This is a genomic window from Pseudomonas sp. AM4(2022), from assembly GCF_036346515.1.
Lineage (GTDB): Bacteria > Pseudomonadota > Gammaproteobacteria > Pseudomonadales > Pseudomonadaceae > Aquipseudomonas > Aquipseudomonas paracarnis.
The window spans coordinates 1-47,251 of the sequence record NZ_JAOTNW010000032.1 but is presented as its reverse complement, the minus strand read 5'-3'; the positions used below and the strand labels follow the sequence as shown (position 1 = coordinate 47,251).

The following is a 47,251-nucleotide window of genomic DNA, read 5'->3' as shown; positions in this document are numbered from 1 at the left end:
GAATGGATATGTACACGTTCCAACTGTGTTGACTGTCAGGCCGTCATCGCAGGCAAGCCAGCTCCCACATTTGGACTGTGGGGTGTCAGGTGGATAGGCGTCGGCTGGGAGGCCGCCATCGCAGGCAAGCCAGCCCCACATTTGGTTCGCGGGGTGTCAGGTAGATAGGCGTCAGCTGGCAGGGCGTCAGGCAGCGCTGCGGATCTTGTGCAAAGCGTCTGCCACCCATTGACCAAACGCATCCACCGGCCCTTGCAGGTTGCCGAGAAAATGCGGATAGATCAGCCACAAATCCATCACCGGCTTGAAGTCCTTGAGGGGCATCGCCGCCAGCTGCTCGCGATGAGCACTGCGCTCCAGCAACGGACGTGGCACCAGGCCAAGGCCGAGGCCGTCGGCCACCAGGCCCAGTTGCAGTTCAGTGCCGAAGGTTTCCAGGTTTACCCGTAGCGCCAGGCCCTGGTCAGACAAGGTGCGCTGCAACCCCGCACGGAACCCGCAACCGTCCGGGTTGAGGATCCAACCGCTCTGGTACACGTCCGCCAGTTTGCACGGTTTCTTCGGCAACTGCGCCTTGGCACAAACCACCACCAACTCCATCTTGCCGATGGACTCACCGACCAGGTTGTCCGGGAAGATCTTGCCTGCGGGGAACAACGCCACCGCCGCATCCAGTTCGCCGCGTTCGATCTTGCCGACCAATTGGCTGCCCCAGCCGGTGGCAACCTGGGCGCGCAAGTCGGCGTATTCACTGCGCAGGTGCTTGAGTGCGTCCAGCAGCACCACATCGCCGATGGTCTGCGGTACGCCCAGGCGCAGCACGCCGGTGGGCGGTGCGTCAGTGGCCACCAGTTCGCGCAGGGCATCCATCTCGCGCAGAATCAACCGGCACTGTTCATAGACCCGGGTACCGATCAACGTCGGCTTGAGCGGCTTGGTGTTACGGTCGAACAGCTCCACTCCCAGTGCCTGCTCGAAGTTCTGCACGCGGCGGGTGATGGCTGGCTGAGTCAGCTGCAACGACGCGGCGGCATGGCTGATGGACTGGCAACGAATCACTTCGACAAAGGCATCGATATCGTCAATTTTCATTTGGGCCGCACATACAGATCAGTCATTAAGATGTGCGTGAAGCATAGTGGCCGCACACAGGTCTGGATAGCCCACCCAGTGATCAATAACGTCTAACACTATACAAACCGGTTCTAAATTACCTTCAGCTATAAGCTAATCATTAAAAAATAGCATATTAAAAATAAACATTATGCTTAGATAAAAGCACATCAACAGCCCGATGGAATGGTCATGACCCAGGCCCGACACCCCGAGAGACTCAGAGCCTTCATAGGCGCCCTGGCGGAATTGATCGACGGCAACCCGCGTGAAGGCGACCTGCTGCACCGTGGCGGTAAGTTGCTGGCGCAACTGGTCAGCCACGATGATTGGCTGCCCGACGAGTTCACCCAGCCCGACCCCGAGCGCTACCAGCAATTCTTGCTGCATGCCGATTCGCGCCAGCGGTTCAGCGTGGTCAGCTTTGTGTGGGGGCCAGGGCAACGCACGCCGATTCATGACCACAGGGTGTGGGGGCTGATCGGCATGTTGCGTGGCGCGGAGGTTTCCCAGGGGTTTGCCCGGGCGCCGGGCGGCAGCCTGGTAGCGCAAGGCGAACCCGTGCAATTGCTGCCGGGCCAGGTCGAGGCGGTGTCGCCCAAGGTCGGCGATATCCATCAGGTCAGCAATGCCCACAGCGACCAGGTGTCCATCAGCATCCATGTATACGGCGCCAATATCGGTGCGGTGCGCCGGGCGGTGTATCAACCCGACGGCAGCGAGAAACTGTTTATCTCCGGTTATTCCAACGCCTATCTCCCGAACATCTGGGACCTGTCCAAAGAAAAGAGCCCTGCCCTATGACCACCCTATCGACCCGCAGCTTTGCGCAGATTCGCCAGGCCCTGTTGGCACGCGAAGAAGTCGCCCTGATCGACGTGCGTGAGGAGGCCCCCTTTGCCGAGGCCCACCCCCTGTTCGCCGCGAATATCCCCTTGTCCAAGCTGGAACTGGAGGTGTACGCGCGCATTCCACGCCGTGATACCCAGGTCACCCTGTACGACAACGGCGAAGGGCTGGCCCACCGCGCCGCCGAACGCCTCGTTGCACTGGGCTATACCCAGGTCAGCCTGCTGGAGGGTGGGCTGGACGGTTGGCGCCGGGCCGGTGGCGAGCTGTTTATCGACGTCAATGTACCAAGCAAGGCGTTTGGCGAACTGGTGGAGAACCAACGTCACACACCGTCCCTGGCCGCCGAAGAGGTCCAGGCCCTGCTCGACAGCCAGGCCGATGTGGTGGTGCTCGATGCGCGCCGTTTCGACGAATACCAGACCATGAGCATCCCCACCAGCATCAGCGTTCCGGGGGCCGAGTTGGTGTTGCGCGCCCGTGAGCTGGCGCCCGACCCAGCCACGCGCATCATCGTCAATTGCGCTGGGCGCACCCGCAGCATTATCGGCACCCAGTCGTTGATCAACGCCGGCCTCCCCAACCCGGTGGCGGCCCTGCGCAACGGCACCATCGGCTGGACCTTGGCCGGGCAAACCCTCGCCCATGGCCAGGCGCGCCGCTTTGCACCGACCTCGGAAAACCATCGCCAGCTCGCCGCTCAAGAGGCCCGTCGCGTGGCCGACAAAGCCGGGGTAAAACGTGCAACGTTCAATGATCTGCAGCGCTGGCAACAGGACGTGACCCGCACCACTTACCTGTTCGATGTGCGCACCGTAGAAGAATTCGAAGCTGGCCACCTGCCGGGCGCCCGCGCCACCCCGGGCGGGCAACTGGTGCAGGAAACCGACCACGTTGCCAGTGTGCGCGGTGCGCGCCTGGTACTGGTGGACGACGACGGCGTGCGCGCCAATATGTCCGCGTCATGGCTGGCCCAATTGGGCTGGCAGGTCTCGGTGCTGGACGACCTGCAAGCCACGCACTTCAGCGAACGCGGCGCATGGGTCGCGCCAGTGCCGCCGCCGCCCCAGGCCGAACTGATCAGCCCCCACACCCTTGCCGACTGGCTCGGCCATGGCGACACCCTGGTGCTGGACTTCACGGCCAGCGCCAACTACGTGAAACGTCATATCCCCGGCGCCTGGTGGGTACTGCGCGCGCAACTGCCCCAGGCCCTGGCCAAGGTACCGAGCGCCCAGCGCTATGTATTGACCTGCGGCAGCAGCCAACTGGCGCGCCTGGCGGTGCCGGAAGTCGAGGCTCTCACCGGCAAGCCGGTCTTTTTGCTGCAGGACGGCACGGCCGGCTGGATCCATGCGCAACTGCCCCTTGAATCAGGCGAAAGCCACCTGGCTTCCCCGCGTATCGACCGCTACCGCCGCCCTTACGAAGGCACCGACAACCCACGGGAAGCCATGCAGGCTTACCTGGATTGGGAGTTCGGCCTCGTGGAACAACTGGCCCGCGACGGCACCCATGGCTTCTACGTGATCTGATTCACCGCTGCACCTTTTTGCCCAACCGACCCCTTCTCCAGGCGGAGGTACCTCCCTTTACCCAACGCCTGGAGTTTTCCCATGCTGTATGCCTTCCCATTCAAACGCCTGCTGTGGGGCGCCGCCTTGGCCCTCGGCCTGCTTTCCACCGTGCAGGCTGGCGACCTGCAACCGCTGCGCGTGGCCAACCAGAAATCCACGATCAAAGCGCTGTTGGAAGCCTCGGGCGAAAGCCAGAACGTGCCCTACGAGATCAAGTGGTCGGAATTCCCCTCGGCCTCGCCCCTGGGCGAAGCCCTGAATGCCGGTGCCGTGGATGTCGGCGCCCTGGGCGATGCCCCTTATGTGTTCGCCCTCGGCGCCGGTGCGTCGATCAAGGTGATCAGCATCATCCATGCCGAAGGCCGTAACACCACGGCGCTGCTGGTGCCCAAGGATTCACCGATCAAGACCGCGGCCGACCTCAGGGGCAAGAAAATCGTCACAGGGCGCGGCTCCATCGGGCACTACCTGGCGATCAAGGCCCTGAACGATGCCGGACTGACCACCCACGATGTGCAGTTCATCTTCCTGCTGCCCGCCGAATCCCGGCTGGTACTCGACAACGGCACCGCCGATGCCTGGGCGACGTGGGACCCCTACACCACCGTGGTCACCTCACAGAGCAACGCCCGAGTGCTGGTCAGCGGCAAGAACCTGTTGAGCAATCACCTGTACTTCGCCGCCACCAGCCAGGCCATTGCCGACAAGCGTGTGCAACTGGACGACTTCGTCGCCCGCGTTGATCGCGCCTACGCCTGGGCCAATACCCATCCCGAGCAATACGCCGCTGCCCAAGCCAAGATCACTGGCCTGCCGTTGGCCGTGCATATCGAAGTGGCTAAAGACACTCACCTGTCCCCCGTGAGGATTGACGATACGGTGATCCACGGCCTGCAAGCCACCGCCGACACCTATGTAAAAGAAGGCCTGCTGAGCCAACACATCGACGTCTCCCAGGGCTTCGATTCCAGCTTCAACGCCAAGCGTATCCCCCTCGAACAAGCCTCGCGCTAAGGAGCAGAACATGAGCAAGCCACGTCAATTGAAACTCGGTGCCATGGTGCACGGTGTCGGCCACGGCTGGGGCGAATGGCGCCACCCGCAGGCACAACCCGACGCCAGCACGAATTTCGGCTTCTACAAGCAGCAGACCGCACTGGCCGAAGCCGCCCGATTCGACTTCGTGTTCATCGCCGACAGCCTGCATATCCACCCCAAGTCCAGCCCTCATTACCTCAACCGTTTCGAGCCGCTGACGATCCTCTCGGCCCTGGCCGCGCTGACCACTCACATCGGCCTGGTCGCCACCGTGACCGTCAGCTACACCGAGCCTTACCAGGTAGCACGCCAGTTCGCCTCCCTGGACCATATCAGCGGCGGCCGCGCCGGCTGGAATGTGGTCACCTCGTGGCTGAGCGGCACCGCCGATAATTTCGGCAAGGCCGAACACCCGCCCCACGCCGTGCGTTACCGCATCGCCAAGGAGCATTTGAATGTGGTCAAGGGCCTGTGGGATTCCTGGGAGGACGACGCCTTTGCCTATAACAAACACAGCGGCGAATTCTTCACTCCGGGCAAGTTGCATGCGCTTAACCACAAGGGCGAATTCTTCTCGGTCAAAGGCCCGCTGAACATCGCGCGTTCGCGCCAGGGCCAACCGGTGATTTTCCAGGCGGGCACTTCGGAGGATGGGCGTAACTTTGCCGCTGAAAACGCCGATGCGATTTTTGTGCACGTGGAAACTATCGACGAAGCCAAGGCCTACAGCGCCGATTTGAAACGCCGCGCCAAGGGCTTTGGCCGCGACCCGGACAGCCTGTCGATCCTGCCGGGTATCCGCCCGATTGTCGGGCGCGATGCCGCCGAAGTGGAAAGCCGCTACCAGCAAGCTGTGGCGCTGGTCACTGTGGAAGATGCCATCGTCGCCCTCGGCCGGCCGTTCAACGACCATGATTTCAGCCAGTACCCGCTAGATGCGCCCTTCCCTGAACTGGGCGACCTGGGTGCCAACAGCCAGAAAGGTGGCTCCGAACGTATCAAGCAACTGGCCCGTGACGAAGGCCTGACCCTGCGCGAAGTGGCCCTGCGTTTCTCGCGGCCCCAGCGCGACTTTGTCGGTACCCCGGAGCAGATCGCGGATGCGATCCAGACCTGGTTCGAGAGCGGCGCCAGCGATGGTTTCATCATCAATTCGGTGCTGCCGGATGGCTTGCAGTATTTCACTGAATGGGTGGTGCCGGTGCTTCAACAACGGGGGGTGTTCCGTACCGAGTACAGCGGCCACACCCTACGGGACAACCTCGGCCTGGAAGTGCCAGCGAACCGCTACAGCGTGATCGAAGCCACCGAACACGCCCTGGCCTGAAGACTACCCCTTGTAGGAGCGAGCTTGCTCGCGAAAAACGCCAACGATAACGCGTACTTCCTGAATAAACGCGGCGCCTTTGAGTTTTTCGCGAGCAAGCTCGCTCCTACAGGGGGTCAGGGCTTGCCACCCTCCCACATTTTTGACCGAGTACAGACTTATGACTCAACCGTCTCTCAAGGCTGTGGAAGCCGTCGATTTCGACGCCCTGCTTGATCACCTCAGCGCCGAGCTGGCCAGTACCGCGCCCCTTTATGACGAAAGCGGCGCCTTCCCACACGCCAATTTCAAACGTCTACACCAACACCAACTCATCGCACTGACCGTGCCGAAAAAACTTGGCGGCGGTGGCGCCAGCCTGGCTCAGGCGCGCAAGGTCATCAGCGCCATCGCCAAGGGCGAACCGTCCACGGCATTGATCCTGGTGATGCAATACCTGCAACACGCACGCCTGCAAGACAACCAGAGCTGGCCTGCACACCTGCGCGTGCAGGTCGCGCAAGAGGCGGTGCAAAACGGCGCGCTGATCAATGCCCTGCGTGTCGAACCCGACCTGGGCACCCCAGCCCGTGGCGGTTTGCCGGCCACCACCGCCGTGCGCACCGCCGACGGCTGGCGTATCAGTGGGCGCAAGCTCTACTCCACCGGCAGCCATGGCCTGAGCTGGTTCAGCGTGTGGGCGCGCAGCGACGACGCCGACCCGCTGGTAGGCGCCTGGCTGGTGCCCAAGGCCAGCCCCGGCGTCAGCATCATCGACACCTGGGACCACTTGGGCATGCGCGCCACCTGCAGCCATGAGGTGGTGTTCGACAACGTAAGGGTGCCCCTGGACCATGCAGTCAGCGTCAGCCCCTGGAGCGCCCCGCAAGCGGAGCTGGACGGCGAAGGGTTCCTCTGGATGTCAGTGTTGCTGTCCTCGGTGTACGACGCCGTGGCCCAGGCGGCACGGGACTGGCTGGTGGGCTGGCTGGAGGCGCGCAAGCCGTCGAATCTCGGCGCGGCACTGTCTACCCTGCCGCGTTTTCAGGAGACCGTCGGCCATATCGACACTTTGCTGTTCGCCAACCGTAGCCTGCTCGACGCTGCGGCCGCAGGCCACACGCCAACGGCCAATGCCGCACAAGTGAAGTACCTGGTGACCGGCAATGCGATCCGTGCGGTCGAGCTGGCCATCGAAGCCTCGGGCAACCCTGGCCTGTCACGGCACAGCCCACTGCAACGGCATTACCGCGATGTGCTGTGCAGTCGCGTCCACACTCCGCAAAATGACGCCGTGCTGCAAGGCGTCGGCAAAGCTGTGTTCAACCAGCGCCAAAAGGAACGCACATGAGCCAGGTGATTATTGCCAGCCAACTGGACGAAGACTTCAACCAGGTGATCCGGGAGCGCCTTGCGCCACTGCACCCCGAAGCCCAGGTAATCGGCGTGCCGGTCGGTGTGCCCAGTGACCTGCCGCCCCACGCCAATATCCTGCTGCTGCGCCCGATCAATGTGCGTGGCTACACTGCCCCCGACACCCCGCCACCGGGCTGGCCCTATGGCGCACAGTGGGTGCACCTGGTGTCGTCGGGTATCGACTTCTACCCCCAGTGGCTGTTCAACGGCCCACCCGTGACCACTTCCCGTGGCAGCGCCGCCGATAACCTGGCCGAGTTCGCCCTGGCGGCGATCTTTGCCGCGTCCAAGCACTTGCCGGATATCTGGGTAAAGGATGCACAGTGGCAGTTCACCGCGCTGCGCCCGCTCAAGGGCACCACGCTGGGCCTTTTGGGCTTTGGCGCGATTGGCGCAAGCCTGGCGCAAAAGGCCCTGGCACTGGGGCTCAAGGTGGTGGCACTGCGTCAAAGCACAACGCCGTTCGGTCTCGATGGCGTGGAAGCGGCCAGAGACATCCACGACCTGTTTGCCCGCGCCGATCACCTGGTGGTGGCGGCCCCCCTGACCGAAGCAACGCGGCATATCATCGACCGTAATGTACTGGCCAGCGCCAAGCCGGGGTTGCACCTGATCAATATCGCCCGCGGCGGCCTGCTCGATCAGCAAGCGCTGTTGCACGCGTTGGATAACGGCCAGATCGGCCTGGCGTCCCTCGACGTCACCGAGCCAGAGCCACTGCCCGACGGGCATCCGCTGTACAGCCATCCGAGGGTACGGCTGTCGCCGCATACTTCGGCTATTTCAACCCGCAGCAAGGAGGAAATTGCGGACACGTTCCTGGCGAACCTGGAACGGTATGTGGCGGGCCTTGAGTTAAGCAACCTCGCGAATGCCTGACGGCTTGCCCGCGAAGGCGGTGTGCTAATCACTGAATGTTTAACTGAACCACCGCTATCGCAGGCAAGCCAGCTCCCACACGGGTTATGTATTACTCACAAAATCAACTTCAACGATGCGGCGAGTTTTCGGCGCTCGTTCAAGCGGTGGACCGGCAGCACGCCCAACCTGATCCGCCAACTGTTCAGCAGCCGCTAGCCAGACGTTCGCGCAGGAACTCCACCAGCGCTTGCACCGGGCGTGAACTTTGCCGGTGCTGCGGGTACACCGCCGACAGGGTTAAGGCCTCTGGGGCGAAGTCTTCCAATACCTTGACCAAGCGACCGTCCTTCAAGGCCTCGCTGACAATGAACGTCGGTAGATAGGTAACGCCCAGACCGGCAATCGCGGTATCGCGCAGCAGGTCACCGTTATTGACGCGCATGCGCCCACTGACGCTCAAGGCTTGCAACTTGCCTTTGAAGCGCCATTGCACCTGGCGGCCGTGGCCGTAGGGCAGGCAGTCGTGCGTGGTTAAATCCTCGGGTTTCAACGGCGTACCCCGCAGCGCCAGGTAGTCGGGGCTAGCGCAATACACCCGCTCGATAGCGGCGATGCGTCGGGCGATCAGGGTGGAGTCTTCCAGGGTGCCGATACGCAGCACCAGGTCGTAGCCTTCGCCGATCAAGTCCACCGGGCGGTCGCTCAGGTCAACTTCAACGCAGACCTGCGGATGCTGACGCAGAAACAACGGCAACAGGCAACCCAGGTGCGCCATGGCGAACGACAAGGGTGCACTGAGGCGAATGGTGCCTCGCGGCTCGCTGTTCTGGCCGGCGATGCCCTGCTCCACTTGTTCCACCTCACCGAGCAGGCGCAAGGCCGACTCGTAGTAGCTCTGACCCAGCGGCGTGACGTCCAGGCGCCGTGTGGAGCGGTTGAGCAAGCGTACGCCCAGGCGGTCTTCCAGTTGGATCAGGCGGCGGCTGACGAATTGCTTGGACAAGCCCAATTGCTCGGCGGCGGCGGTGAAACTGCCGGATTCCATGACCTGGCAGAACAGGCGCATGTCTTCGAAGGGGTTCATTGTCGCTTCTCAGGGGACGATGGGCTGTTTTATAGCCTGTCAGTGGTCACACCACAAACCAAAATGTGAACACCATCAAATGTGGGAGCTGTGCCAGGCGCTGATGTTGTGGGCAATATAAACCCATGTGGGAGCTGGCTTGCCTGCGATAGCGGTGTATCAGCCAGCAATACTGTTGACTGATGCATCGCAATCGCGGGCAAGCCCAGCTCCCACAGGGTTTTGCGGTGTTTTACAGAGCAGGTTACTTGGCAGCGAACGCCGAGTAGCTGTTCATCAGGTTGCGGTAGTTGGGAATGCGCGGCGAGAGCAGGTTGGCCAGGCCTTCCATGTCGTTGCGCCAGTCCACTTGCAGCTCGCAGGCCACCGAGAACCAGTTCACCAGTTGCGCACCGGCTGCGGTCATGCGCGCCCAGGCGGCTTGTTGCACGGTTTCGTTGAAGGTGCCGGAAGCGTCGGTGACCACGAAGACCTCAAAGCCTTCGTCAAGGGCACACAGGGTCGGGAACGCCACGCACACGTCGGTCACCACACCGGCAATGATGATCTGCTTGCGGCCGGTGGCCTTGACGGCCTTGACGAAATCTTCGTTGTCCCATGCGTTGATCTGGCCAGGGCGCGGAATGTACGGCGCGTCGGGGAACAGTTCTTTGAGCTCGGGCACCAATGGGCCGTTGGGGCCACTTTCAAAGCTGGTGGTCAGGATGGTCGGCAGGTTGAAGAACTTCGCCACGTCGGCCAGGGCCAGCACGTTGTTCTTGAACTCGTTGGGGGAGAAATCCTGCACCAGGGAGATCAGGCCGGTCTGGTGATCAACCAACAAAACAACAGCATCGTCTTTGTTCAAGCGCTTGTAAGTCATGGGTAACTCCTTTGGGGATGGGGTGTTCTTCAAAAGGCAAAGCAGGAGCAGCCGAACGCCCCCCAGAAACCCTGGAAGTCGCTGACCGGCACGCTGGAAAGGCGCGCTTTTTCATGGCTGTGGGCATGCACGCCACAGGGGCCGCTGCACTGGTGAACCTGGGCCTGCATCGGCGACGTCGGGCGCCAGTGCCCCGGCACCTTGACCACCGGCGACCAGTCCGGCAGCACCGGTACCCGTGGCGGTGCGAAATCTTCGAAGTCGCCAGCGCCGTACACGACCTTGCCGCCGACCACTGTCAGCACCGATTCGATCCACTTGATGGCTTCTTCCTCGACACTGAAAAAGTCCGCCGACAACGCAGCGACATCCGCCAGTTGACCGACCTTGATCTGGCCTTTCTTGCCCTGCTCGGAGGAGAACCAGGCGCTGCCGTGGGTGAACAACTCCAACGCGGTAAGGCGCGGCAAGCCCTCGGCGTGCAGCTCCAGGCCTCCGACGGTACGGCCGCTGACCATCCAGTACAGCGAGGTCCAGGGGTTATAGCTCGACACGCGGGTGGCATCGGTGCCCGCCCCTACCGGCACGCCTTCGGCCAGCATGCGCTTGATCGGCGGCGTGGCCTCGGCGGCTTTGGCGCCGTAGCGCTCGACGAAGTATTCGCCCTGGAACGCCATGCGATCCTGGATCGCAATACCGCCACCGAGGGCACGCACGCGTTCGATGTTTTTCGGGGTGATGGTTTCGGCGTGGTCGAAAAACCACGGCAAGCCATTGAACGGGATGTCGCGGTTGACCTTCTCGAACACGTCGAGCATGCGCGAGATGGACTCGTCGTAAGTGGCGTGCAGACGGAACGGCCAGCGCTGTTCCACCAGGTGGCGCACCACCGGCTCCAGCTCCTGCTCCATGGTCAGCGGCAGGTCCGGGCGTGGTTCGAGGAAGTCTTCAAAGTCCGCCGCCGAGAACACCAGCATCTCGCCGGCCCCGTTATGGCGCAGGTAGTCATCGCCCTGATGCAGGGTGACGCTGCCGGTCCAGTTCTTGAAGTCGCTGAGCTCTTCCTTGGGCTTCTGGGTGAACAGGTTGTAGGCGATGCGCACCGTCAACTGTTGATCCTTGGCCAGTTGCTCGATCACCGCGTAGTCATCGGGGTAGTTCTGGAAGCCGCCGCCGGCATCGATGGCGCTGGTCAGGCCCAGGCGATTGAGTTCACGCATGAACTGGCGGGTGGAGTTGACCTGGTATTCCAAAGGCAGTTTCGGGCCTTTGGCCAAGGTCGCATACAGGATCATCGCGTTAGGCCGCGCCACCAGCATGCCGGTTGGGTTGCCGTTGCTGTCACGCACGATCTCACCGCCCGGCGGGTTCGGCGTGTCCTTGGTGTAGCCCGCCACCCGCAGGGCTGCGCGGTTGAGCAAGGCGCGGTCGTACAAGTGCAGGACGAACACCGGGGTGTCCGGGGCGGCCTGGTTGAGTTCTTCCAGGGTAGGCATGCGCTTTTCAGCGAACTGGAATTCGTTCCAGCCGCCCACCACACGTACCCATTGCGGCGTAGGTGTGCGATCGGCCTGGTCTTTGAGCATGCGCAAGGCATCGGCCAGGGACGGCACGCCTTCCCAGCGCAGTTCAAGGTTGTAGTTCAACCCGCCACGAATCAGGTGCAAGTGCGAGTCGTTGAGGCCCGGAATCACGGTGCGGCCCTTGAGGTCGATGACCTGGGTGGCGCTGCCGCGCAGGGCCATGGCTTCGCCGTCGGTACCCACGGCGACAAAGCGCCCTTGGTGGATGGCCACGGCGGTGGCGCGTGGGTTTTCCCGGTCCACGGTGTGGAACTGGCCATTGAACAGAATCAGATCGGCGTTCATAGGGTTTCCTTTACAGAGGCTTCAAGCCAGGGAGCGAACAGGCGGGTGGCCGCCGGCATCAGCAGGTACACCACCAGCAACACGATGGTCAGGGTGACCAGGAAGGTGGAGACCACGTAATTGGACAAAAACGGGTGCAACCGCAGGATCGGCCCCCAGATAAACGGCAGCAGCAGGGTTTGCGGCAGGATCACAAACAGGCTGACCACCGCCTGCTTCCAGCGCGGCGGCTTGGCACCGCCCTCGGCCTGGGGCGTGAACCAGAACTCATTGGCCGCGCCGATTTCCGTCTGGTCGCCGTCCGCCAGCATGGGTGCGGCTTCGTCGATCAGGGCCTGGCGTTGCGGGGAGCCGAGCCACAGCTCAAGGGCGCTGGTGGAGCTATAGCGCAGCACACAAGTGAACAGCGCCATGCCGTTTTGCTGGCTGCGCACCACGTCAACGCCAAGGTGCCCAGGGCGTTCGCCAGCGATGCGCACGATGCGGCGCAGCCAGGCTTCGTACTCGACTTCAAAGCCGGGTTTGACCCGGTGCTTGACGACCAGGGTGACGACTTCGTCGGGGCTGGTATTGGCGGTTGATTCCATGGCTGGGTGTTTCCCCGGAGCATTGAGCGATGGGGAGAGTGTGGCCGGTTGGCAGGTGTGGGGAATTGCATGTATGTGCTGTCTGGCAGGCATTCGCCCGCTCTGCATCCGATATTTATGCTCACTTCCCAACTTAATAATATTTTATTAATGCCCCCCCGCCCCCTAACTTGACGTCATGCCCGAGCTGAATCCAACTGCATTACGCAAGGATAGAGACATGACTGTAGCGATAACAAAAATAGACACGCTGGTGGTTGGCGCAGGTCAAGCTGGCGTGGCCATGAGCGAGCATTTGAGCAAGCAAGGCGTGCCGCACCTGGTGCTTGAACGCAGCCGTATTGCCGAGCGCTGGCGCACCGGGCGCTGGGACTCGTTGGTCGCCAACGGCCCGGCCTGGCATGACCGCTTCCCCGGCCTGCACTTCGATGACGTCCCCGCCGATGGTTTCGCACCCAAAGAGCGCGTCGCCGATTACTTCGAAGCCTATGCCCGTAAATTCAACGCGCCGATCCGCACCGGCGTGGACGTCACCTCAGTGGTACGCAACCTAGGCCGCCCCGGCTTTACCGTGCACACCAGCGAAGGCGTGATCGAAGCCAACCGCGTGGTGGCCGCCACCGGGCCCTTTCAGAAGCCGGTGATTCCCGCTATCGCGCCTAAAGACACCGCGCTGCACCAGATCCATTCCGCCGACTATCGCAACCCTGGGCAACTGCCAGCCGGCGCTGTGCTGGTGGTGGGCGCCGGATCGTCCGGGGTGCAAATTGCCGATGAATTGCAGCGCTCCGGTCGCCAGGTGTACCTGTCGGTCGGCGCCCATGACCGCCCTCCTCGCGCCTATCGCAACCGCGACTTCTGCTGGTGGTTGGGCGTATTGGGCGAGTGGGACCAGGCGGCGATGAAACCCGGCCGCGAGCACGTCACCATTGCCGTGAGCGGCGCCCACGGCGGCAAGACCATCGACTTTCGCGAGCTGGCCCAGCAAGGCATGACCCTGGTCGGCCTGACTCACGCCTTCGACGGCACGGTGGCAACGTTCCAACCCAACCTGGTGGAGAACCTGGCGCGCGGTGATGAAAACTACCTGGCCTTGCTGGATGCGGCCGACGCCTATATCGAACGCAACGGCCTCGACCTGCCCCTGGAGCCCGAGGCACGTCGCGTGTTCCCCGACGCTGAATGCATCCAGCAGCCGATCCTGACACTGGACCTGGCGGAAGCTGGCATCACTTCGATCATCTGGGCCACCGGATTTGCCGTGGACTACAGCTGGTTGCAGGTAGACGCCTTCGACGCCGCTGGCAAGCCGCAACACCAGCGCGGTGTCTCCAGCGAAGCGGGCATCTACTTCCTCGGTTTGCCGTGGCAATCGCGGCGTGGCTCATCGTTTATCTGGGGCGTGTGGCACGACGCCAAATACGTGGCCGACCATATCGCCATCCAGCGTCAGTACCTTGAGTACCGCGAAGCCGCCCCGGTTGCCCGCCAGTCCCCTGTCAGCGCCTGATCATTTTTCCCAGGAGTTTTTTTGATGCCTACCCACACTCGCATTCGCATGTTCAACACCAAAGAAACCTATCCCAACCAGAGCCTGGACAACGACCTATGCCAGGCCGTGCGCGCCGGCAACACCGTGTACGTACGCGGCCAGGTGGGCACTGATTTCGACGGCAACCTGGTCGGCCTCGGCGACCCACGGGCCCAGGCCGAGCAGGCGATGAAGAACGTCAAGCAACTGCTGGAAGAAGCCGGCAGCGACCTCAGCCATATCGTCAAGACCACCACCTATTTGATCGACCCACGCTACCGCGAGCCGGTGTACCAGGAAGTCGGCAAGTGGCTCAAGGGCGTGTTCCCGATTTCTACCGGGCTGGTGGTTTCGGCCCTGGGCCAGCCGCAGTGGCTGATGGAAATTGATGTGATCGCGGTTATTCCAGAGTAAGGAGGCTAGCCATGACCTTTTCCATCGTCGGCCGTTGTGCAGAGACCGGCCAACTGGGCATTGCCATCAGCTCATCGAGCATCGCCGTGGGCGCCCGCTGCCCGTGGCTGCGGCCCGGTGTGGGCGCCGTGTCGACCCAGAACATCACCTTGCCGGCCCTCGGCCCGGACGTCCTCGACGGACTGGAACAGGGCCTGGCTCCCGCCGCCGCCGTCGATAAAGCGCTCACCCGCAACGGCTACAGCCAGTACCGGCAACTGACGGCGATTGACCACCTGGGCCGTAGCGTGCATTTCAGCGGCAGCCAGACCCTGGGTACCCATCACGCGGTTTCGGGCGAGCAATGCGTGGCGGCGGGCAATATGCTCGCCGCCCCTGAAGTGATCACCGCGATGGTCACGGCTTTCGAACAGGGCGAAGGCCAGCTCGCAGACCGTCTACTGGCCGCGATGCATGCCGCCATCGCCGCCGGTGGCGAAGCCGGCCCGGTGCACTCCGCCGCGCTGGTGGTGGTGGGCGAGTTGACGTGGCCGATCATCAACTTGCGCGTGGATTGGGCCGACGATGCGCCGATTGGCGAATTGCAAAAACTCTGGGACGCCTACCGCCCACAGGTGCAGGACTATATCGATCGCGCCCTCGCCCCCGACCGCTCCCCCGGCTACGGTGTGGCCGGAGACGACCGATGAGCCGCAGCCGCGAACTGCTGGAAACCCTGGTGGGCTTCGACACCACCAGCCGCGAGTCCAACCTGCAATTGATCGAGTATGTGCGCGATTACCTGGCCGGGTTTGGCGTCGCCAGCGAGCTGGTCTACAACGCGCAACGCAGCAAGGCCAACCTGTTTGCCAGCATCGGCCCGGTGGAACTGCCAGGTATCGTGCTGTCGGGGCATACCGACGTGGTGCCGGTGGATGGGCAACCCTGGAGCCTACCGCCGTTCACGTTGACCGAGCGCGACGGCAAGCTGTTCGGGCGTGGCACCGCCGACATGAAGGGGTATATCGCCTGCGTGCTGGCGTTGGTGCCGGCGCTGGTCAAGGCGCCGTTGCGCCTGCCGGTGCACATCGCCCTGTCCTACGATGAGGAAGTCGGCTGCCTGGGCGTGCGCTCGCTGCTCGCGGTTCTGGAACAGCGTCCGGTCAAGCCGATGTTGTGCATCATCGGCGAGCCGACCGAACTCAAGCCGGTGCTGGGCCACAAGGGGAAGTTGGCGATGCGCTGCGATGTTCAGGGTCAGGCGTGCCACTCGGCCTATGCGCCCTCGGGTGTGAATGCGATTGAACACGCCGCCGAGTTGATCGGTGAACTGGGGCGCATTGGCCAACGGCTACGCGCGCGTCAGGACCCACGTTTTGACCCGCCGTTCAGCACGGTACAGACCGGCATGATCAACGGCGGCAAGGCTTTGAATATCGTGCCGGCCGACTGCCGCTTTGACTTTGAGGTGCGCGCCCTGCCCTCCATGGACCCGGGCGAAGTGGCTGAAGAGTTGCAGGCCTACGCGCGGCAGCAGGTGTTGCCGCACATGCAGGCGGTCAGCACACAGAGTTCGATTCGGTTCACCGAGTTGTCAGCCTACCCAGGGCTGGTCACGGATGAGCGCAGCCAGGCGGCGCAATTGATTGCGGCGTTTTGCGGCTCACAGGAATTCGGCACCGTGGCGTTTGGTACCGAGGGCGGGCTGTTCGATGCGGTGGGTATTCCCACCGTGGTGTGTGGGCCAGGGAGCATGGACCAAGGGCATAAGCCGGATGAGTTTGTGAGCCTGGAGCAGCTTGATGGCTGTGATGCCATGTTGCAGCGGTTGTTAGGCTTTATCACCACCTGAAGACGCCGTTACACGGTCATCGTCCTCTATTACCCTGTAGGAGCGAGCTTGCTCGCGAAAAGCTCACAGACGCCGTGTTCATTCAGGAAGCACGCGTTATCGTTGACGTTTTTCGCGAGCAAGCTCGCTCCTACAATATTCAGCCGAGCAAACGGGCAAGCTCTTCGCGGCAGTAGTCGACAAACAACTGTACCGGTTTGGTCAAAGGTGCGCGGCGTAGCCAGACGGCCGACAACCCCGACCCCGTGACCGTTTCCGCCAAGGGGATGCACACCACTTTCTGCCCATCATAGGTGTACTCGCTGAACGGTTTGGTCACCAGGATCGAGAACCCGAACCCACGCCCCACCATGCCCCGCACCATTTCGATGGAGGGCGAGCTGAACACGATATTCGGCGTCAGCCCGCGCTCTTCGAAGATGCTCACGAAGTAGGTACGGCTGGGCAACACGTCCAGCAAAATCATCGGTTCCAGCACCAGGTCGGCCAGGGACACCTTGGCCTGTTGGGCAAAGCGGTGATCGGCCGGCAGCAACGCATAGGGCTGTTGCGGCGGCATCAGCGGCGTGGTCTCGATGGTGCCGCCCAGGTCGTGCTCAAACAGCATCGCCACGTCGATACTGCCCGCCGTCAGCGCCTGCACCAGCTCCTGCTGCTCGCCATCGCGGATGCGGATCTCCACGCCCGGCCAGCGCGCCTTGAAGCCGGCGATCAAGCGTGGCAGGTACAACGGTGCCACGGTTTCAAAACAGCCGATGTCGATCTGCCCGGCCACCACATCGTTATCGGCCAGGGCGTTCTGCTCGAACTCATGGGCCACCCGCAACAGCTCCAACGCCTTGCGATAAAAGCGCGCGCCGCTGGGCGTGAGGGAAACGCCCTGGGCGTGATGGCGGATAAACAATTGCACGCCAAAGCTGTCTTCCAGTTGCTTGATCGCCGTGGACACCGACGGCTGGGCGATGTACAGCTTGCGCGACGCCTCGGCAACGCTGCCGCATTCGGCCGTGGTCACAAAATATCTGAGCTGACGCAGGTTATAAGCTGCCATCGGCACCTCCCTAAACGTGGTTTTTTGCCCCAAACAAGTGCGCAGAAACACCGGTTTTTCAAGCCATTGACGTGCCTGCAACATACCGGAGCAAAAAACCTCACGAGATACTTTTTTTAAGGTCTATAGCAACAAACTTACTAATTTACCTGCCTGCGCCCATTGCAGATGATCACTCCAACAACAAAGCGGCGCCCACGCGCCGCACAGCGAAGTACGCCCACGTACTCACCTTGCCTTGGAGCTCGTCATGGTTACCACTGCAACATCCTCCGCCCCGCTTATCGAAAAACACACGATTGGATACGTGCCCCCGGAAGATCGCCATGGAAAGGTAAGAGACTTGTTCACCCTGTGGTTCGGCGGCAACATCGCGCCGTTGCCGATCGTCACTGGCGCACTGGGTGTGCAACTGTTCAACCTCAACCTGGTGTGGGGCATTGTCGCCATCCTTGTCGGCCACTTGGTCGGCGGTGTGTTGATGGCATTGCACTCGGCCCAGGGCCCGCAGATGGGCATTCCGCAGATGATCCAGAGTCGTGCACAGTTCGGCTCCCTCGGCGCATTGCTGGTGGTGGTGATTGCCGGGGTGATGTACATCGGCTTCTTCGCCTCCAACATCGTGCTGGCCGGTAAATCCCTGCATGGTGTGGTGGACGCCGTGCCTGTACCGGTGGGCATCGTTATCGGCGCCATCGGTTCCGGGATCATCGGCATCATCGGCTATCGATTCATCCACGTACTCAATCGCATCGGCACCTGGGTGCTGGGCGCGGGTATCGTGCTGGGCTTTGGCTACATCTTCACCCATGTGCAGACCACGGATTTCCTCACCCGGGGCAGCTTCAACATCTCCGGTTGGCTGGCCACGGTTTCCCTGGCCGCGCTGTGGCAAATCGCGTTTGCGCCCTACGTGTCGGACTACTCACGCTACCTGCCAGCCGACGTGCCGGTGGCTGCCACCTTCTGGACCACCTACCTGGGCTCGGCGCTGGGGTCGAGCCTGGCCTTCATCTTCGGAGCCGTGGCAGTGCTCGCCACGCCGGTAGGCATGGACACCATGGACGCCGTCAAACTCGCCACCGGAGCGATTGGCCCGTTGATGCTGGTGCTGTTCCTGCTCAGCGTGATCAGCCATAACGCCCTCAACCTGTATGGGGCGGTGCTGTCGATCATCACCCTGGTACAGACCTTCGCTTACCGCTGGATCCCGACCGCGAAAAGCCGTGCGGTGATCTCCATCATCGTGCTGGCCGCCTGTTCGATTGCGGCGGTGTTTGCCTCCCAAGACTTCATCGGTCACTTCGTCGACATGGTGCTGGTACTGCTCGTAGTGCTGGTGCCCTGGACGGCGATCAACCTGATCGACTTCTACGCCATTCACAAAGGCCAATACGACATCGCCTCGATCTTCCGCGTGGATGGCGGCATCTACGGCAAGTACAACCCCCAGGCGCTGCTGGCCTATGCGGTGGGGATCGCGGTGCAGATTCCGTTCATGAACACGCCGCTGTACGTCGGGCCGATTTCGCACCACATCAACGGCGCGGACTTGTCGTGGGTGGTGGGGCTGGCGGTGACGTCGCCGTTGTACTTCTGGCTGGCGAGCCGGGACAGTGCGTATAAGCGCCGGATGGACGGGGGCAAGTTGGTGGGTGGGGTTTGATACAGACGCTTGGCCGCGCCTGCCCTAACCGTCACAACGTGTAGGAGCGAGCTTGCTCGCGAAAAACTCACAGGCGCCGCGTTCATTCTGGAAGCGCGCGTTATCGTTGACGTTTTTCGCGAGCAAGCTCGCTCCTACAGTTTGAATGGCCTTGCGGTGCCAAAGGTGCAAGGTTTCTCTATGATGTGGCCTTTCACTGAAACCCCTTGGAACCGCCGATGCCCACCCTCACCCTGCGCAACGCCCTGCCCACCGACGCCGCACGCTGCTTTGAAATCGAAACCACCGCCTACGAGGGCGACGAAGCCGCAACGCTTGAAAAAATCGCCACGCGTATTGCGCAGTATCCCGAAGGCTTTTTGATCCTGGAGGAAGATGGCGCAGTGGTGGGGTTCATCAACTCTGGCTGTGCCCATGAGGTGGTAATGTCGGACGAGGCCTTCAAGGAGTTGGTGGGCCATGCCGCCGAGGCGCCGAATGTGGTGATCATGTCGGTGGTGGTCGACCCGGCCCATCAAGGCAAGGGCTATGCGAAAAGGCTGATGACTGAGTTCGTGCAACGCATGCAAGCAATGGGCAAGCGCACAATCCACCTGATGTGCAAGGAACAGCATGTGCCGTTGTACAAACGCATGGGTTATACCTACGTGCGACCTTCGCCATCGGACCACGGAGGTATGGCGTGGCATGAAATGGTGAGGACGGTATAGCACCAGTGATTGCAGAAGTATTTCCAATTGTGAAACAGCCAAAAAACCTTGCCACGATTAAATGTAGTTCGGCGTGTTAAAACTTGGGACGTCCCTGCGTTATCTGACATCCAGCCTGACATTACCAAGCCTTTTCCGGACTGGGCCTACAGCCATTTCGCCTATCGAAAAACCCACACCCGGCGCGGTTTCACCTTGTCACATCCGCCCGAAATAAACCTCTTTGAGCGCTTTCTTCTGGCGCTGTAGCCTGAGAAAACCCAGCCAGGATCGGATCCTGACGGGGCAGTTTCCTATCTATCAAAGAGGTGCAGCTATGTCTTCAATCAAGAGTTCCATTCCCTTCACACCTGCGTACCCGCCCGTTGCAAAAGGCCATATAGATTCTGACCAATCGAGGACCAACCCACTGGATAAAACAGCTGGGGAAGATGCCGAAGTGTCCAATGGCAAGGGCGGCTGGAAAAACGTTGGCTCCGAATATCGGGCGCACGCCAACCGCAACCGGATCGATCAGCCCACCCTGCCCTCGAACAAAAAAATTATCGACGACTCTCAGGCCAACGCCCAGCTTTATAGGCCCGATCACAACTTCCTGCCCTCGGACAAAAAAACTATCGACGACTCTCAGGCCAACGCCAACCATGACCCTATCGACGTCGAAATCAAACCCGATGGCAAAGGCGGCTGGGTGCAGGCATAACCCTGCAGGGGAGCATTTGCGAACCGCTTGCTCGCGTCATATCGCGAGCAAGCCCACTACCGCCGTTGGATTGGGGCTTACACTGAATCGTTTACCAACTGCCGGAAGCCCCACCGCCCCCACTGGAACCGCCGCCGCCCGACGAACCGCTGCTGGAGCTGGAGCTGCTGGAACTTGAACTGGACCCGCCACCCGAGCCTGAGCCCTCGCCAACCTTGCCAAAGACAATCAGCGCAACAAACGATGCGATAGGAAATGCCAGCAACCAGGCGTCGCGATCGCCGTCCATCACCTGCCCCGCCACCCCGTACACGGCCACCGCCGCCAGCAGTCGTACGGCAAAACCTGCGCGGCTGGTGCGCCATGTCTCCCTCATGAGCAGCACCAGCACCAGGTACAACCCCAGCACCACCAAGACGCCCAGGGGCCACAGCAGCCAATGGATGAAACTGACGTCCACATACTGGTTTGCTACTACCAGTCCGAGGATATAAGCCAACAACCCAATCACACCGTAAAACAGCGTGCGTACCTGCCATAACGCGCCGAATATCGCGCCGCCAATCAACAACATCAGCGGCATTACAAACAGGAACATCGGCCAATCCCGACCACCGGCCAGCAGCGTCAGCAACAGCGTGGCCGCCACCGCGATGATCAAGGCTCTGCGCCAGTGCAACTTGCCGGCGGCGATCAACGTACCGGCGAGCGCCCCCAGGACAAACGCCGCCAATATCGCGAAAAATTGCGGGTTGATCCCCGGCCCGGCTACTTGAGGCAGGTCGCCGCCGTCCACCAGTACCACCAGCGCGCTCACGCCTTGCTGGATGCCACCGGCAAAATCGCCCTGACGAAACGCTGGAGTGAGGCGTTCTTCAATGATGCGATGGGCCAGTAGATCGGTAACGATGCCTTCCAGGCCATAACCCACCTCGATGCGCACTGTGCGGTCGGCTTTGGCCACCACCAGCAGGATGCCGTCGTTGACGTCCTTGCGCCCCAGCTTCCAGGCGCGAAACAGTTGGTTGGCATAGTCTTCGATGCCACTGCCGCCGGTGGTCGGCACCAGCAATACGGCCACTTGCGCGCCTTTGCGTTGTTCAAGGTCGGCGAGTTGTTGCTTGAGGTGCAGCACGGTGCCCGAGTCGAGGGTGTTGGTCAGGTCAATGACCCGCTGATCTAGCGCAACCCCAATCGGCGAGGTGTCCGCATGCGCGGCGATAAACAGGCTTGAAAACACCAGGGCCAGTAGGCTGAACAACGATTGCCGCACAAGCACGATCATGTATGGTTACCTGAAGTCTCTCCCTGAAGACGCCGACTTTACCTTATCTGCACGCAAACGCGTGACCCAGGGCCAGCGACTATCTAAACTGCCCGCTAAGCTGCATAGCAATTAGCCATCCACGAGAACCCCATGGACCTACGTCACCGCAACAATGTACATGTGATGGGCAACGGTCCCTCGACGCTGGTGTTTTCCCACGGCTTTGGTTGCAACCAGGCCATGTGGGATGCCCTGGCACCGCACTTTCTCGAGCGCTTTCGCGTGGTGCTGTATGACCTGGTCGGCGCCGGCCTGTCGGACTTGAGTGCGTTCGACAAAGCCAAATACAGCCGCCTGGATGGCTATGCCCATGACCTGAACGAGATTATCGACGCCTACGCCCAAGGCCCGGTGGTTCTGGTGGGCCACTCGGTCAGCGCGATGATCGGCACCCTCGCCGACCGTTTCATCCCGCAGCGCATTGCCGCGCACGTGATGATTGGCCCATCGCCACGCTATATCGATACCGAGGAATATGTCGGCGGTTTCAAGCGCGACGACATCGACGACCTGCTCGACACCCTCGACAGCAACTACCTGGGCTGGTCCAGCGCCATGGCTCCGGTGATCATGGGCGCCCCGACGCAGCCGCACCTGAGCGAGGCGCTCACCGACAGCTTCTGTCGCACCGAGCCGGACATCGCCAAGCAGTTCGCCCGCGTGACCTTCCTGTCGGATAACCGCCAGGATGTATGCGGCCTGACCACCCCGGTGCTGATCCTGCAATCGACCGACGACCTGATCGCCCCCGTGGCCGTGGGTGAATACCTGCACGCCGTATTACCTAACAGCACTTATTGCCTGGTCGAGAATGTCGGCCATTGCCCGCATATGAGCGCCCCCCAGGCGTGTGCCACGACGATGGACCGGTTCCTGGCCCCCTGGGCGGCTGCTAATGCCCGTTGACCCGCTGTTTGACAGCGCGGCCTGTGCCCTGGCGGTGACCCAGGAGGATGGCACGATCCTGCACGTCAACCCGCGCTTGTGCGATTGGCTGGGTTTCAGTGCGGCCCAACTGTTGGGCCGGCGTTTCCAGGACCTGCTGGCCATGGGCGGGCGGATTTTTTACCAGACGCACCTGGCGCCAATGCTGCGCATGCACGGCAGCGTCACCGAGGTGAAACTCGACATCCGCCATTGCAACGGGCACAAAGTCACGGTCTTGCTCAATGCCAACCGGCGCCAGCAGCCGGACGGCGTGGTGTATGACCTGGCGCTGTTCGGCACCACCGATCGTGACAAGTACGAGCGCGAACTGCTCAATGCCCGCAAGCAGGCCGAAGCACTGCTGCAAGAAAAAACCGCCACGGAGCTGGCCCTGCAACAGGCCCAGGCCGAACTGAGCGAGGCCTACGCCATTGCCCAGCGCCGGGCGTTGTTTGCCGAACAGATGGTGGCGATTGTCAGCCACGACCTGAAAAACCCTCTGACTGCGATCCGCATGGCCGCCGACTTTCTCCAGCGCGGCGAGCGCACGGCCAAGGAGCACCAGCTACTGGGGCACATCGGCCAGTCATCCGAACGCGCCCATCGCATGATCGCCGACCTGCTGGACTTCACCCAGGCCCGGGTCGGCCAGGGCATCACCATCAAACCGCAACCGCTGGACCTGCATGGCGTTATTCATCGCAGCGTCGACGAACTGCGGGTGGCCTTCCCCAAGGCCACGCTGGTGCATCACGCCGAGGGCCAGGGTGACGCGTGCCTGGACGCCGACCGCGTGCAACAGATGATCGGTAACCTGGTGGCCAACAGCGTGGCCTATGGCGACTTGTTGCAGCCGATCACGATCACCTCGCGCCTGGGCGATAACACCTGCGCGGTCGCGGTGCATAACCACGGCCCGGCGATTCCCCAACCCCTGCTGGCCGGGTTGTTCGAACCCATGACCCGCGGCACCGACCAGGGCAGCGACGTGCGCAGCGTAGGCCTGGGCCTGTATATCGTGCGCGAACTGGCCAGGGTGCATGGCGGTGATGTGGCGGTGAGTTCCTGTGCGAGCGCCGGCACCACGTTTACCGTGAAGTTCTAGTCCAGGTACGCGGTGCCCTGCATGATCGGCTCGACCCGGCCGGTCAATATCACCCCGCCCTGGCCGTCCCATTGCACCGTGACCGCGCCACCGTCGCACTGGACTTCCACACGCTCATCGAGCAGCCCTCGCCGGATGCCGTTGACGACCGCCCCGCAACAGCATGAACCGGACCCCAGCGGCACACCGCCGCCACGCTCCCAGATACGCAGGCGGATATGGCCGCGGTCCAGTACTTGCACAAAATGCACATTGGTCCCGGCCGGAAACAGCGGGTGAACTTCCAGGGTCGAGCCCATGGCCTCAATATCAAGCGCAGTCACATCCTCTACAAAAAACGTGCAATGCGGGTTGCCCATGCTGCACGCTGCCGGCTGGCCGTCGATAGGCAACACGCAGGTGTCCATCGTCTTGGCCAAGGGTACAGACGCCCAGTCCAGCGAGGGTGCGCCCATGTCCACCGACACCCGCTGCCCATCAGCACGTGTGCACGTCAGCAAACCGCGGTCGCTAAGCAGCACGATGGTCTCGGCGCCTGTCTCATGCATCAGGCGATCGGCCACGCCACGCGTCGCGCTGCCGCAGGTTTGCAGGCGTGTTCCGTCCGGGTTCCAGAACTGAACGCGCGCAGCAGCCTCCTCACAGTCGAGCACCACCGCCAGTTGATTGAAACCGATGCCGGTGCGGCGGTTACCCAGGTGACGGGCAATCTGCGCAGTAATGGGGTTATCCTCGCCACGGCGGTCGATGATAATGAAGTCGTCGCCGTGGGCGTGCATCTTCACGAACGGCAGGGTCATGGGCGCTCCTGTGGGTGAAATGAGTCGAGCGGTTCTAATACCACTGTAGGAGCGAGCTTGCTCGCGAAAAACTCACAGGCGCCGCGTTTATTCAGGCAGTACGCGTTATTGTTGGCGTTTTTCGCGAGCAAGCTCGCTCCTACAGGGGGTTGAAGGGTCATGCTTATTGTATTCAGCGGCTTGCCCGGCAGTGGCAAGACCACGATTGCCAGGGAGCTGGCGCGACAGTTGGGCGCGGTTTACCTGCGTATCGATGTGATTGAGCAGGCGCTGCGGGAGGCTGCGGTGTTGGCGGGCGATGTGGGGGCCAGTGGCTACGCTGTGGCGAATGCGCTGGCGCTGAGTAACCTGCGCCTGGGGCAGCGGGTGATCGCCGATTGTGTGAACCCGGTGAAGGAAAGCCGCGATGCCTGGCAATCGGTGGCGACAGCCGCCGATGTGGCGCTGATCAATATCGAGGTGGTGTGTTCCGATCAGCAGGCGCATCGGCGTCGAGTCGAAGGCCGTGTGGGCGATATTCCCGGGCTGGTGCCACCGACCTGGGAATCGGTGCAGGTGCATGAGTATGAACGCTGGGAAGCGCCACCGTTCAGGCTGGATACGGCGCAGATGACGCCGGCAGAGGCTGTCGCGGCAGCCTTGCTCCATTTAGGCTAAAACCCACCTGTGGCGAGGGAGCTTGCTCCCGCTGGGGCGCGAAGCGGCCCCGCTCTTTGTGGGACTGCTACGCAGTCCAGCGGGAGCAAGCTCCCTCGCCACAATCCTTAGAAGTTACCGCGCAGCGCCTCAAGCCCGCCTTCGTAGACACCGGCAAACAATGCCTCTACTTGCGCATCGGTGGTACCCGCTGCCGGCGTGAACACGCCAGACCAGGTCACTTTCGCCGAGGTTTCCGTCAGCGCTTCAACCTGCAAAGTCGCCAAGTAAGCACTCACCGGAAACGGCGATGCTTCAATGGTGTAGCTGTAGGTGCGCGCCACGTTGTCGAAGGTCTGCAAACGTTCGACAATCGCGCCGCCGTCAGCGGTGGTCAGGTGACGCACACGGCCACCCTCGCTCGGCTCGCTCTTGGCAATCAAAGGCAGCCAGTCAGGCAGGCTGTTGAAGCCGCCAATCAGTTGCCAGACTTGGTCGGCCGGCACCGCAATTTCAATCACAGAAGACGCTGTTGCCACGATCAATACTCCAGTCAGGAAAAAATCAGATTGCCATGCTGTCGACAACGCCACCGTCGACCCGCAGCGCGGCGCCGGTCGTCGCCGAAGACAGCGGTGAAGCAATGTACGCCACCAGGTTCGCCACTTCATCCACATTGGCCGCGCGCTGGATGATCGAGGTGGGCCGCGCATGGCGCACAAATACATCCGCTTCGTCTCGGGCACTGCGCCCGGATTCGGCCGTGGCGTCCTTGAGCATGTGTTCCAGGCCATCGGTAAAGGTCGGCCCCGGCAAGATAGCATTCACCGTCACCCCAGTACCCGCCAGGCGCTTGGCCAGGCCGTGGGACACCGCCAGGTTGGCGCTTTTGGTCACCCCGTAATTGATCATGTCGGCCGGCGTCGCCACGCCGGACTCCGACGACACGAAGATCACCCGGCCCCAGCCCTGCTCGACCATACCCGGCACATAATGCCTCGCCAGGCGCACGCCGGAGATCACATTGACCTCATAGAAGCGCGCCCACTCACTGTCCGGCGCGTCGAAGAAATCCACCGCGTCGAAGATGCCCAGGTTGTTGACCAGGATGTCGGCGCGGGGTTCGGCGGCGAAGAGTTTCTGTGCACCTTCAACGGTCCCGAGGTCGGCCACTAAACCACGCAGTTGAGCAGCGGGAACCGCCTGGCGAATGTTCGCCAAGGCGTCGTCCACCTTGCCTGCATCACGCCCGATCACCACCACCGTGGCACCGGATTGCGCCAGGGCCTGGCTGATGCCCAGGCCGATACCGGCGGTGCTGCCGCTGACAATAGCCACTTTGCCGCTTACATCAATCTTCATGCTCAAGCTCCTTAACGTGAGAGAGGCAAAGGTGCACGGTCCGAGATCAAGCGGGCCTCGCGCAACGCTTGCCAGAAGGCTGCTGGAACCTGTTCAGACAACGCCGCGACGTCTTCGGCAATCCGCCCCGGACGACTGGCACCGGGAATCACCGCCGCCACCGCCGGATGCGCCAGTGAAAACTGTAGCGCAGCGGCCTTGATACTGACGCCAAACACCTGGGCAATCGCCTTGATCTGCTCGACCTTGGCAATGATCGCCGGGCTGGCTTGCTGGTATTCAAAATGCGTACCGCCAGCGAGGATGCCGGAGCTGTAAGGGCCACCGACGACGATCTCGACCTGCTGGGCGTGGGCCGCGTCCATCAGGCGCTGCAAGGCGCGGTCGTGGTCCAGCAGCGTATAGCGCCCCGCCAGCAGAAAGCCGTCAGGCTGGGCTTCGGTCAGGTCCAGGGTCAATTCGCAAGGCTCGACACGGTTGACGCCCAGCCCCCATGCTTTGATCACACCTTGCTCGCGCAAACGGGTGAGTACTTTGAAGGCACCCGTGCGGGCCTGGTTGAAGTATTCCAGCCATTGGTCGCCGTAAAAATCCTGGGCAATGTCGTGAACCCACACGATGTCCAGGCGATCGGTTTGCAGGCGTGTCAGGCTGTCTTCAATGGAGCGCAAGGTGGCGTCGGCGCTGTAGTCATTGAGTATTTTGTTCGGGCGGCCGTGTTCGAATACGCCGCTTTTTTCGCCAAGGTCACGGGCGGTTTCTTCGACTTCATCGAGAATCACCCGGCCGACCTTGGTGCTGAGCACGTAGTCATCGCGGTGATAGTTGGACAGCGCCTGGCCCAGGCGAATTTCCGACAGGCCCGAGCCGTAGAACGGCGCGGTATCGAAGTAACGCACGCCCTCGCTCCAGGCGGCCTCGACGGTGGCCTGGGCTTCCTCTTCGGGGATCGCGCGAAACATATTGCCCAAGGGGGCGGTGCCAAAGCCCAGTGCGCCGGGCAGTGTGTCTTTCAAGCTCATGGTGGTTCCTTAATCGGTGCGAGGTCGCTATGACCGTTGAGCAGATGCTAGATTGCGCTGATCAGACCGTCCAAGACATACTGCGACCAACTTGAGTCCTTGCAGGTCTTACATGATTGATCTACGCCAGTTGCGCTACTTCGAAGTGGTGGCCGAAGAAGAACACGTCGGCCGCGCCGCCGAGCGCTTGCACATTTCCCAATCGCCCCTGAGCCGGCAGATCGCCCAGCTCGAAGAGCGCCTGGGCCTGACCCTGTTCGAACGCAGCCAGCAGCGCATCCGCCTGACCCGCGACGGCCAGACTTTCCTGGCCGAAACCAAAGCACTGCTGACCCATGCCAACCGTCTGGAGTCTCTGGGCAAGCGCCTGGGCCGCGGCGAAGAAGGCGGTTTGTGCATCGGTTATATCGAAAACGCCATGCACGCCGGTGTATTGCCCAACGCCTTGCGCATACTGCGCGACGATAGGCCCGCCGTGCATATCAAGCTGTATAACCTGCCCTCCCTGGAACAACTCGAAGGTTTGCGCCAACGCAGCCTGGACATCGCCCTGGTGGGCGAACCACCTGCCGCCGACGACCCGGATCTGACCGCCTGGCAAGTTCTCGACGACCCGATGCTGCTGGCTCTGCCCGAACAGCATCCGCTGGTTCAACAACATGAACTGTTACCCGAACACCTGGCCGACCAACAATGGATCGGTGTGCAGCGCAAACCTGGCGCCAACCCGGCCGATGATTTCGTCGCCGCCTGTATCCGCGCCGGTTTCACCCCGCAGATTCCCATGGAGGCCAGCGAGCCCTTTACCGCATTGGGCCTGGTCGCGTCGGGGCTAGGAGTGGCGATGGTGCAAAAGGGCCTGAGCCGCAACGCACCGCCGGGCGTGGTGTTGCGCGAGCTGCCGTGGCTGGCCTACACCACACCGCTGTGGGCGGCATGGCACCGCGTCAACTTGAGGCCATTAGTGGAAACCTTTCGCAAGGTGCTGACCGAACCTGAGGCTATCTGACTGACGCCCTGCAGCTCAAATGTGGGAGCGGGCAAGCCCTAATGCCAGTCAGTTAAGCGTCATCGCCTTGTGTAGGAGCGAGCTTGCTCGCGAAAAACGTCAACGATAACGCGTGCTCGCTGAATGAACGCGGCGCCTGTAAGTTTTTCGCGAGCAAGCTCGCTCCTACAAAAAAAGCCTTAACTGACTGGCATTAGGGCAAGCCCCCTCCCACAGGGGGTCTATACCGGGCGGTGATTTTGTGGGCAACGCAGAACCCGTGTGGGAGCTGGCTTGCCTGCGATAGCGGTGGTTCAGTTGAAGATTCAGTGACTGACCCACCGCTTTCGCGAGCAAGCCCACTCCCACATTGGATCAGGAGTCAGAGTGCTTCGCGCAACCGATACCACAACATCCCCAACGCCAGCAGTGGCGAGCGCAGCGCCTTGCCACCGGGAAAGGTCATGTGCGGCACCTGGCTGAAAATATCCAGGCCCTGGCTTGCGCCCGCGTGTATCCCTTCGGCCAGCAGCCGTGCGCACCAGTGCGTCACGTTCAAGCCGTGGCCGGAATAGCCTTGGGCATAGAACACATTGGGGTACTGCTTGAGCCGCCCGACCTGGGGAAAGCGGTTGGCGGTGATGCCGATCTTGCCGCCCCACTGGAACTCGATAGCCGTGTTGGCCAACTGCGGGAATACCTTGAGCATTTTCGGGCGCATGTACGCGGCGATGTCCTGGGGGTCGCGCCCCGAGTAGTGGCAGGCACCGCCGAACAACAGGCGCCGGTCGGCAGTCAGCCGGTAGTAATCCAGGCCGACTTTCTGGTCGCACAGCGCCAGGTTCTGTGGGATCAACTGCTGGGCCACAGGCTCAGGCAGTGGCTCGGTGGCGATGATGTAGCTGCCCGCCGGCAGTACCTTGCCGCTCAAGCGCGGCTCCAGCTCCTCAAGATGGGCGTTGCATGCCAGCACCAGGTTGGCTGCGCGCACGCTGCCGCCTGCACAGCGCACCTGCACCGTCTCGCCATGGATCAGCTCCAGCACCGGGCTGTGCTCAAAGATACGCACCCCAAGGGCCTCGGCCGCCTGCGCTTCGCCCAATACCAGGTTGAGCGGGTGAAGATGGCCGGAGCCCATGTCGACCAAGCCGCCGGCATATACCGTCGAGCCCACCACCTGCGACATGTCTTGTGGGCCGACCAGTCGCGTTTCATGGGCATACCCCATGGCCGCCAGGTGCGCCTGTTCGCCCTTGAACGCGGCAAATTGCGCCGGGGTGTTAGCCAGTTCGCAAAAACCCCAGCGCAGGTCACAGTCGATGCCGTGCTCGGCAATGCGCTGGCCCACCAGGGCGACCGAGTCGATACCGGCCCGCTCCATATAGCGCACGCCCTCCTCGCCCACGTATTTGGCAAACCCGGAGACATCATGACCGATACCCCGAATTAATTGCCCGCCGTTGCGCCCGCTGGCGCCCCAACCGATACGGCGCGCCTCCAGCAGGATCACCGAAAGCCCGCGCTGGGCCAGTTCAATGGCGGTGTTGACCCCGGTAAAACCGCCGCCGATCACACACACATCGGCGCTCAGGTCTGCCTCAAGTGCGGGCCGCTGCGCCATGGCATTCGCCGAAGCGCGGTAATAGGACGGGGCATGTTCATTGGGTTGAATCATCGGTTGGACTTCACTTTGCTCCATGCGCGAGTCATCACGCGCATGGTCGCCGGCGTGGGCGTGGTGGAAATATAGAGCTTGTCGAGTACCTCCTGGGGTGGGTACACCTCAGGGTTGTTCACCAGCTCCGGGGCCATGAACGGCTTGGCGGCCGGGTTGGCGTTGGCATAGCCCACTGAGGTGCTGACCTTGGCAATCACCTCAGGCTCAAGCAGGTAGTTGATAAACGCATGAGCTTGTTTGGGGTTGCTCGCGTCGGCCGGAATCGCCAACAGGTCGAACCACAGGTTGGAGCCTTCCTTGGGGATCGAGTACGCAATGTTCACCCCGTTCTTGGCTTCCTTGGCGCGGTTGGCGGCCTGGAACACATCGCCGGAATAACCGAAAGCCACGCAGATATTGCCGTTGGCCAGGTCCGAGATGTACTTGGAGGAGTGGAAATAAGTGATGTAAGGCCGCAGCGTCAGCAGCTTGGCTTCGGCCTGCTTGTAGTCCTCGGCATTCTCGCTGCGTGGGTCCTTGCCCATGTAGTTGAGGATCGCCGGGAACAGCTCATCCGCCGAATCGAGGAAGGCCACGCCGCACTCATGCAGCTTCTTGATATTTTCCGGCTCAAACAGCACCGCCCATGAGTCGATGCGGTCGATACCCAGCACTTGCTTGACCTTGTCGACGTTGTAGCCAATGCCATTGGTGCCCCACAGGTACGGCACCGAGTGCGCATTACCGGGGTCGTTCTGTTCCAGTAACTTGAGCAGTTTGGGGTCCAGGTTCTTGAAGTTGGGCAACTGCGCGCGGTCAAGCTTGAGGAACGCGCCGGCCTTCACCTGGCGCGCCAGGAAATGGTTGGACGGCACCACCACGTCATACCCGGTGCGCCCGGCCAGCAACTTGCCCTCCAGGGTTTCGTTGGAGTCGAACACATCGTAGATCACCTTGATGCCGGTCTTGGCCTGGAAGTCCGCCAAGGTGGTCTCGCCAATGTAATCGGTCCAGTTGTAGACACTCACCGTCGGCGCCGCCTGGCCGGCACTGCTGAACGCCGCGACCAGGGCCAGTGGAAGAAGCTTGTTCAAAAGACGCATATCGTCACCCCTTTTATGCTTGTTTTTAGACGCTCAACAGCAGGAACTCACGTTCCCAGGAACTGATCACCCGCTTGAAATTCTCGTGCTCGGCGCGCTTGACCGCCACATAGCCACGCACGAATTTTTCGCCCAGGTATTGCTTGACCGTGTCGCAATCCTCCATGCGTGCCAGCGCATCTTCGAGGGTGAACGGCAGGCGCAGGTTGCGGCGTTCATAGGCGCGGCCTTCCACCGGGGCACTGGGTTCGATGTGCTCGATCATCCCCAGATAACCGCACAACAGGCTCGCGGCAATGGCCAGATACGGGTTGGCATCGGCCCCCGGCAGGCGGTTTTCCACGCGCATCGCCTCTGGGCTCGAAGTGGGCACGCGCAAGCCGACGGTGCGGTTCTCTTCGCCCCATTCGACGTTGACCGGCGCCGAGGTGTCCGGCAGGAAGCGGCGGAACGAGTTCACATTGGGCGCGAACATCGGCAACAACATGGGAATGTACTTCTGCAACCCGCCGATATGGTGCAAAAACAAAGGGCTCATGGCCCCATCGGCATCGACAAACACCGGTTTGCCGGTGGCAATCTCCACCACACTCTGGTGCAAATGCATGGCGCTGCCCGGCTCATCGGCCACTGGCTTGGCCATGAAGGTGGCGGCGACGTTGTGCTTGAGGGCGGCCTCACGCAAGGTGCGCTTGAACACCGTGATCTGGTCGGCCAGGTCCAGGGCGTCGCCGTGGCGGAAGTTGATTTCCATCTGCGCCGGGCCGTCTTCGTGGATCAGCGTATCGAGGTCCAGGCCCTGGGCTTCGCACCAGTCATAGACATCTTCGAACAGCGGGTCGAATTCGTTGGCCGCATCGATAGAGAACGACTGGCGGCCGGTTTCGGCACGGCCGGAACGGCCAATCGGGGTTTTCAAGGGCAGGTCCGGATCTTCGCAGCGCTGGGTCAGGTAGAACTCCATTTCCGGCGCGACAATCGGCTGCCAGCCTTGGTCGGTGTAGAGCTGCAGGACTTTCTTCAACACATTGCGCGGCGACAGCTCGATGGGGTTGCCCTGCTTATCGAAGGTGTCGTGGATCACGATGGCGGTGGGTTCGATGGCCCACGGCACTACGTAAGTGGCGTTGGCTGCCGGGCGGCAGATCATGTCGATATCGGCCGGGTCCAGCAGGTCGTAATAGATATCGTCGTCGACAAAGTCCCCGGTTACCGTTTGCAGCAACACACTTTCCGGCAGGCGCATGCCTCGCTCATGCAGGAACTTGTTGGTGGGCGCAATCTTGCCGCGTGCGATGCCAGTCAAGTCACTGATCACGCATTCGACTTCGGTAATCTTGTGTTCTTTCAGCCAGGTGGACAGCTGATCGAAGGGGGCGTTCATAAGGACCTCGTCTTGGGTGGGATGCGACGCCGGGTTGTACTCCCCGCGCATTGAGGTCTATCTTGGGCCAGCCTTGAAACGGCATCTATCCACTTTGCACGCGGCACAACGCACCAATAGAGTGCGCACGGATCACCCATGACACAGGCAACCGCTTTGCGCGTACAGGCCTTCGCCACCGGCGATGTGGCCGCCCAATGCAGTGCGACACCCGGCTGGGTGCAGCAGTACCAGCAGATGTCCCCCGGGCATTTTGCCGGGCGCGTGCGCTACCTCGACCTGCAAGGCGTGCAGGTCTACGAAGAGTGCATGAACACCCGGGTGGAGCAGCATTTCAACGCACCTGCCGGCGCCCTGGCGTTCTGTTTCGACGCCAGTGACAACGCGCTGTACCTGCTCAATGGCGAAAGCCGCAACACCTGGATCACCCCGGTAAACTACCGCGAAGTGGCCGTGGTGTTCGGCCCGCAGTTTGTCCAGCGCCAGGGCCTGGATGTGGCCAAGCTCGAAGGCCTGTTCATGGCACCGCTGACCTGCCAACAGAACGCGCTGTTCACCCGCTGGCTCAGTGGCACGCTCACGCGCTTGTCTGCACTCACCGACCCCATCAGCCGCGATGCCCTCACCCAGCAACTGCTCGATGACTGCCTGTTTATCCTCGATAACGCCTGCGTGTGCCTGGACCGCAGTTCACTGCAAAAGCGCGGCGAAGAACGCCGCTTGATGGCACGCATCGGTGAGTGGGCGGCGGATGCGCCGGACGAAACCGTCAACCTGCTGGAACTGGCGCAGATTGCCGGCGTGCCGCTGCGCCACCTGCAGCAAGGCTTCAAGACCTACACGGGGATGAGCCCGGCGCAGTGGTTAAGGTTGCGTCGGTTGAATGGGGCACGGCGTGAGTTGCTAAGTGGCGCTGATACCACCGTAGCCGAGGTGGCGATGAATTGGTCGTTCTGGCATTTGGGGCGGTTTTCCAACAGCTATCGTGCTTTGTTCCGGGAGCTGCCCAGCGAGACCCTGAAGCGCTTTGGTTGAAATCCAATCCCCTGTGGGAGCTGGCTCGCCTGCGATAGCGGTGGTTCAGGCAATAATTCAGCGACTGACAGGCCGCTATCGCAGGCAAGCCAGCTCCCACATTCGATTAGCGGTGTGGCAGAGCCCTGCTGCATAACTTGTAAAATCCCGCCGTTATGCCTAGCTTATGCGCCCCCCGCCCAGCGCTTTAAGGCCTTTACCCATGGTTTTGCGTTTCCGCCCCGTCGTCACCTCACATTTCGCCCTCGGCCTGTTGCTCAGTGGCGGTATCGGCAGCAGCCTGGCCGCCGAGATCGAGTTGCCGACGGTAAAGGTCCAGGGCCAGGATGAGTCGGTCTACCGCAGTGAAACTGCGTCGGTGGGTGGTTTTGATGAAACGCCGCTGTTGGACACCCCCGCCTCGATCACCGTGATCAACGCCGCCCTGATCAAGGACCAGCAGGCACGCTTGCTCAGTGAAGTGCTGCGCAACGATGCCTCGGTGGGCGACAGTTACGCGCCCATTGGCTATTACGAAAATTTTGTGGTGCGTGGCTTTTCGCTGAACGCGGCCAGCAGTTACAAGATCAATGGGCGCACCATCACCGGCGAGCAGAACGTCGCCCTGGAAAACAAGCAGCAGGTGGAAGTGCTCAAGGGCCTGGCCGGTTTGCAGAGCGGCATTTCCGAGCCCAGCGGGGTGATCAACTACGTGACCAAACGCCCCCAGGATATGCGCTCGGTGACGGTGTCCACCGATGATCGTGGCAGCGGTTACATCGCCACCGATGTCGGCGGCTGGTTTGGCAGCGAGCAGCAGTTCGGCCTGCGCGCCAACGTCGCCCATGAAGACCTCAACTCCTATGTGGAACACGCCAACGGCCAGCGCGATTTCGTGTCCCTGGCCTTTGACTGGAACATCAGCCCCGACGCCGTGCTGCAACTGGACGCCGAATACCAGAACAAACAACAGCGCTCGGTGCCAGGTTATCAACTGCTGGGCGGCACCGAAGTGCCCCACAGCGCCTCACCGAAGAAGCTGTTGGGGCACCAGACGGGCGGCAAGCAGGTCGGGATTGATTCGCTGAACCTCAACGGCAAGTTCGAGTACCGTTTCAGCGATCAGTGGAAAGGCAGTGTCAGCGCGGCGCGTAGCAAGGTGGTGATTGATGACTACAGCTCGTTTGCCTGGGGTTGCTATGGTTCGCCCAGTTGCAGTGCCGCAAGCGTGCCGAACTATTTCAGCCCCGAAGGCAACTACGACGTCTACGACTACCGCAGCCCGGACGACACTCGTCGCGACGACGAAATCCAGGCGGCCATGACCGGCCTCTTCGACACCGCCGGCATCGGCCATGAACTGACCTTTGGCACCAGCGCGTTTCGCCGGGTGATCGACAAACGCAAGTCGGTCAACGAACTCATCGGCACCGCCAATATCAACGAAGAGGTGCCGAGCTTTCCCCCGACCGACAAGCCGCTGAACGACAGCCACCGCAACCTCGACAGCCGCCAGTACGGGCTGTTCGTCACCGACCGCATCCGCTTCAACGAGCAATGGCAAACGATCCTCGGCGGCCGTGAAGTGCGCCTGGACGAAAAAGCCTTCGACAGCGTCACCGGCAACCAGACACGCCACACCCAACAGTACGTGTTCCTGCCCCAGGCCTCGTTGATCTACAAGCCGGTGGACAACGTTTCGCTGTACACCAGCTACAGCAAGGGCCTGTCCCTGGGCGGCACCGCGCCGTGGTTCGCAAACAATGCGGATGAAACACTCGCCCCCACCGTATCGCGCCAGATCGAAGCCGGGGTGAAATACGACTGGCGCCGTATCAGCTTCGCCGCCGCCGTGTTCCAGACGCGCCAGGCTTACCAGTACGCCAAACCCGAAGGTGACGGTTTCACCTACCTGCAGCAAGGCCAGCAGAAAAACACCGGCCTGGAACTGTCCGCCAACGGCTGGGCCACCGACCGTCTGCAGATCGCCACCAGCGTGGCCGCCATCCGAGCGCGGGTGAGCGGCAGCGGCACGCCGGAATACGAAGGCCACCAGGCGATCAACGTGCCCAAGCTGCGCGCCAGTGTGTATGCCGACTACGCCCTGCCCTGGGTCAACGGCCTGGCGGTATTGGGCGGCGTGCAATACAGCGCTAAGAAGTCCGCCAATCGCACCGGCAACGTGGAAGTGGGTGACTACGCCGTGGTCAACGTCGGTAGCCGCTACACCACCAAGGTCGATGGCTACGAGACGGTGTTTCGCCTGAGCGTCGATAACCTGTTCGACAAGCGCTACTGGCGCGACGCCGGCGAATACATGGGCGATGACTACCTGTTCCAGGGCGCACCGCTGACGGCGCGCCTGAGTGCATCGGTCAACTTCTGAAGACCCGCGGCGTTGCCAGCCACAACGCCGCCAGGCCGCATACCAATAGGCTCCAGCCAAGGTCCTGGGTCCATGCCACCAGGGTCAGCCCGCCACCAATCACCAGGTAATACAGCAAGCCGAACAAGGCAGCGGCAGTGCCGAGACGATCGCGGTAGTCGACTAACGCGCCGCCGAGCACATTGGGTATCGCCATGCCGAATGCCAGCACCACCAGCAACATCGGCCATACCAATAACCAGCTGTGTTGCAGAGCCAGTACCAGCAGGCTCCCCACCACCGCCACTACAGCAGCGACAAACACCAATTGATCGCTGTCCATACCACGCTTGAGCAAGGCTTTGTTCAGCCACGCCCCCAGGCCGGACCCCAACGCCAGCAGCACGCCGCTGTAGCCGAACTCGGCAGTGGAGCGCCCCAGGTGCGCGAAGATAAACGGCCCTACGCTGTAATAGCTGAACAGCGCAATATTGAAGGCTGCCACCAATCCGACCGAGCGCCAGATTCCGGCATCCTTGAGCATCAATCCGAGTGTCTGGCCAAGGGCGGCCGTGGGCAACGATGCCGGGCGTGTTTCCGGCAAGGCCCACAGGCACCAGGCCCACAACCCCAGTGCGAGCAGCAGCAACGTGCCAAGCACGCCGCGATAGCCAAAGCACTCCACCAGTCTTGCACCGCTGAATAACCCGATGGCGGGGCTGGCCGCCAGCGCAATGCCCATCAGCGAAAACACCTGGGCCAGTCCGGCGCCGTGGAACCGGTCACGCAACACGGTCTGCGTGACCACCGACCCCACCGCCGCACCGAAAGCAGCACACGCCTGGGCCAGCAACAAACCGCTGAATGTAGTCACATTCAAGGCCAGCGCCGACGCTCCTGCATAAATCCCAAGCCCGATCAGCATCACGGGCCGCCGCCCCCAACGATCGCTCAAGCGCCCCCATACCACTACACCAAAAGCGAAGGCCAGGAAGTACACCGACAGTGTCTGCCCCGCCCGCTCAGGCGCGACCGCGAACACCCGGCCGATATCGCCCAGGGCCGGGCTGTACAGGGTCTGGGCCAATTGCGGGAACATCAGCAAGGCCATCGTCAGCATCAGCAAATTTCCAGACTTCATCACCAGGTCCATCCATAAAAACAATGGACGAATTCTAGGGCGCGCCAACTGGGGTATTATCCAGACTTCGACATTTTATCCATGAAATCGGACAAACCATGGCTTGGCTCGAAGCGACTGCATCGTTCAATCCCGACGCGTTTGCCGCTCCCGTGATCGGCATCGCCGCGGTGCTGGGCAATCACGACTCCGGCATGCATCGCCACCAGCGCGGGCAGTTGCTGTTCACCCAGCAAGGTTGCACGCGCATCACGCTGGACACTCAACTGTGCCTGCTGCCGCCCACCCGCGCTGCCTGGATACCGTGCGGCCTGCCTCATCGCGCGGTGATGCAGCACGCAGTCGATTACCGGTCGGTGTACGTGAGCGCGGCCCTGGCCGGGCAGTTACCCGCGCAGGTGCGAGTGATCCAAGTGAGCACCTTGCTGCGGGCCGTACTGGAACCGATGGCTATGGCGCCCTTCGAGACCGATTGGCACACCGGCCGCTATGCCCACTTGCTTGGGCTGTGCCTGGACGAAATCCGCCATGCGGTCGAGCAGCCCCTGCTCCTGCCGTTGCCGCGCGACAAGCGCCTGGCACCCTTGCTGGCCCAACTCGACCGCTTGCCACCGACATTGCAGGAACTGGAACAGCACATTGGCGCCAGCACCAAGACCATTGGCCGGATTTTCCTCAAGGAAACCGGCCTGGGGTATCAGCAGTGGCGCCAACAGTGGCGACTGATGCGGGTGATCGAACTGCTCGCCACCGGGCGCAGCCTGGGCTACTGCGCCTTTGAACTGGGCTTTGCCAGCGACAGTGCGCTGATCGCCTTTTTCAAAGGCATGACCGGCAGCACCCCGCGTGGTTATTTCAAACCCGACTGATGCCTTACTTGGGCATCTTGCGAAACCCCACCGCCAGGCGATTCCAGCTGTTGATAGTGGCGATGGCCACGCTCAGGTCGACTTGCTCCTGTGGGCTGAATTCGGCAGCCAGGGCATTGAAGTCTTCATCCGGGGCGTGGGTGTGGCTGAGCAGGGTCAGGCTTTCGGCCCAGGCCAGGGCGGCGCGTTCACGTGGGGTGAAAAATGGCGTTTCGCGCCAGGCCGACAGGGTGTACAGGCGCCGCTCGGTCTCGCCGCCCTTGCGCGCATCGGCGGTGTGCATGTCGAGGCAGAACGCGCAGCCGTTGATTTGCGAGACCCGCAGGCGCACCAGTTCCAGCAGTGGCAGTTCGATGGAAAGTTTGCCGACCGCCGCTTCCAGGGCGAGCATGGCTTTCATCGCGTCTGGGGAAGCGGTGTAGAAATCGGTACGGGTTTGCATGGTGAAACTCCAGAACGTTGGGATAGGTGCGCAGAGTAGTCAGCGCAGCGTTCTGGAGAAATAGCCAATCCGGGCGAAGAACAGGTGACCAATCTACAGGCCGCGGTTCCTCAGCCACTGGATGAAGCCCTTCTTCACCGGCACCACAGGTGCGTCTTCGGTCAAGGCCTGGGCGGCATGGCGGCGGAAATCCAGCAGCGCTTTCATGGCTTCGCCGATATCATGCCGAGCGTCCAGGCACGGCTTGAGGTATTCATTTTCGATGCGGTAGAGCGTGCAGTAGGTCTTGGCCGAGAAATCCGCCAGCGCCGCCTGGTCTGAGAGAATGCCGGACTCACCGATCACCTCCCCCGGGCCCATGCGCCCAGCCTCGAACTTGTGCCCGTCCTTGATCAACAGCACCGAGACCACGCCGGACTCGATGATGAACAGGTGATCGCTGACCTCCCCCGCCGCCAGGATCATCTCACCGGCGCGGTAGGTGTGCAGGGTCATGTTCTGGCTGAAGGTGTCTTTCTCTTCCTGACGCAAGGTGGAAAAGATCGACGAGCGCTCCAGCAAGGCGCGGGCGCCAGACACCGCAGGCGGCGTGCTGCCTTCGGTGGCAGACAACAGCCCCACGCCGGCCGCCTGCAAATGCCGGTAGGCCAGGTCGTAAAGCAGGTTGCGGGTTTCGCGCTTGAGGCCCATGGCCGGCACAAAGCCGCTGATCTCATATTCCACGCCACTGCCGGTGGACGCTTTGAACGCGACGCTGGGCGCCGGCTGGGACAGCAACGGCCGGCAGCCCTGCATCGCACGCTCCAGCGCTTCGATCACGGTTTGCGGGCGCGCATGGGGGCTGACTTGCAGGCTGACCGCCAGGCCGAACATGTCTGCCGGGCGCGAGAAGTTGATGATCTTGGCCTTGGCCGCCAGGGAGTTGGGAATCACCGCCAGGCTGCCCTGGGAGGTTTGCAGGCGCGTGGCGCGCCAGTCGATATCGGTGACACGGCCTTCGGTGCCGTCGATGGAGATCCAGTCATCGATCTGGTAAGGCTTGGTGGTATTGAGGACGATCCCGGAAAACACATCGCTCAGGGTGCTTTGCAACGCCAGGCCGACGATGATCGCCACGGCGCCGGAAGTGGCCAGCACGCCCTTGACCGGCAGATCGAGCACGTAGGCCATGGCGGCGATGATCGCGATCAGGAAAATCACCGCGCCCATCAGGTCCTGCAATAAACGCCCGGTATGGCCGACCCGCTGCATCATCACCGCGCCGAGCAACACCGTGAGGGTGCGCGCCGCGAACAGCCACCAGCCGATCTGCAACGCCGTGGCCGCCAGATGCAAAGTGGTGTCATCGGCATAAGGCGCCGCTTGCATGGGGTTCATGCCGTCGTTGAACAGCACGGCACTGAACACCGCGAAAATCACCAGCCGCGCTGCGAGTTTCCAGTTGGCCAGATTGGGGGAAATAAGGCGCCACACGGCGATGTCGATCAGGATCAACGCCACGGCGCACAGCATCGGGTGATCAGCGATAAATGAGGGCATCCAGGCGACTCCAGGGCGAATGCCGAGAAGATCGCATGAAATCAGAACCCTGGAAACAAAATGTAGGAGCGAGCTTGCTCGCGAAAAACCACAACGATCACGCGGGCTGTCTGATTGAGCGCGGTATGTTGAAGTTCTTCGCGAGCAAGCTCGCTCCTACAGGGGGTTGCGGTGAACCGTCAGGCATGCATCTGCCCGAATTTGCCCGACTGGAAGTCGGCAAATGCCTGGTGAATCTCCTGCTCGGTGTTCATCACGAACGGACCGTGGCCGACGATGGGCTCGTCGATGGGTTCGCCGCTGAGCAGCAGCACCTTGGCGTCGTCGTTGGACTCCAGGGTGATCTGATCACCGTCACGCTCGAACAACGCCAGTTGCCCTTGGCGCGCGACTTCTTTGCCGTTGACCAGCACAGTGCCGCTGAGGATCACCAAGGCCGTGTTACGCCCGGCGTGCAGGTCCAGCGTGACCGCTTTACCGGCGTTGAGGCGCAAGTCCCACACGTCAATCGGCGTGAAGGTGCGAGCCGGGCCTTGAGTACCGGCAAATTCCCCGGCGATCAGGCGCAGGTGGCCGGCGTCGTTTGCCAATGGCAGCACCGGAATGTCGCCATCGACGATGGTCTGGTAACCGGCATCCGCCATTTTGTCCTTGGCCGGCAGGTTGACCCACAGTTGCACCATCTCCAGTGCGCCGCCACTACGGGCGAAGTCTTGGGAGTGAAACTCTTCGTGCAGGATCCCTTTGGCTGCGGTCATCCATTGCACATCGCCCGGGCCGATTTTGCCGCCGGCACCAGTAGAATCGCGGTGCTCGACTTCGCCGTCGTAGACGATGGTCACGGTTTCAAAACCGCGATGCGGGTGCTGGCCGACGCCGCGACGTTGTTCAGTCGGGGTGAATTCGGCTGGACCTGCGTGATCCAGCAACAGGAATGGGCTGATGTGCTTGCCCATGGTGTCGTAGGAAAACAGCGTGCGTACCGGAAAGCCATCGCCGACCCAGTGGGCGCGGGGGCTGGTGTAGATACCAATCAGCTTTTTCATGGTGTACCTCCAAAGTGAGTACACCTTAAATCGTCTCACCCTTGAGCACTAGCCGGTAAAAATGGCCCTGATCGTTCTATATATAGGACAGTGTTTTAACCTGGCGCTGGCGCAGCAGTTGAAAGGCAACCAGCGCCGACAGTGCAAACCCGGCCTGGATAATGATCATCGGCGCGGCACTGCCATCGCGTAACTGGCTCAGCAACAACCCGCTGCACGTGGCGCCGAACATCTGTGCGAATCCCATGAGCCCGGCGGCTAAACCTGCGCGGTGCGCATTGGGCATCACGGCCCCGGTAACGGATCCCGGCAGCACCAGGCCGCCGCCGAGCGTGACCAGGGCGATGGGAATATCCAGCCCCACTACCGACAGCCCGAACACTCCGTAAATCGCCACGGCTGCCACCCCGCCCACCGCCACCATCGTCACACCCAACGCCACTATGCGCTGCGGCCCCAGGCGCTGAATATTACGCCGGGTATAAGTGGAACCCACGATCAGCATCGACACAATCAGCCCGAAGTTGAGCCCGTACTCAAGGCTGCTGAACCCCAGCAGATTGATAAACACCGCCGATGAACCGGCGATCACCGCAAACATCGCGCCGTAGGTACACGCCAGGGCCACGGCGTAAGCACGGTACTGGCGCCCCTTGAGCAGGTCCAGATACTGCCCGCCGAGGGTGCGCCAGTGTGCGGCCCTGGGATCAAGGTGATGGTTGCTCTCGCGAAAGAACAGCAGCGCCAGCAATAACACCAGGCTGCCGATCACCAGTGCGAGGGCGATGGGTGCCTGCCAGCCGAGCAATTTGATCAGCAAGCCCCCGGCTATGGGCGCAACGACGATGGCATACAACATGCCGATCATGGTCAGCGCCAGGGCCGGGCCTGCCTCGGCTTTCCACACATCGCGCACGACGGTGCGCGCCAGTACCAACGCGGCGCACGCGCCCAGGCCTTGCAACACTCGGGCGGCGATAAATTGCTGGATGTCGGTGACCAGCAACATCGACAGCGTCGCCAGTACGTACAGTGCCAGGCCCCCGATCAAGACCGGCCGCCGGCCGATACGGTCCGACAGCGGCCCGAACAGTAGCTGCCCCAGGCCAAACGCGGCAACGAACGCCGACAGCGCCATCAGGGCCGAGCCTTGCGGCGCCAGCAGCGCGTGCTCAATGGCACCCAGGCCGGGAATGATCAGTTGCGTCGAGACTTCACCCAATGCGGTGAGGGCAACCAGCAAGAACAGCAAGCTGCGTGAGGGTGCCGGGGCGTTTGCCATGGGGAATATCCGGGGGCTGGATTAATTTATATTTCGACCATAATATGAGCAAAAAATTATGTCCATAATTTTTTGCCCTATGGTCACCCTGGAGTTCGTCATGCCCCCTCTCCCCCTGCGCCTTCTTACGCCCCTGGCTCTGCTGGTGGTACTCAGTGGTTGTAACAGCAAGGCCGACAGCGCGGCCCAAGCGCCCACATCGCGCCCGGTGCTGGCCACCACAGTCGAAGCAGCCGGCACCCAACAAAGCGCCTATACCGGCGTGGTGGCGGCACGCACTGAAAGCAACCTGGGCTTTCGGGTCAGCGGCAAGGTGATCGAGCGCAAGGTCGACCCCGGCCAGCACGTCTCCCGTGGCGACACCCTGTTGGTGCTGGATATCGGCGACTTCGAACTGGCGCTGCGCTCGGCCAAAAACCGCGTCAACGCCGCCCAGGCCCAACTGCGCCAGCGCCGTGATGATGAAAACCGTTACCAGCGCCTGGCCAGTACCGGCGCGGTGTCGCGGCAGATCTTCGACCAGTCGGCCACCAACCTGCGCGTCGCCCAGGCCGAACTGGCCGCGGCGCAATCGGATGCCAGCCAGATCGAAAACCGTCGCACATATTCGGTACTCAAGGCCGATGGCGACGGCATCATCACCGACGTGCTGGCCGATCGCGGCCAAGTGGTGGCCGAAGGGCAAATCGTGGCACGCCTGGCCCATGACGGCGCCCGCGAAGCCATCGTCAACCTGCCGGAAAACCAGCGTGACCTGGCCGCACAAAAAGCCCTGGCGTTGCCCTTTGGCGCAGCGGACCAGGCCGTGACCGCCACCCTGCGCGAACTGTCCGCCAGCGCCGACCCGGTCACCCGCACCTACCGCGCACGTTATGTGCTACAGGGTCCGGTCGAGCGGTTCGCCCTCGGCTCCACCATCACCGTGCGCCTGCAAGGCAACGGCCAGCCCCTGCAAACCCGCGTGCCCATTGGCGCCTTGCAGGATGTGGGGCAAGGCACGGGCGTCTGGCTGATTGGCGATGACCAAAAGATCAGCTTCGCCCCGGTGAAGGTCGCCAGCCTCGGCCAGGAAGACGCCTTGCTCGACAGCGGCGTAACACCCGGCCAAACCATCGTCGCCCTCGGCGCTCACCTGTTGCACAGCGGCGATACGGTGCGCTTGCTGCCCGCCCAGGCGCTGGCCCTCAACCGTCAGCAGGATCAATGAGTATGCGCGGGATCAACCTCTCCGAACTGGCCGTCAAACACCGCGCCGTCACCCTGTTTTTGCTGATCGCGATCCTCGTCGCCGGGGTCTTCGCGTTCGGCAAGCTGGGCCGCGCCGAAGACCCTTCGTTTACCGTCAAGGTCATGACCATCACCGCCGCCTGGCCCGGCGCCACCGCCCAGGAGATGCAGGAGCAAGTGGCCGATCGCCTGGAAAAGCGCCTGCAGGAACTGGACTACTACGACCGCGTCGAGACCATCGCCCAGCCAGGCTTTGTGTCGATGCGCATGACCTTCCTGGAGTCCACACGCCCGAGCGAGATTCAGGAACTGTTCTACCAGACCCGCAAAAAACTCAGCGACGAAGCCACGCGCCTGCCCAAGGGCGTGATCGGGCCGTTTTTCAATGATGAATACTCTGACGTGTACTTTGCGTTGTACGCCCTGGAAGCCGAACACCTGCCCCATCGCCAACAAGTGCAAATGGCCGAGGCACTGCGCCAGGGTTTGCTCAACCTGCCAGGGGTGAAGAAGGTCAACATCCTTGGCGAGCAGGCCCAGCGCGTGTTTGTGGAGTTTTCCTATGAGCGCCTGGCGACCCTGGGCATCAAGCCCGAACAGATCTTCGCCGTGCTCGCCGCACAAAACGCTGTGGCGCCCTCAGGCTTCGTCGAAACGGCGGGCGCCCGCGCTTATATCCGCATCGACGGCGCGTTCGACAGCCTGGCCTTGATCGAGAACGTGCCCCTGCAAGTCAATGGCCGCGTATTGCGCATCGCCGATGTGGCTACCGTGAGCCGCGGTTATGAAGACCCGCCCAGTTACCGCATCCGCCATCAGGGCGACCCGGCGCTGATGCTCGGCGTGATCATGGAGAAGCACTGGAACGGCCTGGAACTGGACAAGAGCCTGCAGGCCCAGGAAGCCAAAATCCAGGCTGACCTGCCCTTGGGCGTGAACTTCGCCAAAGTTTCCGACCAGGCGAAAAACATCAGCCTGGCCGTGAATGAGTTCATGCTCAAATTCTTCGTCGCCCTGGCCGTGGTGATGCTGATCAGCCTATTGGCCCTGGGCTTTCGCGTGGGGCTGGTGGTGGCGGCCGCCGTGCCGCTGACGCTGTCGATCGTGTTCGTGATCATGCTGGTCACAGGCCGCGAATTCGATCGCGTGACCCTCGGTGCATTGATCATCTCCCTGGGCCTGTTGGTGGACGACGCGATCATTGCCATCGAGATGATGGTGGTCAAACTTGAAGAAGGCTTTGACCGCATCCACGCGGCCACCTATGCCTGGAGCTCCACGGCGGCGCCGATGCTGACCGGCACCCTGGTCACCATCATCGGGTTTCTGCCGGTTGGGTTTGCGCGCTCCGGGGCGGGTGAGTACGCCGGCAATATCTTCTGGATCGTGGGTTTCGCGCTGATTTCATCCTGGCTGGTAGCCGTGGTGTTCACGCCCTACCTGGGCGTGAAATTGTTGCCGCAGATCAAGCCAGTGCCCGGCGGGCATGATGCGATTTATGCCGGGCGCTACTACCAGAAACTGCGCAGCCTGGTGGAGGCCTGCGTGCGCGGACGCTGGCTGGTGACCGGGCTGGTGGTGGCCGCGTTCGTGGTGTGCGGCCTGGGTATGGCGGTGGTGAAGAAACAGTTCTTCCCGGATTCCGACCGCTCGGAGCTGATTCTGGAAGTGTATATGCCACCCGGCAGTGCGTTCAAAAGCACCGAAGCGGTGGCGGCGCAGGTGGAGAAGGCGCTGTTGCAAGAGCCGCAGACCCGCATGGTCGACACCTATGTGGGCGGCGGTGCACCGCGGTTTTTCCTGTCGTTGAACCCTGAAATGCCCGACCCTGCGTTTGCCAAGCTGATCGTGCAAACCCCGGACTCCCATGCCCGCGATGCCTTGAAACAGCGCATGCGCGAGCGTATTGCCGCCGGAGAGTTTCCAGCGGCGCGGGTGCGGGTGACGCAACTGGTGTTCGGCCCGCCGGTGCCGTTCCCGGTGGTGTTCCGTGTGTCCGGGCCAGACCTGGACGTGTTGCGCGGGCTCTCCGAGGAGGTGCGCCAGGTGGTGGCCAGCAACCCCTTGACCCGCGACGCCTTTCTCGAATGGGGCGAACGCGCCAGCGCTTATCGCCTGGTGCTGGATCAGGATCGCTTGCGTCTACTGGGGTTCACGCCGGATGAGGTCAAGTCCCAACTCAACGCCCTGCTAAGCGGCAACCCGATCACCGAAGTCCGCGAAGGCAACCGTACCGTCTCAGTGGTGGCCCGCGCCCAAGGAAGCCAACGCGAAGACCTGGCCAACCTCAACAACATGACGCTGACCAACAGCGCCGGTACGTCGGTGCCATTGGCCCAGGTCGGGCATTTCCAGGCGGTGATGGAAGAACCGATCCTCAAGCGCCGTGACCGCGCCACCACCGTGGAGGTACGCGCCGACATCATCGACGGCGTGCAACCGCCCGATGTGGAAATGGCCGTGTACAAAGACCTGCAACCGCTGATCGCCAAGCTGCCCAGTGGTTACAAAATCGATATCGGCGGCCCGGTTGAGGAAAGCGCCAAGGCCAACGTGGCCCTGGCGGCGCTGTTCCCGATCATGATCCTGCTGACCCTCACAGTAATCATGTTCCAGGTGCGCTCGTTCGGCGTGATGTTCATGGTGTTCGCTACCGCGCCTTTGGGCCTGATTGGTGCAGTGCCGACCTTGTTGCTGTTCAACCAGCCGTTCGGTTTTAACGCGATCCTGGGCCTGATTGGCATCGGCGGCATTCTGATGCGCAACACGCTGATCTTTACCGACCAGATCCGCCAGAACCAGGACCACGGCATGGCGATTCGCGAGGCCATTATCGAAGCCACCGTGCGGCGTGCCCGCCCGGTGATCCTGACCGCACTGGCGGCGGCGCTGGCGTTTATTCCACTGACACTGTCGGTATTCTGGTCGTCCCTGGCTTATGTGCTGATTGGCGGTGTGCTGGTGGGCACGGTGTTGACGCTGTTGTTTTTGCCGGCGCTGTGCAGCCTGGTGCTGCGCGACAGGGTTGCTGAAACGTCCCACGTAACTGCCGGATAAGCTCTACTCCCCTGACCTGAAAACCGCTGCAAAGTCCCTCGCCTGATTGAACAGTGCGAGGGATTGCAGATGGTGGTGTTCGTTAGAGCCCTGATGAATGGGGCTGTCTCTTGATCTCGGTACTGGCCAACCTGGTGCTGGTGCCCATGGATCCCGAAGCGCCGAAGGTTGAGCGCGTATTCGCGGATTTCCGCACCTGCCTGAATACCTTTGATAAGTGGGCCGACAGCTTCTTAAGTGGTTCGGCACTTAGTGTGGAGCAGGTGTTCAAGGTTGGGGAAGACGTCGCACTGGTCGCGCCGATCTCTTCCGACAAACCCAGCCGCACGGTCGCTCAATGCAAAGCCCAGGGCGGGCTGACCCTGGTGCATCTGTTCGAAAGCACCCAATTCGTGCCTATCGGCAACACGCCTGTGATGCTGCAAGCCGTTGCACGGGACGGCAGCCCGGTCGGCGCGCCACTGCATCGGACCATTGGTCCAAGCGGCATC

The 47,251-nt window shown here is 62.0% G+C and carries 42 protein-coding genes and 1 pseudogene; 24 read left to right on the top strand and 19 right to left on the bottom strand.

What is annotated here, in order from left to right; translation table 11 throughout:
• Positions 1–186 precede the first annotated feature (186 nt).
• Positions 187–1,092 (bottom strand): LysR family transcriptional regulator, encoded by a 906-nt coding sequence (locus tag ODQ19_RS26580; protein WP_003191880.1) that lies wholly within the window; start codon positions 1,090–1,092, stop codon positions 187–189.
• Positions 1,093–1,305: 213 nt separating this feature from the next.
• On the opposite strand from ODQ19_RS26580, the gene ODQ19_RS26575 reads away from it, so the two are divergent.
• From ODQ19_RS26575 to ODQ19_RS26545, 7 genes and pseudogenes are all read left to right on the top strand, one after another.
• Positions 1,306–1,917 carry a cysteine dioxygenase gene (locus ODQ19_RS26575; protein WP_330211668.1) on the top strand — a complete coding sequence of 204 codons (612 nt, stop codon included), beginning with the start codon at positions 1,306–1,308 and terminating at the stop codon, positions 1,915–1,917.
• Entirely contained in the window at positions 1,914–3,497 is a 1,584-nt protein-coding gene (locus ODQ19_RS26570) for a rhodanese-related sulfurtransferase (protein ID WP_330211667.1), read from the top strand. Before ODQ19_RS26575 ends, ODQ19_RS26570 begins: the two co-directional genes overlap by 4 nt.
• Positions 3,498–3,578: 81 nt before the next feature.
• Positions 3,579–4,553: an ABC transporter substrate-binding protein gene (locus ODQ19_RS26565; RefSeq protein WP_330211666.1), complete on the top strand. Its 975-nt coding sequence runs from the start codon at positions 3,579–3,581 to the stop codon at positions 4,551–4,553.
• Between the two features lie 10 nt (positions 4,554–4,563).
• Positions 4,564–5,904: an LLM class flavin-dependent oxidoreductase gene (locus tag ODQ19_RS26560; protein WP_330211665.1), complete on the top strand. Its 1,341-nt coding sequence runs from the start codon at positions 4,564–4,566 to the stop codon at positions 5,902–5,904.
• Positions 5,905–6,064: 160 nt separating this feature from the next.
• Positions 6,065–7,234 carry an acyl-CoA dehydrogenase family protein gene (locus ODQ19_RS26555; protein WP_330211664.1) on the top strand — a complete coding sequence of 390 codons (1,170 nt, stop codon included), beginning with the start codon at positions 6,065–6,067 and terminating at the stop codon, positions 7,232–7,234.
• Positions 7,231–8,178: a D-isomer specific 2-hydroxyacid dehydrogenase family protein gene (locus tag ODQ19_RS26550; protein WP_330211663.1), complete on the top strand. Its 948-nt coding sequence runs from the start codon at positions 7,231–7,233 to the stop codon at positions 8,176–8,178. Before ODQ19_RS26555 ends, ODQ19_RS26550 begins: the two co-directional genes overlap by 4 nt.
• A 102-nt stretch (positions 8,179–8,280) precedes the next feature.
• Positions 8,281–8,376: pseudogene (locus ODQ19_RS26545) on the top strand (helix-turn-helix domain-containing protein); the annotation flags it as partial.
• Here the strand turns inward: ODQ19_RS26545 and ODQ19_RS26540 are convergent.
• The 4 genes from ODQ19_RS26540 to ODQ19_RS26525 form a co-directional block, all read right to left on the bottom strand.
• Entirely contained in the window at positions 8,363–9,244 is an 882-nt protein-coding gene (locus ODQ19_RS26540; RefSeq protein WP_003191903.1) for a LysR family transcriptional regulator, read from the bottom strand. The pseudogene ODQ19_RS26545 and the gene ODQ19_RS26540 overlap by 14 nt on opposite strands.
• A gap of 244 nt (positions 9,245–9,488) precedes the next feature.
• On the bottom strand, positions 9,489–10,106 hold the full coding sequence (gene ycaC, locus ODQ19_RS26535; protein ID WP_003191905.1) for an isochorismate family cysteine hydrolase YcaC: 618 nt from the start codon (positions 10,104–10,106) through the stop codon (positions 9,489–9,491).
• Positions 10,107–10,135: 29 nt separating this feature from the next.
• The gene (locus ODQ19_RS26530) at positions 10,136–11,974 is read right to left on the bottom strand and encodes an amidohydrolase (protein ID WP_116667898.1); all 1,839 of its coding nucleotides are present in this window, start codon (positions 11,972–11,974) and stop codon (positions 10,136–10,138) included.
• The gene (locus tag ODQ19_RS26525; RefSeq protein WP_116667899.1) at positions 11,971–12,561 is read right to left on the bottom strand and encodes an antibiotic biosynthesis monooxygenase; all 591 of its coding nucleotides are present in this window, start codon (positions 12,559–12,561) and stop codon (positions 11,971–11,973) included. Before ODQ19_RS26525 ends, ODQ19_RS26530 begins: the two co-directional genes overlap by 4 nt.
• A gap of 178 nt (positions 12,562–12,739) precedes the next feature.
• Here ODQ19_RS26525 and ODQ19_RS26520 point away from each other — a divergent pair, with 178 nt between their 5' ends.
• From ODQ19_RS26520 to argE, 4 genes are read left to right on the top strand one after another with little or no spacing between them, the layout of a single operon-like run.
• Positions 12,740–14,071: a flavin-containing monooxygenase gene (locus ODQ19_RS26520; RefSeq protein ID WP_330211662.1), complete on the top strand. Its 1,332-nt coding sequence runs from the start codon at positions 12,740–12,742 to the stop codon at positions 14,069–14,071.
• Positions 14,072–14,095: 24 nt separating this feature from the next.
• A complete protein-coding gene (locus ODQ19_RS26515) occupies positions 14,096–14,506 on the top strand; it encodes a RidA family protein (protein ID WP_014718154.1) in 411 nt (136 codons plus the stop codon).
• A gap of 11 nt (positions 14,507–14,517) precedes the next feature.
• Positions 14,518–15,195, top strand: coding sequence for a DUF1028 domain-containing protein (locus ODQ19_RS26510; RefSeq protein WP_120248281.1), 678 nt, complete (start codon positions 14,518–14,520; stop codon positions 15,193–15,195).
• On the top strand, positions 15,192–16,337 hold the full coding sequence (argE, locus tag ODQ19_RS26505; protein ID WP_330211661.1) for an acetylornithine deacetylase: 1,146 nt from the start codon (positions 15,192–15,194) through the stop codon (positions 16,335–16,337). Before ODQ19_RS26510 ends, argE begins: the two co-directional genes overlap by 4 nt.
• Positions 16,338–16,476: 139 nt before the next feature.
• On the opposite strand, the gene ODQ19_RS26500 is transcribed toward argE, so the two are convergent.
• Positions 16,477–17,388: a LysR substrate-binding domain-containing protein gene (locus ODQ19_RS26500; protein ID WP_003190675.1), complete on the bottom strand. Its 912-nt coding sequence runs from the start codon at positions 17,386–17,388 to the stop codon at positions 16,477–16,479.
• Between the two features lie 250 nt (positions 17,389–17,638).
• On the opposite strand from ODQ19_RS26500, the gene ODQ19_RS26495 reads away from it, so the two are divergent.
• The 3 genes from ODQ19_RS26495 (at position 17,639) to ODQ19_RS26485 (ending at position 20,467) form a co-directional block, all read left to right on the top strand.
• Positions 17,639–19,054 carry a purine-cytosine permease family protein gene (locus ODQ19_RS26495; protein WP_330211660.1) on the top strand — a complete coding sequence of 472 codons (1,416 nt, stop codon included), beginning with the start codon at positions 17,639–17,641 and terminating at the stop codon, positions 19,052–19,054.
• Positions 19,055–19,272: 218 nt separating this feature from the next.
• Positions 19,273–19,764 carry a GNAT family N-acetyltransferase gene (locus tag ODQ19_RS26490; protein ID WP_330211659.1) on the top strand — a complete coding sequence of 164 codons (492 nt, stop codon included), beginning with the start codon at positions 19,273–19,275 and terminating at the stop codon, positions 19,762–19,764.
• Positions 19,765–20,080: 316 nt separating this feature from the next.
• A complete protein-coding gene (locus ODQ19_RS26485) occupies positions 20,081–20,467 on the top strand; it encodes a hypothetical protein (RefSeq protein WP_330211658.1) in 387 nt (128 codons plus the stop codon).
• A gap of 91 nt (positions 20,468–20,558) precedes the next feature.
• Here the strand turns inward: ODQ19_RS26485 and ODQ19_RS26480 are convergent, their stop codons facing one another.
• Positions 20,559–21,752, bottom strand: a complete 1,194-nt coding sequence (locus ODQ19_RS26480) for a TPM domain-containing protein (protein ID WP_330211657.1) — start codon at positions 21,750–21,752, stop codon at positions 20,559–20,561.
• Between the two features lie 132 nt (positions 21,753–21,884).
• Between ODQ19_RS26480 and ODQ19_RS26475 the strand changes: the two genes are divergently transcribed.
• Complete coding sequence (locus ODQ19_RS26475; protein WP_330211656.1) at positions 21,885–22,700, top strand: alpha/beta fold hydrolase; 816 nt, start codon at positions 21,885–21,887, stop codon at positions 22,698–22,700.
• On the top strand, positions 22,690–23,826 hold the full coding sequence (locus ODQ19_RS26470; protein WP_330211655.1) for a PAS domain-containing sensor histidine kinase: 1,137 nt from the start codon (positions 22,690–22,692) through the stop codon (positions 23,824–23,826). The genes ODQ19_RS26475 and ODQ19_RS26470 overlap by 11 nt, the downstream gene beginning before the upstream one ends.
• On the opposite strand, the gene dapF is transcribed toward ODQ19_RS26470, so the two are convergent.
• Positions 23,823–24,626, bottom strand: coding sequence for a diaminopimelate epimerase (gene dapF, locus ODQ19_RS26465; protein ID WP_330211654.1), 804 nt, complete (start codon positions 24,624–24,626; stop codon positions 23,823–23,825). The two genes, ODQ19_RS26470 and dapF, sit on opposite strands and share 4 nt — an antisense overlap.
• Before the next feature lie 159 nt (positions 24,627–24,785).
• On the opposite strand from dapF, the gene ODQ19_RS26460 reads away from it, so the two are divergent.
• Positions 24,786–25,283, top strand: coding sequence for an AAA family ATPase (locus ODQ19_RS26460; protein ID WP_330211653.1), 498 nt, complete (start codon positions 24,786–24,788; stop codon positions 25,281–25,283).
• Positions 25,284–25,390: 107 nt separating this feature from the next.
• Here ODQ19_RS26460 and ODQ19_RS26455 read toward each other — a convergent pair whose 3' ends face one another.
• The 3 genes from ODQ19_RS26455 to ODQ19_RS26445 are packed head-to-tail and all read right to left on the bottom strand — an operon-like array spanning position 25,391 to position 27,646.
• Positions 25,391–25,801, bottom strand: a complete 411-nt coding sequence (locus ODQ19_RS26455; protein WP_116665981.1) for an SRPBCC family protein — start codon at positions 25,799–25,801, stop codon at positions 25,391–25,393.
• A 25-nt stretch (positions 25,802–25,826) separates the two neighbouring features.
• On the bottom strand, positions 25,827–26,624 hold the full coding sequence (locus ODQ19_RS26450; protein ID WP_116665980.1) for an SDR family NAD(P)-dependent oxidoreductase: 798 nt from the start codon (positions 26,622–26,624) through the stop codon (positions 25,827–25,829).
• A gap of 11 nt (positions 26,625–26,635) precedes the next feature.
• Complete coding sequence (locus tag ODQ19_RS26445) at positions 26,636–27,646, bottom strand: aldo/keto reductase (RefSeq protein ID WP_330211652.1); 1,011 nt, start codon at positions 27,644–27,646, stop codon at positions 26,636–26,638.
• Positions 27,647–27,758: 112 nt separating this feature from the next.
• Here ODQ19_RS26445 and ODQ19_RS26440 point away from each other — a divergent pair, with 112 nt between their 5' ends.
• Positions 27,759–28,655, top strand: a complete 897-nt coding sequence (locus ODQ19_RS26440; RefSeq protein ID WP_072447707.1) for a LysR substrate-binding domain-containing protein — start codon at positions 27,759–27,761, stop codon at positions 28,653–28,655.
• Positions 28,656–29,016: 361 nt separating this feature from the next.
• Here the strand turns inward: ODQ19_RS26440 and ODQ19_RS26435 are convergent, their stop codons facing one another.
• From ODQ19_RS26435 to ODQ19_RS26425, 3 genes are read right to left on the bottom strand one after another with little or no spacing between them, the layout of a single operon-like run.
• Positions 29,017–30,309, bottom strand: coding sequence for an NAD(P)/FAD-dependent oxidoreductase (locus ODQ19_RS26435; RefSeq protein WP_330211651.1), 1,293 nt, complete (start codon positions 30,307–30,309; stop codon positions 29,017–29,019).
• A complete protein-coding gene (locus ODQ19_RS26430) occupies positions 30,306–31,394 on the bottom strand; it encodes a polyamine ABC transporter substrate-binding protein (protein ID WP_330211650.1) in 1,089 nt (362 codons plus the stop codon). The genes ODQ19_RS26435 and ODQ19_RS26430 overlap by 4 nt, the downstream gene beginning before the upstream one ends.
• Positions 31,395–31,419: 25 nt before the next feature.
• On the bottom strand, positions 31,420–32,778 hold the full coding sequence (locus tag ODQ19_RS26425; RefSeq protein ID WP_057710179.1) for a glutamine synthetase family protein: 1,359 nt from the start codon (positions 32,776–32,778) through the stop codon (positions 31,420–31,422).
• A 138-nt stretch (positions 32,779–32,916) separates the two neighbouring features.
• Between ODQ19_RS26425 and ODQ19_RS26420 the strand changes: the two genes are divergently transcribed.
• Positions 32,917–33,813: a helix-turn-helix domain-containing protein gene (locus ODQ19_RS26420; RefSeq protein ID WP_116668102.1), complete on the top strand. Its 897-nt coding sequence runs from the start codon at positions 32,917–32,919 to the stop codon at positions 33,811–33,813.
• Positions 33,814–34,015: 202 nt separating this feature from the next.
• Positions 34,016–36,178 carry a TonB-dependent siderophore receptor gene (locus tag ODQ19_RS26415; protein WP_330211649.1) on the top strand — a complete coding sequence of 721 codons (2,163 nt, stop codon included), beginning with the start codon at positions 34,016–34,018 and terminating at the stop codon, positions 36,176–36,178.
• Here ODQ19_RS26415 and ODQ19_RS26410 read toward each other — a convergent pair.
• Positions 36,168–37,298: an MFS transporter gene (locus ODQ19_RS26410; protein ID WP_330211648.1), complete on the bottom strand. Its 1,131-nt coding sequence runs from the start codon at positions 37,296–37,298 to the stop codon at positions 36,168–36,170. The two genes, ODQ19_RS26415 and ODQ19_RS26410, sit on opposite strands and share 11 nt — an antisense overlap.
• A 98-nt stretch (positions 37,299–37,396) precedes the next feature.
• Here ODQ19_RS26410 and ODQ19_RS26405 point away from each other — a divergent pair, with 98 nt between their 5' ends.
• Complete coding sequence (locus tag ODQ19_RS26405) at positions 37,397–38,167, top strand: AraC family transcriptional regulator (RefSeq protein WP_330211647.1); 771 nt, start codon at positions 37,397–37,399, stop codon at positions 38,165–38,167.
• A gap of 4 nt (positions 38,168–38,171) precedes the next feature.
• On the opposite strand, the gene ODQ19_RS26400 is transcribed toward ODQ19_RS26405, so the two are convergent.
• The 4 genes from ODQ19_RS26400 to ODQ19_RS26385 form a co-directional block, all read right to left on the bottom strand.
• Positions 38,172–38,609 carry a carboxymuconolactone decarboxylase family protein gene (locus ODQ19_RS26400; protein ID WP_005788953.1) on the bottom strand — a complete coding sequence of 146 codons (438 nt, stop codon included), beginning with the start codon at positions 38,607–38,609 and terminating at the stop codon, positions 38,172–38,174.
• A 93-nt stretch (positions 38,610–38,702) separates the two neighbouring features.
• A complete protein-coding gene (locus ODQ19_RS26395; protein ID WP_116668099.1) occupies positions 38,703–40,148 on the bottom strand; it encodes a mechanosensitive ion channel family protein in 1,446 nt (481 codons plus the stop codon).
• A gap of 179 nt (positions 40,149–40,327) precedes the next feature.
• Positions 40,328–41,194, bottom strand: coding sequence for a pirin family protein (locus ODQ19_RS26390; RefSeq protein ID WP_116668098.1), 867 nt, complete (start codon positions 41,192–41,194; stop codon positions 40,328–40,330).
• A gap of 76 nt (positions 41,195–41,270) precedes the next feature.
• Positions 41,271–42,476 carry a multidrug effflux MFS transporter gene (locus ODQ19_RS26385; RefSeq protein ID WP_330211646.1) on the bottom strand — a complete coding sequence of 402 codons (1,206 nt, stop codon included), beginning with the start codon at positions 42,474–42,476 and terminating at the stop codon, positions 41,271–41,273.
• Positions 42,477–42,576: 100 nt separating this feature from the next.
• On the opposite strand from ODQ19_RS26385, the gene ODQ19_RS26380 reads away from it, so the two are divergent.
• From ODQ19_RS26380 to ODQ19_RS26370, 3 genes are all read left to right on the top strand, one after another.
• Positions 42,577–43,683 carry an efflux RND transporter periplasmic adaptor subunit gene (locus ODQ19_RS26380; RefSeq protein WP_330211645.1) on the top strand — a complete coding sequence of 369 codons (1,107 nt, stop codon included), beginning with the start codon at positions 42,577–42,579 and terminating at the stop codon, positions 43,681–43,683.
• Positions 43,684–43,685: 2 nt separating this feature from the next.
• Complete coding sequence (locus ODQ19_RS26375) at positions 43,686–46,760, top strand: efflux RND transporter permease subunit (protein ID WP_330211644.1); 3,075 nt, start codon at positions 43,686–43,688, stop codon at positions 46,758–46,760.
• A gap of 110 nt (positions 46,761–46,870) precedes the next feature.
• The coding region (locus ODQ19_RS26370; protein WP_330211643.1) for a hypothetical protein at positions 46,871–47,251 on the top strand (381 nt) is incomplete at its 3' end.

Excerpts from the sequence above, each read along its gene's own strand:
- ODQ19_RS26510 (WP_120248281.1), top strand. The coding sequence starts at position 14,518 with ATGACCTTTTCCATCGTCGGCCGTTGTGCAGAGACCGGCCAACTGGGC.
- ODQ19_RS26450 (WP_116665980.1), bottom strand. The coding sequence starts at position 26,624 with ATGAAGATTGATGTAAGCGGCAAAGTGGCTATTGTCAGCGGCAGCACC.
- ODQ19_RS26550 (WP_330211663.1), top strand. The coding sequence starts at position 7,231 with ATGAGCCAGGTGATTATTGCCAGCCAACTGGACGAAGACTTCAACCAG.
- ODQ19_RS26380 (WP_330211645.1), top strand. The coding sequence starts at position 42,577 with ATGCCCCCTCTCCCCCTGCGCCTTCTTACGCCCCTGGCTCTGCTGGTG.
- ODQ19_RS26485 (WP_330211658.1), top strand. The coding sequence starts at position 20,081 with ATGTCTTCAATCAAGAGTTCCATTCCCTTCACACCTGCGTACCCGCCC.
- ycaC (WP_003191905.1), bottom strand. The coding sequence starts at position 10,106 with ATGACTTACAAGCGCTTGAACAAAGACGATGCTGTTGTTTTGTTGGTT.
- ODQ19_RS26570 (WP_330211667.1), top strand. The coding sequence starts at position 1,914 with ATGACCACCCTATCGACCCGCAGCTTTGCGCAGATTCGCCAGGCCCTG.
- ODQ19_RS26575 (WP_330211668.1), top strand. The coding sequence starts at position 1,306 with ATGACCCAGGCCCGACACCCCGAGAGACTCAGAGCCTTCATAGGCGCC.
- ODQ19_RS26480 (WP_330211657.1), bottom strand. The coding sequence starts at position 21,752 with ATGATCGTGCTTGTGCGGCAATCGTTGTTCAGCCTACTGGCCCTGGTG.
- ODQ19_RS26410 (WP_330211648.1), bottom strand. The coding sequence starts at position 37,298 with ATGAAGTCTGGAAATTTGCTGATGCTGACGATGGCCTTGCTGATGTTC.
- ODQ19_RS26470 (WP_330211655.1), top strand. The coding sequence starts at position 22,690 with ATGCCCGTTGACCCGCTGTTTGACAGCGCGGCCTGTGCCCTGGCGGTG.
- ODQ19_RS26555 (WP_330211664.1), top strand. The coding sequence starts at position 6,065 with ATGACTCAACCGTCTCTCAAGGCTGTGGAAGCCGTCGATTTCGACGCC.
- ODQ19_RS26515 (WP_014718154.1), top strand. The coding sequence starts at position 14,096 with ATGCCTACCCACACTCGCATTCGCATGTTCAACACCAAAGAAACCTAT.
- ODQ19_RS26425 (WP_057710179.1), bottom strand. The coding sequence starts at position 32,778 with ATGAACGCCCCCTTCGATCAGCTGTCCACCTGGCTGAAAGAACACAAG.
- ODQ19_RS26530 (WP_116667898.1), bottom strand. The coding sequence starts at position 11,974 with ATGAACGCCGATCTGATTCTGTTCAATGGCCAGTTCCACACCGTGGAC.
- ODQ19_RS26385 (WP_330211646.1), bottom strand. The coding sequence starts at position 42,476 with ATGGCAAACGCCCCGGCACCCTCACGCAGCTTGCTGTTCTTGCTGGTT.
- ODQ19_RS26490 (WP_330211659.1), top strand. The coding sequence starts at position 19,273 with ATGCCCACCCTCACCCTGCGCAACGCCCTGCCCACCGACGCCGCACGC.
- ODQ19_RS26390 (WP_116668098.1), bottom strand. The coding sequence starts at position 41,194 with ATGAAAAAGCTGATTGGTATCTACACCAGCCCCCGCGCCCACTGGGTC.
- argE (WP_330211661.1), top strand. The coding sequence starts at position 15,192 with ATGAGCCGCAGCCGCGAACTGCTGGAAACCCTGGTGGGCTTCGACACC.
- ODQ19_RS26375 (WP_330211644.1), top strand. The coding sequence starts at position 43,686 with ATGCGCGGGATCAACCTCTCCGAACTGGCCGTCAAACACCGCGCCGTC.
- ODQ19_RS26405 (WP_330211647.1), top strand. The coding sequence starts at position 37,397 with ATGGCTTGGCTCGAAGCGACTGCATCGTTCAATCCCGACGCGTTTGCC.
- ODQ19_RS26445 (WP_330211652.1), bottom strand. The coding sequence starts at position 27,646 with ATGAGCTTGAAAGACACACTGCCCGGCGCACTGGGCTTTGGCACCGCC.
- ODQ19_RS26420 (WP_116668102.1), top strand. The coding sequence starts at position 32,917 with ATGACACAGGCAACCGCTTTGCGCGTACAGGCCTTCGCCACCGGCGAT.
- ODQ19_RS26565 (WP_330211666.1), top strand. The coding sequence starts at position 3,579 with ATGCTGTATGCCTTCCCATTCAAACGCCTGCTGTGGGGCGCCGCCTTG.
- ODQ19_RS26440 (WP_072447707.1), top strand. The coding sequence starts at position 27,759 with ATGATTGATCTACGCCAGTTGCGCTACTTCGAAGTGGTGGCCGAAGAA.
- ODQ19_RS26500 (WP_003190675.1), bottom strand. The coding sequence starts at position 17,388 with ATGGCAGCTTATAACCTGCGTCAGCTCAGATATTTTGTGACCACGGCC.
- ODQ19_RS26460 (WP_330211653.1), top strand. The coding sequence starts at position 24,786 with ATGCTTATTGTATTCAGCGGCTTGCCCGGCAGTGGCAAGACCACGATT.
- ODQ19_RS26435 (WP_330211651.1), bottom strand. The coding sequence starts at position 30,309 with ATGATTCAACCCAATGAACATGCCCCGTCCTATTACCGCGCTTCGGCG.
- ODQ19_RS26400 (WP_005788953.1), bottom strand. The coding sequence starts at position 38,609 with ATGCAAACCCGTACCGATTTCTACACCGCTTCCCCAGACGCGATGAAA.
- ODQ19_RS26430 (WP_330211650.1), bottom strand. The coding sequence starts at position 31,394 with ATGCGTCTTTTGAACAAGCTTCTTCCACTGGCCCTGGTCGCGGCGTTC.
- ODQ19_RS26495 (WP_330211660.1), top strand. The coding sequence starts at position 17,639 with ATGGTTACCACTGCAACATCCTCCGCCCCGCTTATCGAAAAACACACG.
- ODQ19_RS26475 (WP_330211656.1), top strand. The coding sequence starts at position 21,885 with ATGGACCTACGTCACCGCAACAATGTACATGTGATGGGCAACGGTCCC.
- ODQ19_RS26540 (WP_003191903.1), bottom strand. The coding sequence starts at position 9,244 with ATGAACCCCTTCGAAGACATGCGCCTGTTCTGCCAGGTCATGGAATCC.
- ODQ19_RS26580 (WP_003191880.1), bottom strand. The coding sequence starts at position 1,092 with ATGAAAATTGACGATATCGATGCCTTTGTCGAAGTGATTCGTTGCCAG.
- ODQ19_RS26525 (WP_116667899.1), bottom strand. The coding sequence starts at position 12,561 with ATGGAATCAACCGCCAATACCAGCCCCGACGAAGTCGTCACCCTGGTC.
- ODQ19_RS26520 (WP_330211662.1), top strand. The coding sequence starts at position 12,740 with ATGCCCGAGCTGAATCCAACTGCATTACGCAAGGATAGAGACATGACT.
- ODQ19_RS26395 (WP_116668099.1), bottom strand. The coding sequence starts at position 40,148 with ATGCCCTCATTTATCGCTGATCACCCGATGCTGTGCGCCGTGGCGTTG.
- ODQ19_RS26415 (WP_330211649.1), top strand. The coding sequence starts at position 34,016 with ATGGTTTTGCGTTTCCGCCCCGTCGTCACCTCACATTTCGCCCTCGGC.
- ODQ19_RS26560 (WP_330211665.1), top strand. The coding sequence starts at position 4,564 with ATGAGCAAGCCACGTCAATTGAAACTCGGTGCCATGGTGCACGGTGTC.
- dapF (WP_330211654.1), bottom strand. The coding sequence starts at position 24,626 with ATGACCCTGCCGTTCGTGAAGATGCACGCCCACGGCGACGACTTCATT.